This is a genomic window from Pseudomonas sp. HP_01, from assembly GCF_055284355.1.
In genome coordinates this window covers 172,010-229,396 of record NZ_JBTOPV010000045.1, presented here as the reverse complement: position 1 = coordinate 229,396, position 57,387 = coordinate 172,010, and the positions used below count along the sequence as shown (strand labels likewise).

Below are 57,387 nucleotides of genomic sequence, written 5' to 3'. Positions count from 1 at the left end.
AACAACAGTTCGCGCACGGCGTCGCTGAGCAAGTCCTCCACGCGGATCCATTGCAGCAGGCCGTGTTCGTCCTCGCGCACCGGGCCCAGATACGGCGCCTGTGCGTTGTCCAGGCCGTAGGCTTTGAATTCATGGGGTGAGCAGCGCAGCGTGTCGGTCGCCTGCTCAAGGATCAAACCCAGCTCCCGCGCGGGACGATCGCCGCCGAGGCGATAGTGCACCAGCACCAGCCGCGTGCTGGTGCGCAGTTGAGAAGGATGGCCGAAGGTCAGCGCGCTGAGGTCGATGACCGGCACGATCGCGCCGCGGTGGGCAAATACACCCGCGACCCAGTGCGGCGCATGCGCGATGGGTTTGAGCATCAGCCGTGGCAGGACTTCAGCGACTTCAGTCGCTTGCAGCGCATAGCGTTCCGCGCCGATGCGGAACAGCAGAAACAGCTTGTTCTTCGGCAACACCGCAGCGCTGCGCCTGGCTGAATGCTCGATCATGGGCCTGACTCAGACCTTGAAACGCGAAACGCCGCTACGCAGCCCCACCGCCACCTGGCTCAGCTCATCGATGGCGAAGCTGGCCTGACGCAGGGATTCAACGGTCTGGCTGCTGGCGTCACCCAACTGCACCAGCGCCTGGTTGATCTGTTCGGCGCCGGTGGCCTGGGCCTGCATGCCTTCGTTGACCATCAAGACACGCGGCGCGAGGGCCTGCACCTGATGGATGATCTGGGAGAGCTGCTCGCCGACCTGGGTCACTTCGTACATGCCGCGACGCACTTCTTCGGAGAATTTGTCCATGCCCATGACGCCTGCCGACACCGCCGACTGGATCTCCCGAACCATCTGCTCGATGTCGTAGGTGGCCACAGCGGTCTGGTCGGCCAGACGCCGGACCTCGGTCGCCACCACGGCGAAACCACGGCCGTATTCGCCGGCCTTTTCGGCTTCGATGGCGGCGTTGAGCGACAGCAGGTTGGTCTGGTCGGCGACTTTGACGATGGTCACCACGACCTGATTGATGTTGCCGGCCTTCTCGTTGAGGATCGCCAGCTTGGAATTGACCAGATCGGCCGCGCCCATGACCGAGTGCATGGTTTCTTCCATGCGCGCCAGGCCCTGCTGACCGGAGCCCGCCAGGACCGAAGCCTGATCCGCCGCCGAGGTCACTTCGGTCATGGTGCGCACCAGATCCCGGGACGTCGCGGCAATCTCGCGGGACGTGGCACCGATTTCCGTAGTCGTTGCGGCGGTTTCGGTGGCGGTTGCCTGTTGCTGCTTGGAGGTAGCGGCAATTTCGGTCACTGAGGTCGTCACCTGAATTGACGAGCGCTGGGCCTGAGACACCAGGGCGGCCAGTTCGGCGACCATGTCGTTGAACCCGGTCTGCACCGATCCGAACTCATCGTTGCGGTCCAGGTTCAGACGCGTGCTCAGGTCGCCGGTGCGCATGGTGTCGAGAATCTGCACGATGCGGTTCATCGGCGCCAGAATCGCGCGCATCAACAACAGACCGCACGCGGCCGCCGCCAGCAGGGCAATGATCAGCGAGATGCCAAGGGTGATTTTGGCACTGGAAACGGCTGTCTGAATGGCGTCGGATGCGTTGTCGGCGACCACCTTGTTCTTGGCGCCGAGTGCGTTGAGCTGTTTGCGACCCTCCATCCACGCGGGCGTGAGTTGTTCGGCAAACATCCGCTGGGCCAGCGCGTAGTTATCGCCCTGGTAAGCCGCAAGCACACCGTTGAGCAAGAGCTGGTAGCGTTCGCGCAATTGCAGAAACTGGGCAAAGTCATTGCGATCGGATTCGTCGAAAATGCTTTTCTGGTAATTGGCGATCTGCGCCTGCAGGCGGTCTTCGAATTCTTTGTACTGGTCTTCTTCAGCGCCGGTGAGGTCGCGACCCGCGCCTTCAACCAGCAAATGCTGGGTGGCTACGTAGCTTTCAACCCATGCACTGCGCACAGTACTGCTGTAAAAAACGCCGGGGAGCGCGTCCAGGCGAACCGCATCGCCGCTGTTCTCAATCACCAACAGGCGATTGAATGCCGCAACCACCATCAACAGCATGATGGCGATGATGACAGCGAAGCTCGCCAAAATCCGTTGACGCAACGTCCAGTTCTTCACAGTCAGCCCTCAAGGGTTCAACGCCGGCATGACCGGGTTCAAGAAGCGGACCGACAGACGGTCCAAAGCGAGCGGGAGTATAGCCCAGTGCCTTACCAATATTCGGAGTGTTTCTGACGGGAAAAACGCCATAACACACAGCCAGATCGGAATTGTCTTACACGCTATCGGCTTGATGTGGCGTTGCTTGATGGTACGGATGCGTTGAAGGCGGATGTCTGGAATGGGGCTTGTTGATCAGGGCAGAAGAATGCGGATCAGGCCCAACGAGTGTTGGGCCTGATCCGGCAGCGTCGCGGGTTTCAGGTTACTTGTTATGGATCGCGGGCAAGCCCCCTGGTTTACGGCTGCGCCTGACGCACCTGTTGCTCAAGCTCGGTCTTCAGCGCCGGGTCGAGCTTCAATTGCTTGGCCAGTTCGTCCAGGTAAGCCCGCTCCATGAAGTGTTCTTCGTCGACCATCATCACGCTGGCCAGGTACATCTCGGCAGCGATTTCAGGCGTATGCGCCGCGCGGGCGACATCAACAGGATCCAGCGGTTTGTTCAGCTCGGCGTGCAGCCATTGCTGCAGTTCGTTGTCGCCGGTGATCCGGGTGAATTCGCCTTCGATGAGTTCGCGTTCACGCTCGTCGACGTGGCCGTCGGCCTTCGCTGCTGCCACCAGCGCCCGCAGGATGGCCTCGCTGTGCTGTTCGATCTGGGCCGGGGGCACGCGGTCCACAGTCTGCGGCTCAACCGGTTGCGCCACACCCTGACTCGCCTGCCAGTTGCCGTACGCCTTGTACGCCAGCACGCCCAAGGCTGCGAGCCCGCCATAGGTCAGCGCCTTGCCGCCCATCTTGCGTGCGCCTTTGTTGCCCATCAGCAAGCCCATCGCACCCGCCGCCAACGCACCGCCGCCAGCACCGGAAAGCAGCCCGCCAAGGCTGCCGCCCAGTTGGCCTCCCAAGCCGCTGCCACCAACCTTGCCAAGCAGATCGCCAAGCCCGCCCTGCCCGTTTTGCCCGCTTTTGCCGCTCTTTTCGTGAGCGCCGGCCTTGTTTTGCAGCAGGTCCTGACCGGATTTCAACAATTGATCAAGCAAACCGCGCGTGTTCATGACTTCACCTTCAGAAATGGGGACAGACGATTCGACCCGCAGGTTAGGGCGAAGGCACCAGCAGCCGTTGAGCAGGTTTGCATCTGAATGTTGCGGCGATGGGTTGTCCTGAGGGCCGGATGACGACAGGTTTTCACTCCCCCGTCTCCGCCTCCACGAATGGGCTCGGTATTTGCTGCGTCAAGTTTGTCGAGGATCGAACTGGGCACTACGCTCTGCATCACCGATCTCTGCCCACACAACCACCATAAGGCAAACCCAACATGTCCGTGCACAAGACCGCGATTCTGAGCGCCGTGATCACCGCACTATTCACCAGCGGCGCGGTGCAGGCCGCTGAAGCACTCACGGCGGTGGGCGATGGCGAGGGGCAGCTGGATATCGTGGCGTGGCCGGGCTACATCGAGCGCGGCGAAAGCGACAAGGCTTACGACTGGGTAACCGGCTTCGAGCAGGAAACCGGCTGCAAGGTCAACGTCAAGACCGCCGCAACGTCCGACGAAATGGTCAGCCTGATGACCAAGGGCGGCTATGACCTGGTCACCGCATCGGGCGACGCGTCGCTGCGTCTGATCGCCGGCAAGCGCGTGCAGCCCATCGAGCCCACGTTGATCCCGAACTGGAAAACCCTCGACCCACGCTTGAAAGATGGCCCTTGGTACACGGTTGAAAACAAAACTTACGGTACGCCGTATCAGTGGGGCCCGAACGTGCTGATGTACAACACCAACGTGTTCAAGACGCCGCCGGTGAGCTGGAGTGTGGTGTTCGAGCCGCAGGATTTGCCCGACGGCAAACCGAACAAGGGTCGGGTTCAGGCCTATGACGGACCGATCTACATCGCCGACGCCGCGCTGTATTTGAAGACCGCCAAGCCAGAGCTGGACATCGTCGACCCTTACCAGCTCACCGAGACCCAGTACAAGGCCGTGCTCGACCTGCTCCGCGCCCAGCAGCCGCTGGTTCATCGCTACTGGCATGACGCGACGGTGCAGATGAGTGACGTGAAAAACGAAGGCGTGGCAGCGTCCAGTTCGTGGGGATACATGGTCAACGGGCTGGTCGCCGACAAACAACCCGTCGCCTCGACCATCCCTCAGGAAGGCGCCACCGGTTGGGCCGATACCACGATGTTGCACGCCGAGGCCAAACACCCGAACTGTGCCTACAAATGGATGAACTGGTCGCTGCAACCGAAGGTTCAGGGCGACGTCGCCGCCTGGTTCGGCTCTCTGCCGGTGGTACCTGAAGCGTGCAAGGGTAACGAACTGCTCGGCGCCGAAGGCTGCGAAACCAACGGGTTTGATCTGTTCGAGAAGATCGCCTTCTGGAAAACACCCCAGGCCGAGGGCGGGAAGTACGTGCCGTACAGCCGCTGGACCCAGGATTACATTGCGATCATGGGTGGGCGTTAGACGCCTGCATCGCCCGCTCCGTGTAGGAGTGAGCTTGCTCGCGATAGCGCTGTTACAGCCTGGTCGCAGGTGACTGCCAGGACGCAATCGCGAGCAAGCTCACTCCTACAAAGACCGTGTTCATTCAGATGCATCCAGCCCGGTTGCTGTGACGGCAGCAGCTGTCAGTCGACTTGATTTCGGGAATTAACCACCATGACCCACGCCGTCCAGTTCTCCCAGGTTTCGCGGCTGTTCGGCGAAGTGAAAGCCGTGGACCGGGTGTCCATCGACATCGAGGACGGCGAGTTCTTTTCCATGCTCGGCCCCTCGGGTTCCGGCAAGACCACCTGCCTGCGCCTGATCGCAGGCTTCGAGCAACCCAGCGCCGGCTCGATCCGCATTCATGGCCAGGAAGCCGCCGGCCTGCCGCCCTACCAGCGTGACGTCAACACCGTGTTTCAGGACTACGCGCTGTTCCCGCACATGAACGTGCGGGACAACGTCGCCTATGGCCTGAAAGTCAAAGGCGTCGGCAAGGCCGAACGGATCAAGCGGGCCGACGAGGCCCTGAGCATGGTCGCCCTCGAGGGCTACGGCGCGCGCAAACCCGTGCAACTGTCCGGCGGCCAGCGCCAGCGTGTGGCCCTGGCGCGGGCACTGGTCAATCGCCCGCGCGTGCTGCTGCTCGACGAACCCCTCGGCGCCCTCGACCTGAAGCTGCGCGAGCAGATGCAGAGCGAACTGAAGAAACTGCAGCGCCAGTTGGGCATCACCTTCATCTTCGTCACCCACGACCAGACCGAAGCGCTGTCAATGTCGGACCGGGTGGCGGTGTTCAACAAGGGCCGCATTGAGCAGGTCGATACGCCACGCAATCTGTACATGAAACCGGCGACGACCTTCGTGGCCGAATTCGTGGGCACCTCCAACGTGGTGCGCGGCGAACTGGCGCACGCGTTGAGCGGCAACCCGGACGCTTTCTCGATTCGACCCGAGCACATTCGTTTTGCCGAGGGCGTCGGGGCGAGCCACGAAGTTCATGTCAGCGGCGTGCTGCACGACATTCAATATCAAGGCAGCGCTACCCGTTACGAGGTCAAACTGGACAACGGTCAGACGCTCACGGTCAGCCAGGCCAACGATCAGTGGCTGGACACCGGCGCGCGCTATCAACCGGGGCAACGCCTGACGGCATGCTGGGCGCGGGAAGCGATGATTGTGTTGCAGGACGCGCCGGCTGAGGCGCATTGAGATGGGTCAGACGTTCAATGCCTCGGCGCCGACGCAACGGCAATCGCCACGTCGACGCTTTTCCAACCTGCTGTATCGACGCCCGAACCTGTACCTGTCACTGCTGCTGATCCCGCCGCTGCTGTGGTTCGGCGCGATTTACCTCGGCTCGCTGCTGGGCCTGTTGTGGCAGGGTTTCTATACCTTCGACGACTTCAGCATGACCGTGACGCCGGACCTGACCCTGGCGAACTTCGGCGCGCTGTTCAACCCGGCAAACTTCGACGTCATCCGCCGCACCCTGACCATGGCGGTTGCGGTGTCCATCGCCAGCGCCATCGTCGCCTTCCCCATCGCGTATTACATGGCGCGCTACACCACCGGCAAAACCAAGGCGTTCTTCTACATCGCGGTGATGATGCCAATGTGGGCCAGCTACATCGTCAAGGCCTACGCGTGGACGCTGCTGCTGGCCAAGGGCGGCGTCGCGCAATGGTTCGTGCAGCATCTTGGGCTGGCGCCGGTGTTGCAGTGGCTGTTGAGCGTGCCCGGCGTTGGCGGCAGCACGTTGTCGACCTCGCACTTGGGGCGTTTCATGGTGTTCGTCTACATCTGGCTGCCGTTCATGATTCTGCCGATTCAGGCCTCCCTCGAACGCTTGCCGCCCTCTTTGCTGCACGCCTCCGCCGACCTCGGCGCCACGCCCCGGCAGACGTTTATGCAAGTGATTCTGCCGCTGTCGGTGCCGGGCATTGCGGCGGGCTCGATCTTCACGTTTTCGCTGACGCTGGGGGATTTCATCGTGCCGCAACTGATCGGCCCGCCGGGCTACTTCATCGGCAGCATGGTCTACGCCCAGCAAGGCGCCATCGGCAACATGCCCATGGCGGCGGCATTCACGCTGGTGCCGATCGTGCTGATCGCGGTCTATCTGGCTATCGTCAAGCGTCTGGGGGCTTTCGATGCACTCTGAAAAAGCGTCGTGGGGCCTGAAGATCGCCGCCTGGGGCGGGGTGGTGTTTCTGCACTTTCCGATCCTGATCATCTTCGTCTACGCCTTCAACACCGAAGACGCCGCTTTCAGCTTCCCGCCGAAAGGCTTCACCCTGAAGTGGATCAGCGTGGCATTCGCGCGGCCTGACGTGCTGGAGTCGATCAAGCTGTCGCTGCAAATCGCCTGCGTTGCCACGCTGATTGCACTGGTGCTCGGCACGCTGGCCTCGGCGGCGCTGTACCGGCGAGACTTCTTCGGCAAGGACGGCATTTCGCTGATGCTGATTCTGCCCATCGCCCTGCCCGGCATCATCACCGGACTGGCCTTGTTGTCGGCGTTCAAGACCTTGGGGATCGAGCCGGGGATGTTCACCATCATCGTCGGCCACGCGACCTTTTGCGTGGTGATCGTCTACAACAACGTCATCGCCCGCCTGCGCCGCACCTCCCACAGTCTGATCGAAGCGTCGATGGACCTTGGCGCCGACGGCTGGCAGACCTTTCGCTACATCATCATGCCCAATCTGGGCTCGGCGTTGCTGGCCGGCGGCATGCTGGCGTTTGCCCTGTCGTTCGACGAAATCATCGTCACCACCTTCACCGCCGGGCACGAACGCACCCTGCCGATCTGGCTGCTCAATCAACTCAGCCGCCCACGGGACGTGCCGGTGACCAATGTCGTCGCGATGCTCGTGATGATGGTGACCCTGCTGCCGATACTCGGCGCGTACTACCTGACTCGGGGTGGGGAAAGCGTGGCGGGGAGTGGGGGGAAGTAAAGGGGTTGGAGCAGTGAGCCTTCCACGACTGGCGGCAGATAGAACGAGCTAGGGAGGATAAAGACGCAGGAGCCCTAACGCATCTCCTTTTCCTACCGCGAAACGCTAGGCTCAGGCTTGTCAGTAGCCTACTTTGCCCGCTGCACGCAGGAGTAACTCCATGAGAATAATGAACTACAAAGGCTACTCAGCCCCGATCAACTACAGCGATGAGGACGGCCTGTTCGTAGGTCATGTCGCCGGGGTCAAAGATGTGATCGGCTTCCATGGCCAGTCGATCCAGGAAGTTCGCAAGGCATTTGAAGAGGCTGTGGACGATTATCTTGATGTCTGCGAACGCATGAACAGTGAGCTATCTAATCCCATCTGACCGGGATCAAATGCTCCTGCATTTCCAGACTCTATCGTCAGGCCTGACGCGCTTGTCGATCGCTGTCAGCTCCGGTCGATCCCGATTCACTGACCGGACCTGACATCAACAAGCGCGGCTATATCAGCTATTCAGCGGCGTGATCAATCGCGCAGATCCGACTCATGAATCGGCTGGTCGCGGTGCGTTGCGCGCTGGTACTGCGCGGGCCATGTGGCCTGGCGTCCACCGAGGGTCTCGTCGGCTTGCAGCGGCCAGTACGGATCGCGCAGCAGTTCACGGGCGAGGAAAATCAGGTCCGCCTGGCCAGTACGCAGGATGGTGTCGGCCTGGGTGGGCTCGGTGATCATGCCTACGGTGCCAGCGGCAATGCCGGACTCGTTGCGTACGCGAGCGGCAAACTCGGTTTGATAACCCGGGCCCACCGGGATCTCGGCTTTCGCGGCAGTGCCGCCGGAAGACACGTCAACAAGGTCGACGTCCAGCTCTTTCAAGCGCTTGGCCAGTTCAACGGTTTCATCCACGTTCCAGCCACCTTCCACCCAGTCTGTGGCCGATACACGGACAAACAATGGAAGGTCTGCGGGCCAGACTTCGCGCACCGCTTTGGTGATTTCGAGGGTCAGACGAATGCGGTTTTCGAACGAGCCACCGTATTGATCCTGGCGCTGGTTGCTCAGCGGCGACAGGAATTGATGCAGCAGGTAACCGTGGGCGGCGTGGATTTCGACCACTTTGAAACCGGCGGTCAAGGCGCGTTTGGCGGCATCGACGAACGCCTTGATGATGTCCCGAATCTGGGCTTCGTCCAGCGCTGTAGGCACGGTGTAGGTCGGGTCGAAAGCGATCTTCGAGGGGCCCCAGGTCGCCCAGCCGCCCTGGTCGGCAGGGATGGCGCCGCTCTGGCTCACCCACGGACGCCATGTGCTGGCCTTGCGTCCAGCGTGGGACAGCTGAATGCCGGCGACCGCGCCTTGGGCGTTGATGAATCGAGTGATGCGTTGCAGCGGCTCGATTTGCTCGTCGTTCCAGAGGCCGAGGTCTTCCGGGGTGATACGCCCGTCCTGGGTAACTGCCGCCGCTTCGGTGAAAATCAGCCCGGCGCCGCCGACTGCGCGACTGCCCAGGTGGACCAGATGCCAGTCATTGGCCAGGCCGTCGGCACAGGAGTACTGACACATCGGTGAAACCACAATGCGGTTGCGCAGGGTCAGTTGGCGAAGGGTAAAGGGTTCAAGCAGCAGGCTCATGGGGGACCTCTCAGATCGTGTGGCAGGTTCCTTACGTGCGAACCTTGAGCCTAGTCGACAACCCGAGCGAAGTGAGGGTTCAGTCATTTCCCGGCTGAAGCCGGTCCAGCTGAAACACCGCATACACCTGTAGGACTCGCTTTGAATGATCGTCCCCACGCTCCGCGTGGGGATGCCAGCCCTGGACGCTCCGCGTCCATCGCTGCGACGCAGAGCGTCGTAGCATGCATTACCACGCGGAGCGTGGGAACGATCAGGTTGAGGGTGCCCACGCGGGCCTCTTCCCGGCTGAAGCCGGCCCCACTGAAAGAACGCGTCCCCCTGTGGGAGCGGCTTTAGCCGGGAAGGCGTCAGTAGGCACACCGCGAATTGATCGTGGCTCAACGCGGTGAAAGGTGAACCACCATCAGTTGCACGGTTTCGTTGCCGCGAAATTCGTTCAGGTCCAGCTTGTACGCCAGCTCGACCCAGCGCACGGTCGGGTTGGGCCACACGTCGCGGTCGACGCTGAAGGCGATGCCTTCAAGCCTGACGCTGCCGCATTCGGTCTTGAGTACCATCTTCAGATGGCGCTCGCCGACCACTCGCTGTTCAACCAGCTGGAACACGCCATGGAACAACGGCTCGGGAAAGTGTTGTCCCCACGGGCCGGCGTTGCGCAGCGCACGGGCCAGCTCCAGGTGAAACTCTTCTACCGCCAGGGTGCCGTCGGAAAGCAACCGGCCGGTCAGGTCCTCTTCCTTGAGCTGACGGCGGACCTCGGCGTCGAAGGCCTCGGCGAATGCCGGGAAATTACCTTCAGGCAGCGACAGCCCGGCCGCCATCGCGTGACCGCCGAATTTGCTGATCAGCTCGGGATGTTTCGCCGCCACGGCATCGAGTGCGTCGCGGATGTGAAAGCCCGGTACCGAACGCGCTGAGCCCTTCAACACGCCTTCACCTGCACTGGCGAACGCAATGGTCGGACGGTGATAACGCTCTTTCAGACGCGAGGCCAGAATGCCGATCACGCCCTGGTGCCATTCAGGTTCGAACAGGCACAGACCAAACGGCATCGACTCCAGCGGCAGGTCCTTGAGCTGAGCGAGCGCCTCGCGCTGCATGCCCTGCTCGATGGATTTGCGGTCCTGATTGAGTTCGTCCAGACGCACGGCCATTTCCCGCGCCTCGGTCTCGTCATCGCACAGCAGGCATTCGATACCCAGGCTCATGTCATCCAGACGCCCGGCCGCATTCAGACGCGGGCCGATGATGAACCCCAGATCGGTGGAGGTGATACGCGACGCCTCGCGCCGGGCGACCTCAAGAATGGCACGCAACCCTGGACGTGCACGTCCGGCGCGGATGCGCATCAGCCCCTGGTGCACCAGAATCCGGTTGTTGGCATCGAGCGGCACCACGTCGGCGACGCTGCCCAAGGCCACCAGATCCAGCAATTCGCCCAGGTTGGGTTGAGCGCGGCCCTCGAACCAGCCGATGTCCCGCAGTCGCGCGCGCAAAGCCATCAGCACATAAAAGATCACGCCGACACCGGCCAGCGACTTGCTCGGGAAGGTGCAGCCCGGCTGGTTCGGATTGACGATGGCATCAGCCGCCGGCAATTCGTGCCCGGGCAAGTGGTGATCGGTGACCAACACCTGCAAGCCTGCCGCCTTCGCCGCCGCAACGCCCTCGACGCTGGAAATGCCGTTGTCCACGGTCATGAGCAAATCAGGCTGGCGCTCAAGGGCGACCTGGACGATTTCCGGCGTCAGGCCGTAGCCGAATTCGAAACGGTTCGGCACCAAGTAGTCCACATGGGCAGCACCGAGCAAGCGCAGGCCCATGACGCCGACCGTACTGGCCGTCGCACCATCGGCATCGAAGTCTCCGACGATGAGGATGCGCTGGCGCTGCTGCAACGCCGTCACCAGCAAATCGACAGCGGCGTCGATGCCCTTGAGCTGTTGATACGGAATCAACCGGGCGAGGCCCTTGTCGAGTTCCGCCTCCGACGCGACGCCGCGGGCCGCGTACAGCCGGGTGAGCAAGGGAGGCAGATCGCCAAGAAAAGGCAGGGTGTCAGGTAACTCGCGTGGTTCGATGCGCATTCAGGTTCCGCTGGTGTTCTCGTTGGGACTGGCGGGAGGTGGCGCTGCCGTCGCGATTCCGTGCCAGTAGCGTCGCGGGGCAGTCGTGGTGCAGGACTGAATCAGCCCCGCTCGCCCGCCAGCCACTGCAGTTGCACTTCGTGCTGGCCGCGATCATCTGTGACGAAGATCGTGCCTTCGCTGATCATCACGTCCCACTTGATCACCCGGGGCATGTCCTTGGCCAGGACTTCCAGCACTTCCTGGGGGACCGAAGCGATATTGACGTTCTTCAGTGTCTTGATCGCCGGTATGACCTTGCCTTCCCACACCCGCAGACTGCCGTAGGCCAGCAAGCTCGTGCGTTCGGTACGGCGTGAGCACCAGGTCAGGCGATCGGCATCGGGCTGGCCCACTTCGATCCAGTGCAGAACGCGATCGTCCAGACTCTTTTCCCACAAAGCAGGTTCGTCGACGTCCGACAGACCCCGGCCAAACGACAGGTGCTCGTTGTACCAGAAGGCGTAGGCCAGCAGGCGCACGGTCATGCGCTCTTCGGTTTCCGAAGGATGACGGGCGATGGTCTGCTTGACGGTTTCATAGACCCCGCGGTCAAGGTCGGTGAGATTGAGTTCGAACTTGTAGGTCGTGGACGGCTGGGCCATGAACGGGCTTCTAGAGAGACGGGAAAGGCGGCAAGTCTACCCGATGCAGCACCGTTGAACGACCGAACTCGATGAGCGATGCGGCTGGCCCCTCAAATGGGAGATGGGGCACAACGTTCGCGAGGCGTTACTCATGCCCCCATGACATGTGTTAAATAAATGAAGCACATCACTGATTCCTTGCTGCGAGACGCTGTCGATGAAGGTCAACGCTTCCATGCATGTCACCGGTTCCCGAATGCGCGCCTTGCTGATCGCAGGTGTGTTCGTCTGCCTGCCCGGTAAGGCGTCCGCACGTGAAACGCTGATCTGGCTGCTGCGCGACTTCCCGCCCCTGACCATATTTTCCGGACCGTTGGCGGGCCAGGGGGCCATCGACAAGCTGATGCCCGAGCTGACTGCCCGGATGCCGGAATACGATCACCAGATCATGCACGTCAACCGCGCGCGCGGAACGCAGATGCTCAATGACCATGACGTGTTCGCCTGCGACCCGACCCTGCTGTGGACGCCCGAGCGCGACAAAACCATTCTGTTTTCCATCCCTTCCTATGCGACCCCCAGTAACGGCGTAACGATCGAGAGCAGGCGACACGCACTGTTCGCTCCGTTCATCGATGCTGACGGCCGCCTCGACCTTGCCGCCTTGCTTGCCAGCGACAGTATCGATGTCGGCATCGTCGGCGAACGCAGCTACGGCCCGGTCATCGATAACGTGCTGCGCGAGACCCCTCACCCCGAACGTCTGGTCCTGCACTACGGCAATTCAGCGGTGGGCAGCATGCTGGAGATGGAACGGCTGGATCGCTTTCAGGCGATCATCAGTTACTGGCCGGAAGCGCGCTTTCACGCGCAGCAACAGGGCATTCCTCTAACGGAGCTGGAGTTCCTGCCGGTCAAAGACGTGCCCAAATACCAGTTCGCTCACATTGCCTGTTCAAAGACCGATAAGGGCCGCGCGGCGATGGAGATCATCAACCGGGAAATGCGTGTGCTGCGAGTGACGCGGCTGGTGGGGTTTTACGCGGAGTGGATGGTCAAGAAGGAGGAATACCTGCGCGACGCTCAGACATTCTTCGATGAAGTGCCGAACTGACGCCGGGTCAAATCCAGGCCCGGCATTGAGGCGCTGAATTTCAGGCAAAAAGAAACCCCGAGCAGCGGGGAGACTACTCGGGGTCAACCGTGGCCCATCTTGGACCCGTACGGCAGGCAGCATGAACACCGGAGCACAATGCCTGCGCCTGCCGTAACTGATAGGAGCCTACTGAATCGAGAAGGTTCCCTGCGGCTCAGACGAAAGGTCGGGCGGCAGTGTAAGCAGCAGACTGGGAAACATTGCGCATGGCGGCGATCACACAAGGCTCGATGCGCCCTTCTGCCACCATCAAATCACGGTGAAGACCATCTACCACGTCAGTCAGCTGACGCTTGTCGCCCAATTGCGATGCAGAAAAAACACGTTCAATCACGATCGCACCCACTGGGTTTTTCAGCGTCACCAGACGCTCACCCAGAATACCGGCAGGGCCAATGCTCACCTGATAAGGGGACAGCGCTTCGCTCAGTAGCAAGCTGATATTTTCCATCCGGATCACCACTCAACAGTTTGAATGCAAAGGTGCTAACCAATGACCATTGGCAGCAGTGGAAAGTTCTGAGCACTGTGGCGCTTTGACACATGCGCACTCACCGCAACAGCTTGATTCCGGAGCATGCCTGCCGAATGTGACAGGCAAAATTTACACCCCCGATGCCTTCGCTTGCCCCAATTCGTCGAGCAGGCCCTTCAGCTGCCCTGCCGCCTGCTCCGCGGCTTGACGTGCTTCGCGCAACTCGCTCTCCAGGCGTTTGCGCTCGCTGATGTCCATCCAGCCGCCGAGCAGTCCCTGCATCTGTCCGTCGGCGCGATGGTAGGGCACCACCCATTGCCAGGCGTGGACCACTCGCCCGGCCAGCGTAAGGGCGCGCTCGGTAAACACGGGCTCCTGCGTCTCCAGCAGCTTCATGTAATCGGCGTGCATTTGCTCGGCCATTTCACGGTCAACGAGATCCACATCGATCAGGCGTCGGCCCTGCATCTGTTCATAACTGATCCCGAAGCTCTCCTCATAACTGCGGTTGCAGGCGACGAGCCGGCCTTGCAGGTCACGCACATAAACAGGGTTCGGGAAGGCATCAAGCAGGGTTCGCTTGAAGGCGAGCTGATCACCCAATTGTGCTTCGGCGCGCTGCCGTTGATGGATCTGATACCTCAGGCGGCTACTCCAGAGCAGCGACACCAGGCCCAGCAGCAGTGAGGCGCTCGTAACCCAGTAAACCCAGTAAGGAATGCGGTTCCAGACCGAAGGCGGAGCGGCTGCCGCACCGAGCCATTTGAGGCGAATGGCGCGCATTTCCGTCACGGAAAATTCTTCCAGGGCCTTGTTCAAGATGCCGAGCAATTCAGGATGGCCCTTGACCACGGAAAACCGGTCGGGAGACCACAACCCTTCCACGCTGCGCCCCACTTTCAGCTCGCCTGGCGGATACAACCAGGCGCCTGCCTCGTTCTGAATAGTGGCGTGCGCCTCACCCTCCTCCACGAGCTGCCGGGCCTCGGCGTAGGTGGGCACGAGCCGCAGACGGATTTGCGGATAGCGTGTCTGAATAAACTCCAGCAACGCATGTCGCGACGGAAGCGCAAGTACCTTGCCGGTCATGTCCGCCAGCTGAAGGGACGCGTCGCTGTCGGCGCGCTCCAGAAACACCCAGCTATTGCCTCCAAATGCATAGGTGAAATACAGCAGTTTCTTGCGCTCGGGGTTCTCCGCCAGGGTGGTGTTCATGTGCGCGCCGCCGTGGGCCAAGGTCTCAAGCAGCGAATGGGTTGAAGGCGCTTCCTGATACACAAACTGCAGCCCGGTCAGACGCGAAATCCGCGCCAACAGATCGACATTCAACCCTGCCCATTGACCACGAGCGTCTTTGTAAATGTAGGGAGGGTGCTGAGTTGACGCCACCACTACCCGCGGATGCTTGCGAATCCATAACTGTTCAGCAGGATTAAGGCTGACTTGCCGACGAGCAGGGTCAGCGCCAAGCCCGACGGTCCATCGCCCGAGAATTTCCCGATGCAAGGACTCGTCCATGTCTGCCAGCACGCGGTCGAACAGCAGGCTAAGTCTGGAGTCTTTCTCGCGAAGGGCGAACGAAAAACCAACGGCTGGCAACAGACTGTCGAACTTTCTGTGCAGCCGAAGGTAGGGCCGCAAGAGGCTGTAGGACTGCACCACGAGTTCGTTGGCGATCAGCGCGTCGGCGTCGTCGTGGGCCAACGCCTCCATGGCGCTGTAGAGCGTGGGGGCAAGTACGATATTGCTTTCGGGATAGATACGCTGCACAACCGCAGCATCGGCATAGCCGTCCAGCAGCAGCACGCGTTTACCTTCCAGCGTAGGCTTGAGGCTGGTGTCGTTGGCCCGCCCGAACACCACCGCCCGGTCCGGCACGTACTCGCGCGTCAACGCCAGCCCGGCTTTGTTTCGCTCGAATCCGCTGGCGCTGGTCAGCACGTCGATGTCACCCGCCAGTAATGCCTCCACGGCCTTCTCACGTTTGGCGAACCCTCGCAATTGAACGGGAATTGCCAACCGGGCGCTGACCACGCTGAGGTAATCCGCGCTGATGCCCTGATAGCGATTGCGGTCGGTGGTGATGTCGACGGGCTCGTGATCGGCGACGGAAATGCCGACACGGAGTGCCTTGCGTGCGTCCAGCCACTGGCGGTCCGCGTCATCGAGGGCGAGGGGCTGCTGCGGGAGGAAAGGTGCGCCCAAGGCGAACGGCAGGTTTTCACCGGCGTGACCAGCGCGACTGTAGAGGCACACGAGCAGCAGGAGTGCCCACAGCGCCGGTCCGATATCAAGCTGACGGCCATTCAATGCCGCTGAGTAAAAATGTTTAACAACCACAGGCTTATCCGAGAAATTGAAATTCTTCGGAAGTGTGGCACGCAGAAAAAACAAGGCCCGCTGCGAGGCGGGCCTTAGTTGTTACACGGCGATACGGTCAGAGGGGTTTGCCACGATTACCGTGTTGGCTGACAAAGGCCTGCACGGCCTTGAGGTCGTTCGGCAGGACGGTGCAGCGTTCGTCTCGCTCAAACAAATCAGACAAATGTGCAGGCAGCTCAAGCGCTTTTCCTACACCGGCCTTCAGCACTGCGTCCGGGAACTTGACCGGATGCGCCGTTCCCAGAATCACCATCGGCGTGTCCAGGCTGCGGCGGCAGTCCCGCGCTGCCTTCACGCCGATCGCGGTGTGCGGATCGAGCAGCTCGCCGGTGCTGGCGAAGACTTCGGCGATGGTTTTGCAGGTGTCTTCGTCACTGACCGCCAGGGAATCAAACAGCTTGCGGGTTTCGGTCCAGCGTTCTTCATCCACGCTGAAACCGCCGCCTTGCCTGAAGGTGTCCATCAGCTTGGCAATCGCGCCGCCGTTGCGACCGTGCATGTCGAACAGCAGACGCTCGAAGTTGGACGACACCATGATGTCCATCGACGGGGTCAACGTTGCGTGCAGGGTCTCTTTGACATACTGATTGCCGCTCATGAAGCGGTGCAGGATGTCGTTGCGGTTGGTCGCGACCACCAGCTGGCTGATCGGCAAGCCCATGTTGCGGGCCAGGTAGCCGGCGAAAATGTCGCCGAAGTTGCCGGTCGGCACGGAGAACGCCACCGAACGCGCCGGGCCACCCAACTGCAGCGCCGCGTGAAAGTAGTAAACGATCTGGGCCATGATCCGCGCCCAGTTGATCGAGTTCACTGCCACCAGACGCGTGCCCTTGAGGAAGCTCTGGTCGGCGAAGCTGTTCTTGACCATTTCCTGGCAGTCGTCGAAGTTGCCTTCGATCGCGATGTTGTGAATGTTCTCGCCGAAGATGGTGGTCATCTGGCGGCGCTGAACATCGGAAACGCGATTGTTCGGGTGCAGGATGAAGATGTCGACGTTGTCGCAGCGACGGCAGCCTTCGATGGCGGCCGAGCCGGTGTCACCCGACGTTGCGCCCATGATGACCACGCGTTCGCCGCGCTTCTCGAGCACGTAATCCAGCAGACGACCCAGCAGTTGCAGGGCGAAATCCTTGAACGCAAGGGTCGGGCCATGGAACAGCTCCAGCACCCACTCGTTGCCGTTCAGCTGACGCAGTGGGGCGACCGCCGCGTGGGAAAACACGCCGTAGGTTTCTTCGAGAATCTTCTTGAAATCCGCGTCGGGAATGCTGCCCGTCACGAACGGGCGCATGACGCGAAATGCCAGCTCGTGGTAAGGCAGACCGGCCCAGGACGCGATTTCTTCCTGAGTGAAACGCGGCAGGTTCTCTGGAACGTACAGACCACCGTCGCTCGCCAGACCGGTCAGCAACACGTCTTCGAAATTCAGGGCCGGTGCCTGGCCGCGGGTACTGATATAGCGCATTTTTCAAACCTTCGGTTTGGGCGGCAAGCTTCAAGTGGCGAGCTGCAGGTCAAGACGATTCGCCTTCCCCCTGCCGCCCGGAGCACGAAGCTCACCGCGATATGATTTTGCTCTCACTTGCAGCTTGCCGCTTTGGACTTATCGCTGCTTTCAGTTCAGATGCTCGACGCGGATGCGCACAACCGGCCCGGCAACATCTTCCAGCGCTTCCAGCGCTTCGATCGCATCGTTCATGCGTTTCTCGACCACGCGGTGGGTCAGCAGAATCATTGGCACCAGGCCGTCGTGCTCTTCGACTTCTTTTTGCATGATCGATTCGATGTTGATGCCGCGCTCGGACAGAATGCTCGCCACCTGCGCCAGCACGCCCGGATGATCCTTGGCCTGGATGCGCAGGTAGTACGCACTTTCGCACGCATCGATCGGCAGGATCGGGTGGGCCGACAGCGAATCGGGCTGGAAGGCCAGATGCGGGACGCGGTTTTCAGGGTCGGTGGTCAGGGCACGGACCACGTCGACCAGATCGGCCACCACGGATGAAGCGGTCGGCTCCATGCCGGCACCCGCGCCGTAGAAGAGGGTCGATCCGGCGGCGTCGCCGTTGACCATCACGGCGTTCATCACGCCATTGACGTTGGCGATCAGGCGATCCGCCGGGATCAGCGTAGGGTGAACGCGCAGTTCGATACCGCTCGGCGTGCTGCGGGCAACGCCAAGGTGCTTGATGCGGTAACCCAGTGCTTCGGCGTAATTGACGTCGGCGGTGGTCAGCTTGGTGATGCCTTCGGTGTAGGCCTTGTCGAATTGCAGCGGGATGCCAAAGGCGATGGACGCCAGAATGGTCAGCTTGTGCGCGGCGTCGATGCCCTCGACGTCGAAGGTCGGATCGGCTTCTGCATAGCCCAGCGCCTGCGCTTCGGCAAGAACGTCCTGGAAGGTACGGCCCTTTTCACGCATCTCGGTGAGGATGAAATTGCCGGTACCGTTGATGATGCCGGCGACCCAGTTGATGCGGTTGGCCGACAGGCCTTCACGAATGGCCTTGATCACCGGGATACCGCCCGCCACTGCCGCTTCGAAAGCAACGATGACGCCCTTCTCCCGGGCCTTGGCGAAAATCTCGTTACCGTGCACGGCGATCAGCGCCTTGTTGGCGGTGACCACGTGCTTGCCGTTTTCGATGGCCTTGAGCACCAGTTCGCGGGCGATGGTGTAACCACCGATCAGCTCGATGACGATGTCGATTTCAGGGTTGCTCGCCACGTCGAATACGTCGGTCGTGGTCGGGGTACCGGTAATCTGGCAATTGGGGTTTGGTGTACGCATGGCAATCTGCGCCACTTCGATTCCACGCCCGGCACGGCGGGCAATTTCCTCGGCGTTACGCTTTAGCACATTGAAGGTACCGCCACCGACAGTACCCAGCCCACAGATGCCTACTTTGACCGGTTTCACTATGAACTCCCCATAAAACGGCCGACGCGAGGCCGGCCGTGGAATCAGCCGCATTCAACACGGCTCGCTATTGATGAAGCGCTGCGCACAGGCCGCTTCAATGTCTACCGCAGGAGGCTGCGATAAACGAAATTACTTGGCACTCAGCGCCAGTTTGGCGACTTGTGGCGCCGGCTGGTAGCCCGGAATCAGCTGACCGTCGGCCAACACGATGGCCGGTGTACCGTTCACGCCGATGGACTGGCCGATTTCAAATTGCCTGGTGACCGGGTTGTCGCACTTGGGCGCCTGAATATTCTTGCCGTCGACCATGCGGTCCATGGCAGCGCGGCGGTCTTTCGAGCACCACACGGCCTGAAGTTGCTCGTCGCCCGGCGAACCCAGGCCCTGGCGCGGGAACGCCACGTAACGCACTTCGATGCCGCGCTTGTTCAGCTCCGGCACTTCGGCGTGAAGTTTGTGGCAGTACGGGCAGGTAGTGTCTGTGAACACCGTGATGTGTGACTTGGTTTCGCCAACGGCTGGATAGACAACCATTTCAGCAGCAGGAATGCCATTGATGGTCTTGGAAATCGCCTGACGCTCAACCTTCTCGGTCAGGTTGACCGGCTTGCCGCCCTGCATCTGATACAGGTTGCCCTGCATGACGAACTGGCCGTCGGCGCTGGCGTAGAGCACGCGGCCGCCTTTCAGATTGACCTCATAGAGGCCGTTCAATGGACTGCTGGAAATGCTCTCGATGGGAATTTCCAGATTGAGCGATTCCAGGGTCTTGCGAATGGCTTTGTCGGACGCCTCATCGGCGTGGGCAAACAGGCTGAAAGAGCTGGCCAGCGCTACAACGGCAGCACCGAGAAAACGAGTGACGCGCATGAAAACTCCTCGAGCGGTGAGCAGACGGGCCGGGCTGAAAACGGGTGGCGAAAAAGCACCGGGATGTTTTCAGGGCCTTGATCTGCGAAACCGGCAAAGCCTATCACATAAGGCTCCCAAGGCCGACGCCCGCCGATGTAAGACAGATCGTAAATTACCGAGGTCATCTATCCCCTCGGGTGATGCTTCGCATGCATTTCCTGCAACCGCGCGCGGGCGACATGGGTGTAGATCTGCGTGGTCGACAGGTCGCTGTGGCCGAGAAGCATCTGCACGACGCGCAGGTCGGCGCCGTGGTTGAGCAGGTGGGTGGCAAAGGCGTGACGCAGGGTGTGAGGCGACAGGGATTTGCCGATGCCGGCGACTTTGGCCTGATGCTTGATGCGATGCCAGAAGGTCTGGCGGGTCATCTGTTCGCCGCGCTGGCTGGGAAACAGCACGTCGCTGGGCCGGCCATTGAGCAATTCGTGGCGAGCGTCGCGCATGTAGCGCTCGACCCAGACGATGGCTTCCTCCCCCATCGGCACCAGCCGCTCCTTGCTGCCTTTGCCCATGATGCGCAACACGCCCTGGCGCAAGTTGACCTGCTCCAGTGTCAGGCTGATCAGCTCGGTCACGCGCAGTCCGCAGGCGTAGAGCACTTCGAGCATGGCCCGGTCGCGCTGGCCGATGGCGTCGCTCAGATCGGGCGCGGCGAGCAACGCTTCGACGTCAGCTTCGGACAAGGATTTGGGAAGCGGCTTACCCAGCTGCGGCATGTCGACCTGCAACGTCGGGTCGACCGCGATCAGCTTCTCCCGGAGCAGATAGCGATAGAAACCGCGTACGCCAGAAAGCAGCCGCGCCGTCGAGCGAGGTTTGTAGCCATTGTCGACCCGCCACCCCAGGTGGTCGAGAATCGCTTCCCGACTGACACTCATCAGGTCCACGCCCTTTTCCTGCAACCAGCCGTTGAATAGCGCCAGGTCGCTGCGATAGGCGTCGCGCGTGTTGTCCGACAGCCCTTTCTCCAGCCACAGGGCGTCGAGGAAGCGGTCGATCATGGGATGGTCAATGGCGGGCATGGGTTCTGACTTGAGTGGTGGAAAGCGGAGGCAGTTTTTCATACCTGCGAAGGCGGGACAAAACCCGAATGCCAGAAAGCAAAAAAGCAGCCCGTAGGCTGCTTTTTCATTCGCATGGGAAGACTGGGATTAAACCAGTTTTTCCTTGATGCGAGCTGCTTTACCGGACAGGTCACGCAGGTAGTACAGCTTGGCCTTGCGAACGTCGCCGCGACGTTTCACAGCCATGCTGTCGATTTGCGGGCTGTAGGTCTGGAAAGTACGTTCAACGCCGACACCGTTGGAGATTTTACGAACAGTGAAAGCACTGTTCACACCACGGTTACGCTTGGCGATAACAACGCCTTCGAACGCCTGCAGACGAGCGCGGTCGCCTTCCTTCACTTTCACCTGAACGACAATGGTGTCGCCCGGGGCAAAGGGAGGGATCTCTTTGGTCATCTGCTCTGCTTCGAGTGCAAGGATGATTTTGTTAGTCATGCTGTGCTCCTAAGGTAAACCGGTTGGATTTACCATCGATACGTTAACTATCGTCCCGCTCGCGGAGGTATTCCGCCAGCAGCTTCTTCTCTTCTCCAGAAAGCGAGCGGCTTTCCAGAAGATCGGCGCGTCGTTCATAGGTCCGCCCAAGGGACTGCTGTAAACGCCAACGCCGGATGTGTGCGTGATTGCCACTAAGCAATACGTCGGGAACACGCTGATCCGCATACACCTCCGGTCGGGTGTAGTGCGGGCAATCCAGCAGACCATCCGTGAAGGAATCTTCCTCCGCGGAATCTACATGCCCTAAAGCTCCAGGCAGCAGTCGCGTAACCGCATCTATCAGGACCATGGCCGGCAGCTCACCGCCAGATAACACATAGTCGCCAATTGACCACTCTTCATCGACATGAGCTTCAATAAAACGCTCGTCGACGCCTTCATAACGACCGGCAATCAGGATAAGTGCTTCTTCCTGCGCCAGTTCGCGTACCGCAGACTGATCCAGCTTGCGGCCTTGTGGCGACAGGTAAATCACCTTCGCCGCATCCCCCGCCGCCTGCCTGGCCTGAGCCAAAGCATCTTCGAGGGGCTTGATCTTCATCACCATGCCAGGGCCACCGCCAAACGGGCGATCGTCCACAGTGTGATGTCGATCAGTGGTGTAATCCCGCGGATTCCAACAGGTGAGCTGCAACAGCTCCTGTTTCACCGCACGGCTGGTAATGCCGTATTCGCTGATGGCGGAAAACATCTCGGGAAACAGCGTGATGACTTCTATGCGCAGGCTGGCCATTGCTTAGAAATCCGCGTCCCATTCCACCTTCATCTCGCCTGCAACCAGATCAACTGCCAACACGCATTGCTCCGTATAGGGCAAAAGGCGTTCGCGATCATCCAGACTGCCTGCGCAGGGTTTGACCACCATTACATCGTTGGCGCCGGTTTCCAGAAGATGATCGACCTTCCCGAGCAATTGCCCAAGACCGTCAATGACCTTCAGACCTTCAAGCTGGTACCAGTAGTACTCGCCGTCGGTCAATTCAGGGAACAGGTTGCGTGGCACGCAGATCTCATAACCGGCCAGAAGACGAGCTTCTTCACGATCATCAAGACCCTTGAGCTTGGCGACCAGGAACTTGTCGTTCCCGCGTCCACTGACCAGCTCGACCTGTTTCACATTGCCTCCGCGCTTGAGCGTCCAGGTTTTGTACTGCAACAGGTTTTCGGTTGGATCAGTAAAGGAATACACCTTCACTTCGCCGCGAACGCCGTGTACCGAGTAAATCTTGCCGATGACGATCAGATCGTCGGCGGAAGCTGGCGTCGCGTTCATATTGCTCAGGCCGCAGCCTTAGCAGATTCCTTCAACAGCGAAGCAACACGCTCAGAAGGTTGTGCACCAACGCTCAGCCAGTAGGCCAGACGCTCTTGGTTCACGGACAGACGGATTTCCTGACCACGGGCAACCGGGTTGAAGAAACCGATTTGTTCCTTGTGGGAACCGTCACGTGGGTTGCGGCTGTCGGTGACAGTCAGGTGGTAGAACGGGCGCTTTTTAGAGCCGCCAAGGGCAAGACGGATTGTTAGCATTGAACAATTTTCCTGTAGTCGGTGCTGCAAATCTAAGATGCACAGCGGGCATGGGTGCCCGAAAGGCCGCATATTCTAAGGAATATCCGGATTTTTGCAAATGACTTTTTCCGGCGTACGCCGTCGGGCCACCTAGATCTGCCATGGAGCCGTCAGGGATGACGGCGGTGAGTGCCTGCCTGAGCAGGCCACCGGGACGGTTGCCCCAATGAAGAACGCGCGGGAATAACGCCCGCGCGATGCAATTTACATTTTGGGCATACCGCCGCCGGGCAACATTCCGCCCATGCCGCGCATCATTTTGGCCATGCCGCCCTTGGTCGAAAACTTTTTCATCATCTTTTGCATCTGTTTGTGCTGCTTGATCAGACGACCGATGTCCTGCACCTGGGTGCCGGAACCCATGGCGATACGGCGCTTGCGTGAACCGCTGATCAGCTCAGGGTCGCGACGCTCGGCCGGGGTCATCGAATTGATGATGGCTTCCATCTGCTTGAACTGCTTTTCGGCCGCGCCTTGTGCGTTGCCCATCTGCGACAGGTTAACGCCACCGATGCTTGGCAGCTTGTCCATGAGCCCGCCCAGGCCGCCCATGTTCTTCATTTGTTGCAGCTGATCGCGGAAGTCTTCGAGGTCGAAGCCCTTGCCTTTCTTCAGCTTCTTGGCGAGTTTGTCGGCCTTGTCCTTGTCGAGGGTCTGTTCGGCCTGCTCGATCAGGCTGAGCACGTCGCCCATGCCGAGGATGCGCGATGCGATACGGTCCGGGTGGAACGGCTCCAGTGCCTCGCTCTTCTCGCCCATACCGATGAACTTGATCGGCTTGCCAGTAATGGCGCGCACCGACAGCGCAGCACCGCCACGGGCGTCGCCATCGACCTTGGTCAGGATCACACCGGTCAGCGGCAGCGCATCACCAAACGCCTTGGCGGTGTTCGCAGCATCCTGGCCGGTCATGGCGTCGACCACGAACAGCGTCTCGGCCGGCTTGACCGCCGCGTGCAGCGCCTGGATCTCGCCCATCATCTCGGCGTCGATATGCAGACGACCGGCGGTGTCGAGGATCACGACATCGATGAACTTGAGCTTGGCTTCTTTGATAGCCGCTTCGGCGATGTCCACCGGCTTCTGGCTGATGTCGGACGGGAAGAACGTCACGCCGATGTCGTTTGCCAGGGTTTCCAGCTGCTTGATCGCGGCCGGACGATAGACGTCCGCCGAGACCAGCATCACGGTTTTCTTTTTGCGTTCTTTCAGGAATCGGGCGAGCTTGCCGGCTGTGGTGGTCTTGCCCGCACCTTGCAGACCCGCCATCAGGATGACCGCCGGCGGCGTGACGTTGAGGGTCAGCTCTTCGTTGGCCGCCCCCATCATCTCTTCCAGCTCGGCCTGGACGATCTTCACGAACGCCTGGCCCGGCGTCAGGCTGCGCGACACCTCGGTGCCGACGGCGCGCTCCTTGATGCGATTGACGAAGTCTTTGACAACCGGCAAGGCGACGTCGGCTTCAAGCAGTGCCATACGCACTTCACGCAGTGTGTCCTTGATGTTGTCCTCGGTCAGCTTGGCTTTGCCAGTGACCTGGCGCAGCGTCTGCGAGAGACGATCTGTCAGATTTTCAAACATGCGTGATCCTTTGGGTTCGTACTGAACCCCGATTGATGCGGCCCGGCCCGTAGCGGCCTTTTCAGTCGGCTGGCGAATCGCGACGCCTGCTCTTCACAGGATCGCTATTAATAATAGGGACGCTATAAAGGCGGCTGAAACAGCGATCGACTAGCCTGTGGCTTGAGCAGGTCGCGGATTATAGCGAAGACTCCCGCGCACGGACACCACGGCGTCTGCTTCTGTGGTCTTTCGTGAAATGCGCCTTTTATGCCAAACTCACCGGCTTCCGAGCACGCCCAACAGGATCTATGTCCCCCTTGTCACCGAGTTTGCTCTTCAGCCTCGCCGCCGCCGTCTTCTACGCCGCTGCGACCGTCTACCAGGGTATGCGCCTGCGTCAGGGCCAAAAGGCCGACAAATGGCTGTTGTGCCTGATCGGCACCCTTGCCGTCGCCTGCCAGGCCAGTGCGCTGTTCGGCCAACTGGTGCGCCCTATCGGCCTGGGTCTGGACTTTTTCAGTGCCGCCAGCCTGATCGCTGTTTCGGTGATCATCGTGACCATGCTCGCGTGTATTCGCCTCCCCGTCGAAATCCTGCTGATTCTCCTGTTCCCGCTAGGGCTGCTCACAAGCCTGATGGCGCAGTTCGCGCCTTCCGGTACCCAGCAATCGATCATTGAAGAACACGGCATCATCAGCCATATCCTGCTGTCGATCCTCGCCTACGGAATGTTCACCATCGCGGTGTTCCAGTCCTTGCTCCTGCTGCTGCAGGATCACCAGTTGAAGAACAAGCACCGACTTGGCCTGATCAGAAGCTTTCCGCCGCTGCAGACCATGGAAAGCCTGCTCTTTGGCTTTCTCTGGGCCGGCTGGGTCTTGCTGTCGATGTCGCTGATCTCCGGCTGGCTGTTCGTCGAAAACCTGTTCGCCCAGCATCTGGTGCACAAAACCCTGCTGTCGATCCTCGCGTGGATTGTCTTCAGTGTGCTGCTGTGGGGACGCCACCATTTGGGCTGGCGCGGCCACAAGGCAATCCGCTGGACGCTGGGCGGATTCGTGCTCCTGATGCTGGCCTACTTCGGCAGCAAGCTCGTTCGTGAATACATCCTGCACATCTGACGGGCGTTGATCATGGATAATCTGCCGGCCGGCACAATGCTTGCGTTGCTTGCCCTGCTCACGTTGTGGTCCGCGCTGTTCAGCGCGGTCGAGGCGGCGCATCACAATCTCCGGGCGACACCGGTCAATCCCCGCTCCAACGAGCCACCGAAGCCGGTTCTGGCGTTCAACCTCAACAGCCTCATTCTCGGCAACACGCTGCTCAAGGCACTGATTACCGTCCTCGCCACCCTGCTCGCCATCGGACACTGGTATTTCCACGGTCCTCTGATTGCCTGGTTGGGTGTCACCAGCGTGCTGGTGGTGGTAACCGAGTTCATACCGCGAAAGCTGGCGGCCCGTCGTCCCGAATCAGTCCTGCTGCTGGGCAACAACGTGCTGCGCATCCCGGTTCGACTGTTGCAGCCACTGACCTGGGTCTACAAGAACATCGCCAAGACGCTGTTGCGCCCTTTTCTGTCGAAGCGTCGGCCAGACACCATCGATGACGAAGACGACACCCGTCCGACGGTCTATCAGGACAACGAAAGCCAGTATGGCCGCGCCCATGTGATTTCCGGGATTTACGCGCTGGACCGCATGACCGTGAATGACATCCTGGTGCCGCGCAGCGAAGTCGACGGCATCAACCTCGACGACACCATCGAGGAGATCATCGACAAGCTGATCATTTCCCGCCACACCCGGCTGCCGGTCTACCACAACGACATCAATCAGGTGGAAGGCGTGCTCAACACGCGGATGATCAGCCACCTGCTGCCGCGCAACGAGCTGACCAAAGAGGCGCTGCGAGCCGCCTGCTACGAACCGTATTTCGTGCCTGAAAGCACCCCGCTGCAGATGCAGCTGCTCAACTTCCACAAACAGCAGCGGCGCATGGGCGTGGTGGTCGATGAATACGGCGAAGTGCTGGGCATCGTCAGCCTCGAAGACATTCTGGAAGAGATCGTCGGCGAGTTCGAAAGCGAGCAGGCCCTCGATAACCCGCACATTCAGCCGCAGCCTGACGGGCGACTGGTGATCGAAGGCGCGGCGTCGATTCGCGATCTGAATAAAAGCCTTGGCTGGCATCTGCCCTCCGACGGACCCAAAACCCTCAACGGCCTGATCACCGAAGCGCTGGAGACCATCCCCAACAGCGCGGTCTGCCTGAAGATCGGCCCCTACCGTCTGGAAATTCTCGAAACTGAAGACAACCGCGTCAGTCGGGTGCTGATGTGGCTGAACACCCGCACCAAAGACGTGATCTGAAAAGGCAGGCGGCGCCCTGAAACACTTGTTTCCGCGCCGACCACCTTTCTATAATCGATTCGCTTACCCAGCCCCGCCGATCCGCGTGCTACCCGCACGATGCGCGATCTGGCCAGTCACACAGCCTGACCGCTCACGCGACACCCTGGCCTTCGCTCCCATCCCGAGCACGCCACGCATCTTTGCCCGCATCCGGGCTAGTCTGTTCAGCGCTGGACCAAAAAAACAATTAACGATTGCCGCAGCGCGCGTACGAATTTTCGTCACCCGCTGACAGGCGATACGACTGCCAGGGATTCCGCATGACCACGACTTCCGCCTCTCCAACCCGCGACGAGAGCGAGGCCCGCCCCGCCAATTCTGCGGCACGCGTCGCCACCGCCAGTTTCATCGGCACCGCCATCGAGTTCTACGATTTCTACGTGTACGCCACCGCCGCCGCGTTGGTGATCGGCCCGGTGTTCTTCCCGCAAACCTCCAGCACCGCACAGATGCTGTCGGCGTTTCTGACGTTCGGGATCGCTTTTCTCGCACGTCCCTTGGGCTCTGCGTTGTTCGGCCACTTCGGTGATCGCGTCGGGCGCAAATCGACACTGGTCGCCTCACTCCTGCTCATGGGCGTCTGCACCACGCTGATCGGCGTGTTGCCGGGTTACGACGCCATCGGATCATGGGCGCCAATCCTGCTCTGCGTGCTGCGCTTCGGCCAGGGCCTTGGACTGGGCGGCGAATGGGGCGGCGCGGCGCTGCTGGCGACCGAGAACGCCCCCAAGGGCAAGCGAGCATGGTTCGGCATGTTCCCGCAACTGGGTCCTTCGATCGGTTTCCTTGCAGCAAACGGGCTGTTTCTGACGCTGGCCATGACACTGGACGACGAGCAATTCCGCTCCTGGGGCTGGCGTGTGCCGTTTCTGCTCAGTGCCGTGCTGGTCATCATCGGGCTGTATGTGCGCCTGAAGCTTGAGGAAACGCCTGTTTTCGCCAAGGCCATCGCCCGCCATGAGCGTGTGAAACTGCCGATTGCCGAGCTCTTCGGGCAGTACTGGAAGCCGATGCTGCTGGGGGCAGCGTCGATGGTGGTGTGCTACGCGCTGTTCTATATCTCCACAGTCTTCTCGCTGAGCTACGGAGTGAAAACGCTGGGTTACAGTCGCGAGTCGTTTCTGGCGATGCTGTGTTTTGCGGTGCTGTTCATGGCCCTCGCCACGCCGCTGTCCGCGCTGGCGAGTGACCGATTTGGCCGCAGGCCGGTGCTGATCGTCGGCGGAGTGCTGGCGATCCTGTCCGGCTTTCTGATGGAGCCTTTGCTGACCCACGGCACGACTTGGGCGGTGACGCTGTTCCTCTCGATCGAGCTGTTTCTGATGGGGGTTACGTTCGCGCCGATGGGGGCGATGTTGCCGGAGCTGTTTCCTACGCGGGTGCGTTATACCGGCGCGTCGGCGGCCTACAACATCGGCGGTATTGTCGGTGCCTCGGTCGCGCCTTTCTTCGCACAGAAGCTGGTGGAGATGGGCGGCCTGAGCTGGGTCGGCGGGTATGTCTCGGCGGCAGCGTTGATCAGCGTGATCGCCGTGCTGTGCCTGAAAGAAACCCGGCACGCGGATCTGGATACGATTGCCTGATCACGCCGGAACCTGTAGGAGCGCGCTTGCCCGCGAATGCGGTGTGTCAGTCACTGCATCCGAACCTGACACACAGCAATCGCGGGCAAGCGCGCTCCTACAGAGGGCTATTGCCTGACAGCCAAACAAAAAAGGCGCCCCTGAGGGCGCCGTTTTTCGTTCTGCGTGACGCTTACAACTGAACCTTAACCGCGATCGACGCGCGAGTGGCCTTGCGGCGGGCCGCTTCGATCGACTCGTCACGGGCCAGGGCAACGCCCATGCGGCGCTGACCGTTGACCTCGGGCTTGCCGAACAGACGCAGCGCAGTATCCGGTTCGCTCAGGGCTTGCTCCAGATTGGCGAACGCCGTCTGGGTTGATTGACCTTCTACCAGAATCACTGCCGACGCCGATGGGCCGAACTGGCGAATCAGCGGGATCGGCAGACCGAGAATGGCCCGGGCGTGCAGCGCGAACTGCGACAGGTCCTGGGAGATCAGCGTAACCAGACCGGTGTCGTGGGGGCGCGGCGAGACTTCGCTGAACCAGACCTGATCGCCCTTGATGAACAACTCGACGCCGAACAGACCACGGCCACCCAGCGCTTCAGTTACCGCTCTGGCGACGCGCTCGGACTCGGCCAATGCCACCGGGCTCATGGCCTGGGGCTGCCAGGATTCCTGATAGTCGCCCTTCTCCTGACGATGGCCGACCGGCGCGCAGAAGGTGGTGCCGCCGACGTGACGCACGGTCAGCAGAGTGATTTCGTAATCGAAATCGATGAAGCCTTCGATGATCACCCGGCCTTTGCCGGCACGACCGCCTTCTTGGGCATAGTCCCAGGCCTTCTGGATGTCCGCGTCGGTTTTCAGCAGGCTCTGGCCCTTGCCCGACGAGCTCATCACCGGCTTGACCACGCACGGGAAGCCGAGGTCTTCGACGGCTTTCTTGTAGTCTTCGAAGGTGTCGGCAAAGTGATACGGCGAGGTCGGCAGGTCCAGCTCTTCAGCGGCCAGACGACGAATGCCTTCGCGGTTCATGGTCAGCTGCGCAGCGCGGGCCGTCGGAATGACGGTGAAGCCTTCGGACTCCAGCTCCACCAGGGTCGCGGTGGCGATCGCTTCGATTTCAGGGACGATGTAATGGGGCTTCTCGGACTCGATCACCGCACGCAACGCTGCGCCGTCGAGCATATTGATGACGTGGCTGCGGTGCGCGACCTGCATCGCCGGAGCATTGGCGTAACGGTCGACGGCGATCACTTCAACGCCCAGCCGTTGCAGCTCGATCACGACTTCCTTGCCAAGCTCGCCGCAACCGCAGAGCAAAACGCGGGTCGCGGTCGGCGACAGTGGAGTTCCGATTTGAGTCATCTCAGGTCCTCGTGGAGCAGGTCGAGGGTTGCTCGCGATGTGCAAGCAACCGCAGGGGAGAAAGGCGCGCAATTTACCATGAAGGCCAAGGAATGGGATGCAGCGGCGCAGGGTTGATTCAACGTCGAGGGCTGCTGTCGCTCACCTGAAACATCATCCCGCTCGCCCTCGCCCGCTCATCGCAGGCAACCAACACGGCACGGCGCGCCTGATTGTCCATGCGGCTCCAGCCGGTGATCTCGGCCACGGTGCGCTGGCAACCGGTGCAGATGTCGGCGTCGTCCAGGGCACAAATGCTCACGCAGGGCGAGCGGACGGGCTTTTCATGGATTGGCTTGTCATGAACGGTTGCTTCATGGATCGGGGGAATGGCGCTGGACATCAGTCTTCCTGTGGGGCCAGGTCACGCGCGTAGCGCTGGGCATTGTGGACGTAATGGGCGGCGCTGGCGTCGAGCATCTGCTTCTGCGCATCGGTGAGTTCACGGACGATTTTGCCCGGCGAGCCCATGACCAGGGAACCATCAGGGATGACTTTGCCTTCGCCGATCAGTGAATTCGCGCCGATGATGCAGTATTTGCCGATCTTCGCACCGTTGAGGATGACCGCGTTGATGCCGATGAGCGTGCTGTCACCCACGCTGCAACCGTGCAGCATCGCGTTGTGGCCGATGGTCACGTTGCGGCCGATGGTCAGCGGCGAGCCCATGTCGGTGTGCATGACGGTGCCGTCCTGCACGTTACTGTTCTCGCCGATGTCGATCAGCTCGTTGTCGCCGCGCAGCACGGCGCCAAACCAGACGCTGGCGTTGGCCTGCAAGCGCACATTGCCGATGACAGTGGCTGTCGGCGCGATCCAGCTGCTGGCGTGCGCGTCGACGCGGGCATCACCCAGGCGGTATTTCATGGTCTGCTCCTCATGGTTCGGCCCTTATGGCTCGGTCCCCTTGCTGCGACGCGGCGGCGGGTCAGGATTTCAGCGTGTGGATGATCGATCGCTTTGGCGGCTCGTTGAGGTCGATGGCGCTGTCGAACAACAGGTTCATCAGCTCAACGATCATGATCGCCGTCAGGCCCCAGATCTTGTACTCGCCGAAGCGGTAACTCGGCACGTACCAGCTGCGCCCTTGATAGTCGATGCGGTGGGTGTGTTCGCGGGCATCCTGACGGAAGAAGTCCAGCGGCACGCTGAAGACCGCCGCGATCTCGCCATCATTGGGTGTGTACTCAACAAAATCGGGAATGATGCCGACATAAGGCGTCACTCTTATACCGTGCTTCGAGATCAACGGACTCAGCGGGCCAATCACTTCCACCAGGCCAGGCGGCAAACCGATTTCCTCCTGGGCTTCGCGCAGCGCGGTGAAGATCAGGTCCGGGTCTTCCGGGTCACGCCGGCCGCCCGGGAAGGCCACTTCGCCGCCGTGGGTCGACAGGCCGCTGGCGCGCAGGGTCAGCACCAGTTCGGGCTCGGCATTGCGGGTAATGGGGAGAAGCACGGCGGCCTCGGGGAAGCGCGCGTCCGTTTCCAGCATCACCGGCGTGTGGCTGCTCATACGGTGAAGTAGCTCATCCAGCATGGGAATTCTCGATCGGTTGCCTGCCCGGCATCATGCACCAAAGCGGCGACGCGCCCAAGTCTTGTAGGACAAGCCACCCGTGCAAGACGCCTCTTGCCGTCCACCCGCGCTACGGCTCAAGATAGCCGCTGCCAACAGGAACCCGATTCGATCATGAAATTCTGCAGCAACTGCGGCGAACAGGTCATCCAGCGTATCCCCGAGGGCGACAGCCGCCCGCGGTACGTGTGTGAACATTGCGACACCATCCACTACCAGAACCCCAACATCGTCGCCGGCGTCGTGCCGGTGTGGGGCGAAAAGGTGTTGCTATGCCGTCGAGCCATCGAGCCGCGACTGGGCTACTGGACGCTGCCTGCCGGGTTCATGGAAAACGGCGAAAGCGTCGAGCAGGCCGCCCGCAGGGAAACGTTCGAAGAGGCCTGCGCTGAAGTCGAGGACCTGCAGTTGTATTCGATGATCGACGTGCCGCACATCAATCAGGTGCATATCTTCTACCGCTCGAACCTGGTCAAACCGGAGTTCGCGGCCGGCATCGAAAGTCTGGAAGTGAAGTTGTTCGACGAAGCCGATATCCCGTGGTCGGAGCTGGCTTTCCAGACCGTCAGACGTACCCTAGAATGCTTTTTCCGCGACCGGCGGCATCAGGATTTCCAGGTGCGCACCGATTGCCTGTCCGTCACACCCCCTCTCAAAACCACTTGATCAAGACGATGGCGCGCGATTACCGCGCAGGCTTCAGGGATACCCTTTTCATGCGTTGGTTGCTTGCCGTTTTTTGCCTGTCGGTTGTGCCGTTGTCCCAGGCTGCGTTCACGCAGACCATCGTGCCCAAAGGCAGCGAACAGACGTTCGTTGGCGGAAAGGTCGTCGACACCCAGAACATCGCGGACCGGACCATCGATAAGGTGCTGGTGCTCAAATCCGCGCATCAGTTGCAGCTGATCAGTCGTGGCGAGGCGCTGAAGACGTACCGGATCTCACTGGGCAAGGCGCCCAACGGACCCAAGCTGCAAGAGGGAGACCAGCGCACACCGGAGGGTTTCTATTGGCTGGACTGGCGCAAGACCAGCGATGCCTACAACCTGTCGATGCACATTTCCTACCCCAACATTTCCGATGCCGCACGCGCCCGACGCGAAGGCGTGAAGCCCGGCAGCATGATCATGATTCACGGCACGCCGATCAACGACGATTACCCGGAATGGTATTTCCACACCTTGGACTGGACGAACGGCTGCATCGCCATGCGCAACAGCGATATTCGGGAGGTATGGGATCTGGTGAAGGACGGCACGATGATCGAGATTCGGCCGTAAGGTTCTGCGGGTGATGCAGAACGCTTTAATCTCGAGTAATGCTGCTGGGAGGCTAGATATCTTCCAGCTTCCACACGTCATAAGCCGGCACTTCGTAGGGATGACTGTCCTTCAGCGCAGCAACCGCCTGCCTGATCAGCTCGTCTGACACCACAAGCTCGACCTTCCATTCCTGAACCTGCTCGACCTTGCCGGCTTGACCGATGAACGGCTGACTGCCGTCCAGCGGACGAAACTGGCCGTGGCCAAGGACCTGCCATGAGCAGCAGTCATACGCGCCGATTCGCCCCGCACCGGCGGCGAACAACGCATTTTTGACCTGCTCCACATGGCTCGGTGGCACAAAGAAGGCCAGCTTGTACATCAACGGTCAGTTAACCCAGACGCGCGCGTTACGGAACATGCGCATCCACGCGCCATCTTCAGCCCACTCATCCGGACGCCACGAGTTGGTCACGGCGCGGAACACGCGCTCGGGGTGCGGCATCATGATGGTGACGCGACCGTCGAGCGTGGTGAGACCGGCGATGCCTCGTGGCGAACCGTTCGGGTTGGCCGGATAGTTTTCCGTGACCTTGCCGTGATTGTCGACGAAACGCACAGCAACGGTGCCGGACAGATCGGTTTCAATCAGCGACTCAGGGGTCTTGAACTCGGCGTGACCTTCCCCGTGGGCGATGGCGATCGGCATGTGCGAACCGGCCATGCCTTGCAGGAAGATCGACGCCGACTTCTGGATTTCGACCATCGCCACGCGCGCTTCGAACTGCTCCGAGCGGTTGCGGACGAAGTGCGGCCAGAATTCGCTGCCCGGAATCAGCTCGCTGAGGTTGGACATCATCTGGCAACCGTTGCAAACGCCCAGGGCGAAGCTGTCGCTGCGGGCAAAGAAGCCCTGGAACGCATCCCGTGCGCGGCTGTTGAACAGCGCAGACTTGGCCCAGCCTTCGCCGGCACCCAACACGTCGCCGTAGGAGAAACCACCGCACGCCACCAGACCTTTGAAGTCGTTGAGGTCGACGCGACCGGCGAGGATGTCGCTCATGTGCACGTCAACCGAGGCGAAACCGGCGCGATCGAACGCAGCCGCCATTTCGACCTGACCGTTGACGCCCTGCTCGCGCAGCACCGCCACTTGTGGGCGAACGCCCTTCTTGATGTAAGGCGCAGCGATGTCGTCGTTGACGTCATAGCCCAGCTTCACGTTCAGGCCTGGATTGTCTTCTTCCAGCAGCGCATCGAATTCCTGATCGGCGCAATCGGCGTTATCGCGCAGGCGCTGGATCTGATAGCTGGTTTCGCTCCACTGACGCTGCAGCAGGCGGCGATCACCTTTGAACACGGTGTCGCCGCTCAGGCTGATGATCACATCGCTGTTGTTGATCGGCTTACCTATCACGGCGACGCAGTCCTCGCCCAGGCCGGCGGCGCTGAACTGCGCGAGCACGAGCGGCGTGGCGTCCTGGCGAACCTGGATCACTGCACCCAGCTCTTCGTTGAACAGAATGGCCGCGACTTTTTCGCGGGTGCCGGTCAGCGTGTCGAGTTCGAGGTTCAGGCCACAGTGCCCAGCGAACGCCATTTCCAGCACGGTCGCCATCAAGCCACCGTCGGAACGGTCGTGATAGGCCAGCAGGTGGTCGTCGGCGTTCAGGCCCTGGATCACGGCGAAGAAAGCTTTCAGGTCTTCAGCGTCATCGACGTCCGGCGCAACGCTGCCGAGCTTGCCGTGGGTCTGGGCGAGAATCGACGCGCCCATGCGGTTCTGGCCACGGCCCAGATCGATCAGGATCAGATCGGTCAGGCCCTTGTCCATGCGCAGTTGCGGGGTCAGGGTCTTGCGAATATCGGTGACAGGTGCGAAACCGGTGACGATCAGCGACAGCGGCGAGGTCACGGTTTTCTCGGTGCCCTCGTCGCTCCAGCGGGTCTTCATGGACATCGAGTCCTTGCCCACCGGAATGGTAATGCCCAGCTCAGGGCACAGCTCCATGCCGACGGCTTTCACGGTGTCGTACAGGCGCGCGTCTTCGCCCGGGTGACCGGCTGCGGACATCCAGTTGGCGGACAGCTTGATGTCGGAAAGCTTGCCGATGCTCGACGCTGCGATGTTGGTCAGGGTCTCGCCAATGGCCATGCGGCCGGACGCAGGGGCATCCAGCAATGCCAGCGGCGTGCGCTCGCCCATCGCCATGGCTTCGCCGGTGTACACGTCGAAACTGGTTGCTGTAACGGCGACGTCTGCCACGGGCACTTGCCACGGACCGACCATCTGGTCGCGATTGACCATACCGGTGATGCTGCGGTCGCCAATGGTAATAAGGAAGCTCTTGCTCGCCACTGCCGGGTGATGCAGCACGCGCTGCACGCTTTCTTCGATGTCGAGCGCGCTCGGGTCGAAGTCGTCGCCCAGCTCGTTTTCACGCTCGGCAGAACGGTGCATGCGCGGCGCCTTGCCCAGCAGCACTTCCAGCGGCATGTCGACAGGGTTATTGCCGAAATGGCTGTCGGTAACGGTCAGTTGCGGCTCTTCAGTCGCCTCACCGACCACCGCGAACGGGCAACGCTCACGTTCGCAGATGGCTTTGAAGCGTTCGAAATCCGGAGCGCTGACCGCCAGAACGTAACGTTCCTGGGACTCGTTGCTCCAGATCTCCAGCGGGGCCATGCCTGGCTCGTCGTTCGGCACGTTGCGCAGCTCGAAGCGGCCGCCGCGACCGCCGTCGTTGACCAGTTCAGGGAAAGCGTTGGACAGACCACCCGCGCCGACGTCATGGATGAACGCAATCGGGTTGGCTTCACCCAGCTGCCAGCAGCGGTCGATGACCTCTTGGCAGCGGCGTTCCATTTCCGGGTTTTCACGTTGTACCGAAGCGAAGTCCAGGTCAGCCGAGCTGGTGCCGGTGGCCATGGAGGAAGCCGCGCCGCCACCCAGACCGATCAGCATCGCCGGGCCGCCGAGCACGATGAGCTTGGCGCCGACGGTGATTTCGGCTTTCTGTACGTGCCCTTCGCGGATGTTGCCCATGCCGCCTGCGAGCATGATCGGCTTGTGGTAGCCGCGAACTTCATCGCCGTGGGGCGTGCTGATCGACTGCTCGAAGGTACGGAAATAGCCGGTCAGCGCCGGGCGACCGAACTCGTTGTTGAACGCCGCGCCACCCAGCGGGCCTTCAATCATGATGTCCAGCGGCGTGACGATGCGCTCGGGTTTGCCGTACGGCTTCTCCCACGGCTGCTCGAAACCCGGAATGTTCAGGTTGGACACCGTGAAACCGGTCAGGCCGGCTTTCGGCTTGGCACCACGTCCGGTCGCGCCCTCGTCCCGGATTTCGCCGCCGGAACCGGTGGCGGCGCCAGGGAACGGCGCAATCGCCGTCGGGTGGTTGTGGGTTTCGACCTTCATCAGAATGTGCACCGGTTCCTGAACCGCACCGTACTCGCGGCTTTCAGGATTCGGGAAGAAGCGGCCGGCCACGCTGCCGACGATCACCGAAGCGTTGTCCTTGTAAGCGGACAGCACGCCTTCGTTGTGCATCTGGTAGGTGTTCTTGATCATGCCGAACAGGCTTTTTTCCTGGCTCTGGCCATCGATGTCCCAACTGGCGTTGAAGATCTTGTGACGGCAGTGCTCGGAGTTTGCCTGCGCAAACATCATCAGTTCGATGTCATGGGGGTTGCGCTTGAGGCCGGTGAACGCGTTCACCAGGTAATCGATTTCGTCTTCGGCCAGGGCCAGACCCAGTTCGACGTTGGCCTTTTCCAGCGCAGCGCGGCCGCCACCCAGTACGTCGATGGCGATCAGCGGCTTGGGCTCGGCGTGGCTGAACAGGCTGGCGGCCTCTTCCAGCGCGCCCAGGACGATCTGGGTCATGCGGTCGTGCAGCGCGTCGGCGATCAGCTGTGCGTCGGCGTTGCTGAACTGGCCTTCTACATAAAAGGCGATGCCGCGCTCAAGGCGCTGAATTTTGGTCAGGCTGCAATTGCGCGCGATGTCGGTGGCCTTGCTCGACCACGGCGAGATGGTGCCGAAACGCGGGAGGACCAGGAACAGGCGGCCCGCTGGCTCCTGAACCGGTACGCTCGGACCGTATTTCAGCAGGCGGGCAAGGACTTGCTGCTCGTCTTCGGTCAGAACGCCATTGACCTCAGCGAAGTGGGCGAATTCAGCGTACAGGCCACTGACAGCCGGAACTTTATCGTTCAGCTGCGCAAGTAATTTCTTGTGGCGGAAGGCGGAAAGGGCGGGAGCACCACGCAGGATCAACATCGTCGGGACAGCCTCGGGAAGGGGGTGTGCTTTGAGGCCGTGCATTCTAGCCTAATCAGTCTGCGTCGGCACCCGAAACCACGGCGCGGAATGCACCCGAATGTCGGCTCCGGGCGCTTGCCTGCGCCGGAAGGTAAAAAATCCTCTGCTCTATCAGACGCGACCCGCGCTGTCGAGATATGGCGGTATGGCTCCTTTGCGTATACTGCACCGATGTTTTCCCAATCAGATTTCCGCCCACGCTGTGCCAAGTGGCTCATCGCAACCGGAATCTTCCTGCTGCTCGGCGCGTGTGTGGAGAAACCCAACACGCTTGAACGAGTCAAGGAGGATGGCGTTCTGCGCGTCGTCACCCGCAACAGCCCGGCGACCTATTTTCAGGACCGCAACGGTGAAACCGGTTTCGAGTACGAACTGGTGAAGCGTTTCGCCGACGATCTGGGCGTTGAACTGAAAATAGAAACCGCCGACAACCTGGACGACCTCTTCGATCAGATGGGCAAGCCCGGCGGCCCGGTGCTGGCGGCGGCGGGCCTGGTGAGCAGCGAAAACCGCGCGAAGCAGGTACGCTTTTCCCACTCCTATCTGGAAGTCACCCCGCAGGTCATTTACCGCAACGGCCAGTCGCGGCCGACCGATCCGGGTGATCTGGTGGGCAAGCGCATCCTCGTGCTTAAAGGCAGCAGCCATGCCGAACAACTGGCGGCGCTGAAGGTCAAGTACCCCGCCATTAACTACGAAGAATCCGATCAGGTCGAAGTCGTCGACCTGCTGCGCATGGTGGATGAGGGGCAGATCGACCTGACCCTGGTGGATTCCAACGAACTGGCTATGAATCAGGTGTATTTCCCCAACGTTCGCGTCGGCTTCGACCTTGGCGATGGCCGCGACCAGCGTTGGGCCGTGGCGTTAGGCGATGACAACAGCCTGCTCAACGAGATCAACGCCTACCTCGACAAGATGCAGAAGAACGGAATGCTGCAGCGGCTCAAAGACCGCTATTACGGGCATGTTGACGTTCTCGGTTATGTCGGCGCCTACACCTTCGCCCAGCATTTGCAGGAACGCCTGCCCAAGTACGAAAAGCACTTCCAGGCCGCTGCCAAGTCTGAGCAGGTCGACTGGCGGCTGCTGGCCGCAATCGGTTATCAGGAGTCATTGTGGCAGCCGGGGGTGACGTCGAAGACCGGCGTGCGCGGCTTGATGATGCTGACGCAGAGCACGGCCCAGGCCATGGGTGTGTCCAATCGGCTCGACGCAAAACAGAGCATTCAGGGCGGCGCCAAGTATTTTGCCTACGTCAAAGAACAGCTCGACGACTCGATTCAGGAGCCGGATCGCACCTGGCTGGCGCTGGCGTCCTACAACATCGGCAGCGGCCATCTGGATGACGCGCGCAAGCTGGCGGAAAGCGAAGGCCTGAACCCGAACAAGTGGCTGGACGTGAAGAAGATGCTGCCGCGTCTGGCGCAGAAGAAGTGGTACAGCAAGACCCGCTACGGCTATGCCCGGGGTGGCGAACCGGTCAGCTTCGTTGCCAACATCCGCCGGTATTACGACATCCTGACGTGGGTGACGCAGCCGCAGATGGAAGGCGGTCAGGTCGCGGAGGGCTCGTTGCATGTGCCTGGCGTGGACAAGACCAAGCCGTCTGAAGAGAAAGCGCCGCTTTAGTCAGCGTCAGAATCCGCTCGCCGTCGCACTGAACTACCCCTTCGCCCGCCTCATCCTGAAAAACTCGCTCAGCATCGTCCCGCACTCCTCCCCCAGCACCCCGCCTTCGAACAGGACGCGATGATTGAGAAACGGTTGCGTGAAGAACTGCCCCTGACTCTGCACTACTCCTGCTTTCGGTTCAGTCGCGCCATACACGACGCGGCTGATACGCGAGTGGACGATCAACCCCGCGCACATGCTGCAGGGTTCCAGCGTCACGTACAGCGTGCTGCCGGGCAGGCGGTAATTGCTGAGTGATTGCGCCGCCGCGCGAATGGCGACCATCTCGGCGTGGGCACTGGGATCGCTGCCACTGATGGGGCAGTTGAAACCGCGCCCGATGATTTCGCCGTCCTGCACCACTACCGCGCCGACCGGCACCTCCCCCAGCAACGCACCCTCCGCCGCCAGCGCCAGGGCTTCGCGCATGAAGTGCTGATCGCGACTGCGATCGATGATGGGCGGCTGACGCATCAGGAGACCTCGATAGCGGCCATGAGGCCGGTTTCCATGTGGTCGATCACATGGCAGTGAAACATCCACACGCCGGGATTATCCGCGACCAAGGCAACGCGCGCGCGCTCGTTGCGCCCCAGAAGATAGGTGTCCGTAAAATACGGAACCACCTTCTTTCGATTGGAAGCGATGACTTTGAAACTCATGCCGTGCAAGTGAATGGGGTGCTGATACTGCGTCATGTTCTTTAGCTCGAAGATGTAACTCTTGCCGCGTTCAAGTTTGGCGATCGGCCGGTCCGCGCAGGTCTTGTCGGTGATGTCCCACGCCTGGCCGTTGATCTGCCACAAGCTGGGCGGCTTGCCGTTGTCGACATTCACCGACACCGAACCGACCCACTCGAAATTGAAATTGAGCTTCTCGGCGTTGGCCAGGTCAGGCTCGGCGACCGGATTGGCCGGCAGTTCGGGCGGCCACTCGCCTGGCGTATCGTTGTTGGCGACCGAGCGGAATGTGCCCAATCTCACGGGGCCGTTACGCAGGGAAATCTCTTCACCGGCCGCAGGCGCCTTGATCGCCAGACAGATGCGCATGCCCGGCCCCAGCCAGTAATCCTTGCCCAGCGGGCGCGGTTTGACCGGGTTGCCGTCCAGGGCGTAGATCATCGCCTCTGCGCCCGGCAGGTTCAGGCGATAAGTCACCGTATTGTCGAGATTGAGAATGCGCACCCGGGTGATTTGCCCGGCAGGCAGCTCGACGACGCCTTGTGGCACGCCATTGATCGTCGACAGGCGCCCCGCCGTGCCCTCGCGTGCAGCCTCGCGAATAACGCTGAAATCAGTGAAAGCGCCCTGCTCGTCCACGTGCCAGCTCTTCAGGCTGACAACGCGTTCGTGGGCAAACCCGGTCGGCTCGCGCTCCTCGACAATCAGCGGCCCGACCAGCCCGCGGCCCAGTTCTTCACTGCTGCTGACATGGGGGTGATACCAATAGCTGCCGGCGTCCGGCACACGGAATTTATAGTCGAAGTACTCGCCCGGCTTGACCGGCAACTGCGAGACATACGGCACGCCGTCCATCTCCAGCGGCAGCCGGATGCCGTGCCAGTGAATCGTGGTTTCAACGGGCAGATGATTGATGAAGCGCACCCGTAGCCACTCGCCCTGTCTGACGCGCAGCTCAGTGCCAGGCGCGGAGCCGCCGAACGCCCAGGCGGGCGTCTGGTGCCCGGCCACCAGCTCAACGTCGAGCGGCGCGGCGATCAATTCGTAATCGTGCCCCTCGCCCGGCCCGCGTTTGCCGAGCCAATACCTTGAGGCGCCGCCAGCGCCAAGCCCGACCACGGCAAGACCGGCCAGACCTCCGAGTATCTGTCGACGGGTAAAAGACATGTACAAAAAACCTCAACAACGACTGACCGCATCCGGGAACGATGCAGGGGGCGGACACGATACACCGGCACTTACAGAAATTTAAGGAGACCGCGTACGCAATACATATTTAGTGCCAAATGAATCGGGGATCACGCCAAGCTTGTCCTCCCATTCATCAAGGAAGACGAATATGACCGTTGCACCCGCCCGCCCACCCGTTGCATCCCTGAGCCAGGACCGAACTGCCCTCGTTAAAATGAGTGAGCGCCTGGTCGAGGCCTGCCCGGACATGCGCGAAATGGCCCGCAGCATCGCCCAGGAAATCCTCCTGCGTCACACCGGTCACGACATCGAGCCCGACACAGTTTATTGGCACTGCTTCCACACCGCAGAGAGCAGCCCGCGATCGTTCAATGGCTGGCAACACCAGGACGCGCCTTACCAATCGATGACCCTTGCGCAGTTGGTCATGCACCGTTTCAACCCTCACGATCAGGACAACGCCGACACCCTGCAGATGCTCAGCGGGTTCTACACCGCGGGCCCTGATGCAGAAGCGTTCGATGAGCGAAACGAGGTCATGATGTTGCCAGCGCAGGTCATGAGCGACTTCTGGGCAGTGGATTTCAAATCCCGCTTTCAAGAGAAGTTGAAGACGTTCTGGCGCGACTTCGCCGACGATTTCCGCACCATGGCCAAAGCCAACTTCATCGCCAGCGCCTTTGAAGACCAACACGCCGGCTGGCTCAGTGAAGAAGATCTGCTAACCGTCTTGCGTGCCGCCAACGTTGAACCGTCCGCTGTACCAAGTCTGCAAACCCTCCAGGCCAGCGCTCCTGCCAGTGTTGACGCGAACGTCTGGACCTTCGATGTGATCGGCTACGAGGCCACCGACATCTTGCGAATCGTGACCTCGACCGGCCGGCAGATCCTCTACACGCCCGGCGAAGTACAGGCGTTTCATACCTTCGATACGCCGGAAGAGCTGCACTGGTGGCTGCTGTCGCAGAACAACCGCCCGGAGCGACGTGCACGCTTCATGGGGCACTTCCCGCTGTCGGCCCATGGCGAGGCCGATGAAAACATCGGGCTGTATCACGGCCTGGATGTGCTCTACAGCACATGGGGATCTGCTCATCCCGGTCTGATCAATCAACAGAGTCGGCCTGTGTCAGGGGACCCGTTCGCTCATCTGCGCGACGTAATCCGGGCGCGGATGTTTGCCGACGCAGATCTGGCGCTGCATTCAAATGCCGACCTGCGCAAACAGATGTGGATCGGCTATCTGCGGTCGTTCTCTCAACTGTCCGGCGCGCTGGCGGCGATTGACTGGCCGATTGCGCTGGCAGCCGTGGGCGCCGGCATCGCCGACATGGGGCTCAACATCGATCAGGCCGTGAACGGCGCGAGCACCGCTCAGCGCAAGGCCGGGGTCATCGGCGCCGTCACTGCGGGCATCGACACGCTGTTTAATAGTGCATTTCTTGTGGGCGGAGAGACGTTGGCGGAAGGCGAGCTACCGCAACCTGAAGCCGGGTTGGAGCCAGTCCCCGAAGTCGATGAACCTGTGGGTGGGTTCGTAGTGACGCCGGGCTTCGATCCCGAATCCGTTTACCCCTTTGAGCGCAACGATGGGCTGAATTCTTTCGAGACCAACATGCTGCTGGATGCCTTCGAGCCCATACGTGAAGAGGGCGAGATGAACGGCATCTACCTGACCGATCAAGGCGAAACCTTTATCGAGATCGATAGCTTCGCCTACGCCGTTCGCTACATCAACGAACTGAAATCCTGGGCCATCATCGACCCTGAGAACCCCTTCTCGTTTTATCGCAACAGACCCGTACGGCTTAACAGCGCCGGGAAGTGGGAGTCGATCAACCCCTTGACCCTGCGGGGCGGCGGGAAGGCGCTGAGCAAGCAGGCCGTCGGTCGTGGCGCCGTCACTCCAGCTCCCTTTCACAGCCCGTACGAAGTTCCGGAGGCGCTCAAAGCTGATCTCATGGACGGCGCACAACATGGTGGACGTCGTGTCGATGACCGCTACCACAGCGGTGACTTCAGCACACGCGACCCTTACGACGATTTCAAACGCCTGCGTCACGGTCTGCGCAATGACGCCGACGCATTCTTCACGACACTTCAACTGCCTCCGCGTCCGGAAATTCCTGAGCTGCCTACCGACGCGCCGTTGAAAAGCACGCTGAAGACGCTGTTCCAACGCTCACCGGGTCTGGTCATCGGCGAGAGTCACGCCGGCATCGGTAGCAAACAGTTTCTGATCGAACAGATGCCGCGTCTCGCCAAGCTCAAGGTGCGAACGCTGTATATGGAGCACCTGATGACCGATTTTCACCAGGCAGATCTGGATGCTTTTTCAAGGACCGGTGATATGTCGCCTCAGCTTGAAGCCTATGTCGACACCCTCGACAAAGGGCACCGGACTGATCCCACCGGTAAATACACCTTCATGGCCGTGCTCAAAGCCGCCCGAGCCAATCGGGTGCGAATCAGCGCCATCGACTGCATGGCGAGTTACCGCCTCGACGGCGTAGAGGGTGGTGAACGAACCCTTAGGCAAAAAATGATGAACTACTTCGCCAAAGGCGTCATCGACGCGGATCAGGCATCAAACAGTGGCAACTGGGTCGCGCTGGTCGGCAACTCCCACGCCAACACCTATCAGGGCATCCCGGGCGTGGCCGAACTGGAAGGCGCCGTCGGTTTGCGTATCGAAGATGTCCGCGTCATGGAGTCCGGAGGGATAACCCCTGACCCCGGTGCCGAAATGTTTGATTCTATGGGCCGTCGCGCAGGAACAGTAAAGAGCGACTTACGCCTGCAATACCTGAGTGAGGCGCCCCGGCAGGAAACCGATCTGGAAAACACGCTGCTCCACCCCGGCATGTTCATGCTCGAACGAACCGGCGAAGGGGTCACGCTCATACACCGCAATAAAGCAGGCGCTGCAGTTCATACGGAGGTTAAACACGAGGGTAATCGCGTGTACATCGACCGCCCGGCATGGCCCCGTATCAGCGGGCGCAGGTTTGATACCTTGGCGGATCTGACCACGGCGCTGGAGCTGATGGGGATGAGGCTGGTGGGCTGAGGCGGAAAACGTAAAAAGCCGAGTGAGACGTTGAGGCTCACTCGGCTTTCGCTTACGACGGTGTGGCAGTAGTCAGCTGAGGTAGCCGATCACTCCCACTCGAACATCAACAATAATTAAAACCCCATAAAGATCATAAGCTTACTTTAATTCTATAAGCTGATACCACGAAAAATACCATTAATGGAAAACTGTTTTCGCACGCTCGGTATTACTAACGCGGTGTGGTTAGCAGACGGAAACTCGATCAAGTGCCGCGAGTAGTCCACATTGGATCTCAGACTGATAAGATCATCATTGGTAATGTGCAGTGTGATAGACGCCTTGGTGCCCACAGCCACCTATCGCAAATTTCCCATGATTGCTTGTACCCCTCTGTTGTAGTTGTCGGAACTGGTTCAGGCCGCCCTGACACAGGTATTTGATGTGCATGTAGTCCTCAAGGCCGTAGCGTGAACCCTCGCGGCCATACCCCGATTCTTTGACACCCCCAAACGGGGCGGTCTCTGCAGCAAGAGCCCCTTCGTTGATGCCCACGATCCCCGAATGGAGTGTCGTTGGCCATTTCGATCACTTGCGCTTCAGTCGTGAAGCGGAAAATGGGGGCCACGGGGCCGAATGTCTCTTCGTTGCAAAGCTCCATTTGCGAGTTCGCATTGATCAGCACTGTCGGCGCGTAGTAGTTCGGACCGTCTGCGACAGCGTCGCGGATGCGTAGACCTCCGGTGGCGATTTCTGCGCCTTTTGAAACAGCGTCATCCACGTGGCGGGCGATCTTGTCGATGGCGCGGGCGTTGATCATCGGACCAATCTGAGAATCGCTGTGGGAGGCTGGCCCAACCTTGAGCGCGCTGACTCTTGCCACCAGCTTTTCAACGAATTTATCGTGAACAGCGCTCTGCACATAGATCCGATTGGGGCACACGCAGGTCTGACCGCCGTTACGAAATTTGGAGACCATGAGGCCGTCCACTGCAGCGTCGCCAGCCAACTGGGGTACGGCTCATTAGCCGCCTTTAGCTGAGCCTTTAAACGTTCTCCGGGCTTGTCCCCAGGTGCTGTCCGAGCAACAACAACGTAGCGGATCAGAAAGAGCCAGAATATTTTGATTGCCCTGACCCCGCTATGCGGCAACCACTCCGTAGCTCTATTGGCCCGCTTCATCGGCAAACGATTCGGCATGTCTCAAATATAGAAGCATCAAGCATTGGGCCGTACAGGCCGGCTCGAGTCCATGGCCGCTTGCTTGCTGCCTACAATGGGTCATTCGGTCTGCCGAGATAACGCCATAGAGGCAGCTACCAGTCCCGCTCCTACCCATATGTACCACTGCATGCCAAAGCTGAGGTATAGGGCTAGAAAAGCAGTTGATAGCACGGGGATCGAATAACTCAGGATCGCTACATGCTCGTGATTTGCTTTTTTCATGGCGTAGTCCCAGAGGTAGAAAGCACCTCCCATGGGACCCAGGCCCATGTACAGAATCGCACCGGCCTCCCCGGCGGTCAGGCTGGGCCAAGGATTCGATGCCCTGAAGAGAACGAGGCACGCAACCCCGGATACGATGCAAAATAGGCCAACGGAAGCGCTGCGAACGTCTGGATAGCGTTTGGCAAGTAGTGAGTAACAAGCCCACAGAAAAGCCGACAGTAGTGCCAGCCCGTATCCCCAAAGGTCGCTGCTGCTGGGTACCTGATGCGGATTGCAGCTGATAATGGCTCCAATGAAACCGATTGCAGCAGCGATCAATGTACGCTTCGACAGCTTGCGGCCCCGTACTACGAGCGGGGCCATGATGACGATCAGAACCGGCCAAAGATAGTGAATGAGGCTCACGCCGATAGGCTCTGCTAACTGCAGAGCGTAGAAATAAATCACGTGATACGTAAGCATGCAGAACGTACCTACCACGAAAAGTGTTTTGGGCATCGCCCATGATCTGATCCAAGGCAGACCGATAATGCCACCGATCAGCAATGCTGCACCTGTGATGAACATGGGGGATACGTTGGCGCAGAAGGTGACGCTAACGGCCAGCGTGCTCCAGATGATCACCGCTCCAATCGCACAAAGCATATTAGTCGGTATACGGAAGGTCGATGCAGCTGCGTTTGACATCATAGTCAGCCATGGCAGGAATTAAAAAAACTCAAGCCCTTCAGAGGCTTGAGCCGTTATGTATCAAGTTGAGCAGCAGATTGCTTACGCTTTGAATGCTTTTTTATGAGCTTCGAGCCTGTGCTGCACAACACGGCCGACGCCATTAATGACGTAGAACCCTCGTAATTTTGAGAAAATTGATATAAAAATCAAACAGTTACAAATAAGACCTACTCCCATTCGAACATCAACAATAGTTAAAACCACTTAAATATCATATGCTTACTTTAATTCTATAAGCTGACACCACGAAAAATAACATTAATGGAAAACTGTTTTCGCACGCTCGGTATTACTAACGCGGCGTGGTCATTGGTTAGGAGACGGAAACTCGATCGAGTGCCGCGAGTAGTCCACATTGAATCTCAGACTGATAAGACCATCATTGGTAATGTGCAGTGTGATAGATGCCTTGGTGCCCACAGCCACCTATCGCAAATTTCCCATGATTGCTTGTACCCCTCTGTTGTAGTTGTCGGAACTAGTTCAGGCCGCCCTGACACAGGTATTTGATGTGCATGTAGTCCTCAAGGCCGTAGCGTGAACCCTCGCGGCCATACCCCGATTCTTTGACACCCCCAAACGGGGCGGCCTCTGCAGCAAGAGCCCCTTCGTTGATGCCCACGATCCCCGACTCGAGTGCCTCAGCTACGCGCCAGACGCGTTTGACGTCCTGGGTGTAAAAGTAGGCCGCCAACCCGAACGGAGTGTCGTTGGCCATCTCGATCACTTGAGCTTCAGTTGTGAAGCGGAAAATAGGAGCTACGGGGCCAAATGTCTCTTCGTTGCAGAGCTCCATGTGCGAGGTCGCATTGATCAACACGGTCGGCGCGTAGTAGTTCGGACCGTCTGCGACAGCGTCGCGGATACGTCGACCGCCGATGGCGATTTCTGCGCCTTTTGAAACAGCGTCATCCACGTGGCGGGCGATCTTGTCGATGGCGCGGGCGTTGATCATCGGACCAATCTGAGAATCGCTGTGGGAGGCTGGCCCAACCTTGAGCGCGCTGACTCTTGCCACCAGCTTTTCAACGAATTTATCGTGAACAGCGCTCTGCACGTAGATCCGATTGGGGCACACGCAGGTCTGACCGCCATTGCGAAATTTGGAGGCCATGAGGCCGTCCACTGCAGCGTCTAGGTCCGCATCGTCAAAAACAATAAAGGGCGCATTGCCGCCCAGTTCAAGCGAGCATTTTTTCAAGGTGTCGGCTGACATTCGGGCCAGGTGTTTACCCACTGGCGTCGACCCTGTAAAGGTGATTTTGCGCACCCGTGAGTCAGCCAGCCAAGCATTTACCACTTCAGGTGTACGCTCTCGGGAGGCGGTCACAATATTCAGTATGCCTGCCGGGAAGCCTGCTTCCTCAGCCAGACCCACAAGCGCGAGGGACGTCAATGGCGTGTCTTCGGCGGGCTTGCAGACAACCGTGCAACCAGCTGCCAGTGCTGGCGCGATTTTGCGGGCAATCATCGCCGCCGGAAAATTCCAAGGCGTGATCGCCGCAACCACACCCACGGGTTCCTTGATTGCCGTCATGCGGCGACCCGAGACCGGCGCCGGGATCACATCGCCATACGAGCGCGTCGCTTCCTCGGCAAACCACTCGACGTAGCTGGCGGCGTAGACCACTTCGCCTCGTCCCTCAGCCAGCGGTTTTCCCTGCTCCAGCGAGATGAGTCTGCCCAGATCCTCCTGATGTTCAATAATCAGATCGTTCCAGCGTTTGATCAGTTGCGCGCGCTGTTTGGCAGGAGTGGCGCGCCAGGCTGCAAAGGCCGAATGCGCGGCATCGACAGCCTCACGCGCGTCAATGGCGTTGCTGTCGGGCACTTGGGCGATATAGCTGTCGTCGGCCGGGTTGGTGACAGACAGAAGCGCCTCCGGATCTCGGGTGGTCCAGCGGCCGCCAATGAAATTCTGCGTTCTGATCAGGTCGGTGCGGGTCAGTTTCAAGCTCATGTCGAGGTTCCTTAAATGTGTGTGGACGGGCTGGATCAGCTGACGATACCCAAGTGCCAGGGCACGAATGCGTGATCCCCAAGCCCCAACAATTCGCTCTTGGTCTAGGCCACTGAAGCAGCCTCCAGAATGTGTCGAAAGATTAGCTCACCCACTTGCTCAACCGACCACTCATCGTCAAGAATGAGACCGCAATTAATGTCGCTGTTTTCAGCTTCAGACCGCAGCAGCGATGGCCTTGCCCAGCGATTCAGTGTTGCCGGTGCCACCGATGTCTGCGGTAAGGGGCGCATTCTCCGGGCCCATCGCAAGCACGGTTTCGATCGCGCTAAGCACCGCGGCGCCTGCTTCGGGATGGCCAAGGTGCTCAAGCATCATTGCCCCGCACCAGATCTGTCCGATCGGGTTGGCGATGCCTTTTCCGGCGATGTCGGGCGCCGAACCATGCACCGGTTCGAACAGACTAGGGAAATTGCGCTCAGGGTTGATGTTGGCCGAGGGCGCGATGCCGATCGTGCCGGTGCACGCAGGGCCCAGATCGGAAAGGATGTCGCCGAACAAGTTGCTTGCCACCACCACGTCGAACCAGTCCGGGTGCAGGACGAAGTTCGCAGTAAGAATATCGATGTGGTACTTGTCGACGTTGACGTCCGGATATTTCTTGCCCATTTCCACGACGCGCTCATCCCAGTAGGGCATGGTGATCGCGATGCCATTGGATTTGGTGGCCGAGGTGAGGTGCTTCTTCGGGCGGCTTTGCGCCAGGTCGTAGGCGAACTTGAGGATGCGGTCGACGCCGATGCGGGTCATTACGGTTTCCTGCAGCACGATCTCGCGATCAGTTCCGGGGAACATCTTGCCGCCGACACTGGAGTACTCGCCTTCGGTGTTCTCGCGCACCACCCAGAAATCGATGTCGCCGGGTTTGCGGTTCGCCAGTGGGGCCTTCACGCCGGGCATGAGACGACAGGGACGCAGGTTGACGTACTGGTCGAATTCACGCCGGAACTGCAGCAGCGAATCCCACAACGAAATGTGGTCTGGCACTACGTCCGGCCAGCCCACGGCGCCGAAGTAAATCGCGTCGTAACCCTTGAGGGTGTTGAACCAGTCATCTGGCATCATCTTGCCGTGAGCCAGGTAGTAATCGGCGCTGGCAAAGTCGAACCAGTCCCATTGCAGTTCCAGATTGAATTGGGCAGCCACAGCGTCGAGCACACGTACGCCTTCGGGCATCACTTCCTTACCAATACCGTCGCCGGGGATCACTGCAATTTTGTACCGGGCTTTGCTCATGGATTCGACTCCTGGGTTGATTGGGTTATGGATTTCGATGTTTGCAGTGCCTATGGATTGATGATTACTCTTACTTGAAAGCCATTCCTGGTTTTTAGGAAATCCATGAGCAAGCTCGATGACCTGAATTTCTCTCTGGTTCTGCACTGGCGTACTCGGCGACCTGGAAGGGCTACCAAAAGATCACAAGCTTTGTGCGACATCAGATTGAGAGATTATTTGTCGCTTATCGCCGAACAAACTATTCAACTGAGTTGGTATCAGGACCATTTCTGGAGTGGTCTTGCCGACCGGAAGGAAGCGATGCTCTATGCTCCCAGAGTTTCAGAATTGCATCCATGCAAGCGCTGCTGGCGCGCGCGACCTGGCATGGATCCTCAGCCTCCTCTAGCTCGCGCATCAACCTGGCGATGTAACTGGCCAGCCACCTGGCGAGTGGATCGTCGTTTCGCTCCATCAACTCGGCGGTGAGATCAGCGCCTAGCTTTAAGCAATGGGTTTCATTTTCCAACAGCATGACCATGTCTTGACCTCCTTGTACTCAGGCAATCGAGTTGCCTGCGTCAGATGGTTTTTACAAGAAGGCCCGGCTCAACGTCCGTTGGCATCCAGGAACTGATACCAGCCCCCAACGAGCCAAACCACGGGCACCCGTAATGAATGAAAAAGGAATTCGGCTAGCTCAGTCCGCCCATATCAACCCCAGCTCCGGTATGTTCCTGCGAAGACTTCGGCCACGTGTTTGCCGATGCACGAAGACATCACCCCCTGTGCCGTTGTAGCCCGTCGCTTACACGACCCGATCATCCGGACGCCCCACCTAGGGCACGCTGTCGGCCGTCAAAGCCACAACCCCTGAACATTGATGACTGATCGCAGTTATCAGGTCAGGTAGGGCCCGCAGGCTTAAACACCACATAGACCTTTCTCAGCGTTTCTTGAATATCCCAGACACCTGAGGTATTTCGAGGAAAAAACAGCGTATCTCCACCTTTTATAGCTAGAGGTTCTCCATCACTGGGTGTGAACGTACAAACTCCCGTCAGGATATGCATGAACTCAGCTTCGGTTAATTGACGCTCAAATCGTCCCGGGGTGCATTCCCATATTCCAGTTTTGTTCTCTGCCGCACCGTCAAGGTGAACCTCCATGCCACTCATGTTTTGGGCGGGTGTGCCCAGCGGTCTTGAGGGCGCGCCAAGAGACTCCAAGCCATTTGCGACAGACGATTGAGCAATAATTTTTATATTCATGGCCAACCGACCGATTTGGATAGTGAGTGAATGGCTGAGCCGTTTCTAAAACGGTTTTGCCCCAGGTAGGGAAACGGTGCCCGGTGCTTCCAGAATTTCAGAATGGCGTCCATACAAGCGTTGCTGGCTTGCGCGACCTGGCCGGCATCCTGCGCTGGCTCCAACTCGCGCATCAACCTAGTGATGTGACTGGCCAGCCACCTGGCGAGTGGATCATCGTTCCGTTCAAGTAACTCGGCCGCCAGATCGGCGCCGAGCTTCAGACAATGGATTTCACTTTCCAACAGCATGGCCATGTCTTTACCTTCCTTTTTTGACGCAGACGAACTCATCGCCTGTATCCGAGGGTTTGTGCCAGGCCGGATCAACGGCCAATGGCATCCAGAAACTGATACCAGCCCGCAACCAGCCGAACCACAGGCACCCTCAAGGGGTAAAAAGGAATGCGGCGAACGCTGTCTGCCCGCATCAATCCCAGTTCCGGTCGGGTACCTTCGACGACTTCAGCAACGTGTTTGCCGATGTACGAAGACATCGCCACACCCGTGCCGTTGTAGCCCATCGCATACACGACCCGATCATCCAGACGGCCCACCTGCGGCACGCTGTCGACCGTCAAAGCCACCAGCCCCGACCATCGATGGCTGATCGCAGTCTCGGCCAACGTCGGGAACTGCTTAATCATCGCCCTATGAAGCGCCTCGTATGCAGTACTCGAATCATCGGTACCAAAAGCTCCGCGACCGCCGTACAGCAGACGGTCGCCAGCCATGCGAAACCAGCGCATCATTCGGCGGGTTTCGGTGTAGCTGCGAGCATGCCTCAGCAGCTGCAGCTCTTGCCCTGTCAGAGGTTCCGTTGCCAACATTGCTGAGCGAAAAGGCACCACACACTGGCGAACTGCATCTGTTGCAGAGGTCAACGTGGAATAGCCATTGGTAGCCAGCACCACCTGCTTCGCGGTGACCGTCCCATGCGAGGTGTGCACTACGACACCGTTCGCAACCCGGCGTATACCTGTGACCGGTGATGACTCACTCAGCGTTATGCCTTCTGCCTTTAGGCCACGGGCGAAGCCTCTTGCAAAATTCAGCGGGTGAAGCAGACCTCCGCCAGTGTCCAGCACCCCGCCGACAAAGTCCGGGGAGCCGGTCTCTTCCTGCATCTGCCTGGCAGACATAACGTGCAAAGAGCGCTCGCCCAGCTCGGCAGCCAACCAATGCGCCTCCTGTGCGCAGTACGCCAGGGAAGTCGCGTTGTGCGCGCAATGCAGGCTGCCATTCTTACGATACTGCGCAGCCTCCAGCGAGTAAGCCGTCACCAGCTCTTCGATATGTTCCACTGACTCAAGGGACAGCCGCCGCATGATCTGCGCCATCTCAAGGCCATGGCGCGCGGCGACTCGGCTCAGAGGCAGGCGGTATTTAGCCGACACTACACCACCGTTACGACCACTCGCTCCCCATCCGATCCGGCTGGCCTCCAACACAATCGGCGACAGTCCTTTCGCGGCCAGATACCTCGCTGTAGACAGTCCGGTATAGCCACCACCGACGATCACCACATCGTATTGATGATCTCCCTCCAAAGGCTTGAAGACCGGTGGATCGATGGCCGTTTCCTGCCACAGTGACGCTACATCCGGGAACAGGGGGCGCGCAGTCATGACGGGGCGTCCTTAAGAAACGCGGGCGGCGGGGTTAGCCAGTTCTGCTTCGACAGCATCTGCAAACTGCTGCATCGAATGGAAATGGAAGTCTGGCTTGGTGACTTTCGGAGGGACCGGCGTTGCGCCATAGCCTTCGATGTCATGGCGACGCTCAATCCAGCAGGTGGTGTAACCCGCTTCGCTCGCCACGCCGATATCGTGATACTGGCTCTGAGCGACATGCAGGATGTCGCGCTTCTGAAAGCCTGCTGCCGATTGACGCCCTTCGTTGAACGCGAAGTACAAAGGATCGGGTTTGTGAACGCCGGTCTCTTCCGAGGTCAGGCTGTCGTGAAACGGGTGACCCAGTGTGTACTGGTACGCCGAGAACGACGTGCGGTCGACGTTGGTCATGGCCACCAGACGAAAATGCTTGCGCAGGCGTGCCAACGCATCCACCGAGTCGGCGAAGGCAGGCCAAGACACCACTGACGCCTGGAAACGATCACCTGCCTCCTTGTCGCTGATCAAGCCCAGTTCGGCAGCAAAAGTCTGATAGATGTCGCTCATGGTGTACATAAACCGATTGGGCGCACGCATCTCCCCCCGATATACATCATCGGCACGCTTGTAAGCATCGAAGATCGCGTCATCCGAAATATCATGGGCCTTGGCCCCGCCAATATTGCGCACTGCGGCAAGGATGCCAGCTTCGAAGTTAATCAGTGTGCCAACGACGTCGAACGTCAGTACTTTAAAATCAGTCATTTTCATGATGTATCTCCTGACCAGAATGGTGGGGTTTGCCTTTGAAACAGTGAATTGCGGGCACAAGGGGGCGTCACAACGGCGCGACCGTGTGCCAGGTATCGATTCAAAAGGGTTGAAGCATCAGGCTGGGCGTAGTGCCCCGGTCAATTGAACATCGCAGCGAAGCGCGCTTTGTTTTTCAGGTAGTAAGCGTCCACGACCTTATCGGCGGAACTGTCCTTGGCCTCCATCTGCATCGCTTCCAGATCGCTCAGCGGTAGCGTGTAGTGCCTCAGAAATGTGGCGACCTTCGGTTCGTCCTTGGTGAAGCCCAAACGAGAAACCACGTGAATGTGCTCGGTGCCACCAAAAATCTGTTTCGGGTCGGTGAGGTAGCGAAGCTTCCATTTGGCGAACATCCAATGGGGGTTCCACGCGTTGATGATCGACCATTTTTCGCGACTCTGATCTCGCGCAAGCTCAGACAGCATGCCCGCCTCTGACGACGCCAAGAGTTTGTAGCCTTTCAGGCCGTATTCAGTGATGGCCTTTTCGGACAACTTGTACTGACCATTGCCGGCTTCGGCCGAGAGGATGCGATTACCGAATTTCTCGGCAATGCCGGGTTTATTCAGGTCCTCAATGCTCGACACTTCACTGGCTGGAATGCTATCTGGTATGGCCCAGCCGATCTTTCCGTCGTATATCACGCCGAGGTCTTCCACCTGACTGCTGTATTTCTCCCAGTAGGATTTATGAGCGCCGGGCAACCACACCATGGGAACGACATCGACGTTCTTGGTGGCCAGCGCCTGAAACTGAATACCCAGATCAGCCATAACCAGCTTGACCGGACGCCCGGTCTGATCCTCGATCGCTTTCGCCGCCAGCTTGGCGGTGATCTCCGCGTCCGCCCAGTTGATCCAGCCGATTCGGATAGGCGGCTGGTCGGCGCTGGCTGGCATCACATGCAACACTGAACACGCCATGACCGCTACTAAAACCTTGAATGCTTTCTTAACGCGCATTAGCTTATCTCCAGAAATTCGATGCAGCTTGGTAATGGCACGGCCGCAGAATCGAATGTTGGGGCAACGTAAGGGTAGTCGGTCGTGCCTGCCGTCCTGATGGCTATATGGCCATGATCGAGACGGCGTAACAAACAATTTATTGATCGACTTTGGATAACTTCTGGTAATGGAAAAGCTTCGGCGTCGCCTTCCTCCACTCAATGGCCTCGTGATTTTCGAAGCCGCCGCGCGTCTTTTGAGCTTTACCGCAGCGGCCAATGAGATCTGCATCACGCAAGCCGCGGTCAGCCGCCAGATACGACAAGTCGAAGATTTTCTCGGCCACGATCTGTTCGTCCGGGAGCATCGTCGCGTCAGTCTCACGGCCTCCGGTCGAAGGCTGTATGCCGCCGTTGATCAGAGCCTGGAGCGTATCGCCCAGACCGCGAACGACATCCGCAGCGGTACTCAGGAAGCGCTGACCATCACCGCCACCATCGGTTTTTCGACGTACTGGCTGATGCCGCGCCTGGAGGCGTTTCAGGAAGCGCACCCCGAAGTGCCGATCCGCATCCTGGCACTGGACCGCGAGGTGGATTTGCGCGAAGAACAAATCGATGTGGCGTTCACTTGCGGTGACGAAGGCCAGTCTCAACACATCCGCATGACTCGGCTATTTGACGAAAACATGGTGCCTCTGTGCAGCCCCGCTTACCTGCAAGGCAAACGTATCGAGAGCTTGGAGCACCTTGTGGGTGAAAGGCTTTTGCATCTGGATCACGAGCACTGGCGCGGTTTCAACTGGCCAGTGGTGGACTGGTCGACCTGGCTGAGTCAGATGGGCTATGAGGGGCCGCTACCCCCGTCGCGCTTTGCGTACAACAATTACGCACAACAGATCCATGCCACTTTGGCGGGACGGGGTATCGGGCTCGCTTGCGTCGGGATGCTTAAAAGCTATATCGACAGCGGGCAGCTGGTTCAGCCATTGGATCTGGAGCATCGCACCGCGCGGGGTTATTACATGGCGATCAATGAGGCGAGCAGCAATCTGGCAGCCCTGAAAATCTTTGAGGCCTGGTGGGATCTATCAGTGACCGGGCAAGTGCCTTGATCGCGAATGATCGGAGCCCCAGTTTGACGGCGGGGCTCGAAGGTCCAGCTGTGTGACTTGGCGCGGGAGTCTCCTCTGCCTTGACGCAATAGGGTTTACACCATCTGAGCGCCAGAGGTGCAGCTCACCGCCATAACATTGGTCAGAGTGAAATGGCAAAAATGTGTTCACGTAGCTAATTGTGTTGATGCGCCACCGATTAGTGAAGCTTAGGATACGCAAGGGACACCAATACCCTTGCCCAAGTGGAGCATGCGATGCCAAATGTCTTGCGTATCTGCGTAGTCATTGCGCTCGCCATGTTACAGGGGTGCGCGGTGTATCGAATGTTGCCTACCAACTGGACGCGGCCCGAAGGCCGTTATTAGTGCAACGAGCGCTACCTCGACATGGTCAAGGAATATCAAGAGCCCCTGGCCAAGAGCTTGGTCGACCGCTTGCAATTGGCCAAGGCCGGGTACATCTATGCAGTGGCTTCCGCACTCTCATTGCAAGGTGAAGAGCCTAAGGAGGTCTTTGACTTCGATAGGCCAGTAGAGCTGACACAACTTGGCCTGGAGAGAGATCTGAGTAGCGGCTTCCAGGCCGTGACCTATTTATATACCCCGAAAGATCCCGCACGAGCACCGGAAGTGGTCATCGCTTTTCGCGGTTCTGACCAAATAAGGGATTACCTGCTGCACAATTTCTGGATCTGGCCAATACAGCTAACGGACGCCATCAAATACGTAAAGGACACCGCAGCAGATCCTCGTGTCAAAGGCAAGCGCATCGTAGTCACCGGCTATTCGCTCGGTGGTGGCCTAGCGGCCTACGTCACCAAGGATACGCAGACCAGCGCATTGATCAGCCAGGCTTGGGCGTTCAATCCCAGTCCTAGAGAACTAGAGGCAGGCACCGACCCAAGAATTTATCTAGTGTCTACCAAATATGAAGTGCTGAACGAACTCGACCGCAGCCGTATCGGTGCACTGCCTGAACACACCGATATGAGTTTCCAGTTGCTGAAATCCAGCTCCATTTATTCCCATTACCGCTGGGTGCTCGCTCGGCAAATGCTGATATATGCCGACTTCGCCGACTACGTAGCGTCGGGACGAAAGGACACCACCACCGAACCGCTGAGTATCCTCAGCAGCCAAAGCAATGAATTCTGTGCGCCGGATACCCACGCCGAAATCGTCAGTTCTCGGAAGCGTTATGAAGCCGATCGCATGCTTATTAAGTTTGAGGACAATACGACCACCGACGCTGCGCTCCAGAATTGAAGCGCAGTGCCGAATGATACTTCTAGAGGACGCCTGTGCCAGAGCAACCTCAAATGCCCGACGAATCGTCGGTTGATCTACGGTCAAATAGGGCTTGCTGTGGTCAAGAAACAAATGTCCCAAGATCGTCTGTACGATCTCCACATCACCTGTTGCAGCCAGCACCTTTGCCGCCATTGACCGCCTCCCGCTATGGGACGATCCCTGCTTAATACGGGCCTGGCGGTAAAGCCTGCTGAACGTCTATTGCAAAGCATCACAGGGCCGGTAGGGCACTGACTCACTACTCAACTGGCGGTGCTTGAATGCCAACTCAAAAGCCTGTCCCTTATCCGTCGTGACCAGCTTTGGGCCTAGGCGAAACCCTCGGTACTCATCGACGCAGAAATCCCCCAACGGCGGCGGTGCCGTATCATAAGCCAATCATTGAACGCGGCAAGACATCGGGCATGTGTCTGCTACACATTGCGCGGTCGGTAGCCCTTCAGGGGGCAGATAGCTTGCACAGCGTGAGCTGTGAGCCAGCACCGCAATTGTCGCCGAATCAGAACTGCCGAAAGCAATAACATCCTCAGAGCGGCTAAGCACCGTTGATACCATGTCGGCATCACCCAACCGAACATGGTATCGATATAGCTGACTGAGGATGCCTACGCTGCACACCACGGCCAACGCCATTAATGACGTGGAAACTCTCGTAACGTTGATAATATTAATATAAAAATCAAACACTTAAAAATTAGACCTACTCCCACTCTATTATAAAAAAGCTCAAAAACCCCCATGAATTACGGAGAAAAAGCCACCTTAACTATAGAAATACCATGAAAAATACCACGCTTCATTAGCCTAGCGCATAATAATCATTTCGACCCAAACGCCGCTGAGATTTGGCGCAATACGATGGTCTGCTCCTCCGGGCTGCCTGCGAGAAAGACCTCTGTAAGTAATGCCAACGCATACGATGGATCAGCACGAAACTGTTCAACCATCGCTTCATCATGAGATCGGTCTAGCATTATCTTTTCCTTATGTAGAGAGCATTTGCTCACCATCTCGACATCCATAAGCACTGATACTCGACATGAAGGCACGACTGTGGGCGGTAGCTGGGCGGCGTTCTCATCACTGGTTACCGGTAGCTGAGCTGACTTTTGAAGGGGCAAAAAACCACAAAAATCTAGACTCCACAGCCAGTTACGCATAGCATCACCGCAAACCACCGCCTCAGTTACCTGTCCCT

Annotated in this window: 48 protein-coding genes and 3 pseudogenes (1 of these 51 running past the window's edge); 15 read left to right on the top strand and 36 right to left on the bottom strand. The window is 59.5% G+C overall.

What is annotated here, in order from left to right; all coding sequences use genetic code 11:
* The 3 genes from ACYAR8_RS20960 to ACYAR8_RS20950 all read right to left on the bottom strand — a co-directional run.
* Positions 1 to 491: the 5' portion of a chemotaxis protein CheW gene (locus tag ACYAR8_RS20960; RefSeq protein WP_463580934.1), read on the bottom strand. The gene continues 46 nt to the left of window position 1, outside the view; the window shows 491 of its 537 coding nt (coding positions 1-491); the start codon lies at positions 489 to 491; the stop codon falls past the left edge of the window.
* Positions 492 to 500: 9 nt separating this feature from the next.
* Positions 501 to 2,063 carry a methyl-accepting chemotaxis protein gene (locus tag ACYAR8_RS20955; protein WP_463580953.1) on the bottom strand — a complete coding sequence of 521 codons (1,563 nt, stop codon included), beginning with the start codon at positions 2,061 to 2,063 and terminating at the stop codon, positions 501 to 503.
* Between the two features lie 401 nt (positions 2,064 to 2,464).
* A complete protein-coding gene (locus ACYAR8_RS20950; RefSeq protein WP_463580933.1) occupies positions 2,465 to 3,223 on the bottom strand; it encodes a tellurite resistance TerB family protein in 759 nt (252 codons plus the stop codon).
* 263 nt (positions 3,224 to 3,486) lie between these two features.
* Between ACYAR8_RS20950 and ydcS the strand changes: the two genes are divergently transcribed.
* From ydcS to ACYAR8_RS20925, 5 genes and pseudogenes are all read left to right on the top strand, one after another.
* On the top strand, positions 3,487 to 4,638 hold the full coding sequence (gene ydcS / locus ACYAR8_RS20945; RefSeq protein WP_074892267.1) for a putative ABC transporter substrate-binding protein YdcS: 1,152 nt from the start codon (positions 3,487 to 3,489) through the stop codon (positions 4,636 to 4,638).
* 195 nt (positions 4,639 to 4,833) lie between these two features.
* Positions 4,834 to 5,871, top strand: coding sequence for an ABC transporter ATP-binding protein (locus ACYAR8_RS20940; protein WP_463580932.1), 1,038 nt, complete (start codon positions 4,834 to 4,836; stop codon positions 5,869 to 5,871).
* A gap of 1 nt (position 5,872) precedes the next feature.
* Positions 5,873 to 6,823 (top strand): ABC transporter permease, encoded by a 951-nt coding sequence (locus tag ACYAR8_RS20935; protein WP_463580931.1) that lies wholly within the window; start codon positions 5,873 to 5,875, stop codon positions 6,821 to 6,823.
* Entirely contained in the window at positions 6,813 to 7,622 is an 810-nt protein-coding gene (locus ACYAR8_RS20930; protein ID WP_463580930.1) for an ABC transporter permease, read from the top strand. The genes ACYAR8_RS20935 and ACYAR8_RS20930 overlap by 11 nt, the downstream gene beginning before the upstream one ends.
* A 160-nt stretch (positions 7,623 to 7,782) precedes the next feature.
* Positions 7,783 to 7,974: pseudogene (locus ACYAR8_RS20925) on the top strand (type II toxin-antitoxin system HicB family antitoxin); the annotation flags it as partial.
* A 161-nt stretch (positions 7,975 to 8,135) separates the two neighbouring features.
* On the opposite strand, the gene ACYAR8_RS20920 reads toward ACYAR8_RS20925, so the two are convergent.
* From ACYAR8_RS20920 to ACYAR8_RS20910, 3 genes are all read right to left on the bottom strand, one after another.
* Positions 8,136 to 9,242 (bottom strand): NADH:flavin oxidoreductase/NADH oxidase, encoded by a 1,107-nt coding sequence (locus ACYAR8_RS20920; protein ID WP_463580929.1) that lies wholly within the window; start codon positions 9,240 to 9,242, stop codon positions 8,136 to 8,138.
* A 380-nt stretch (positions 9,243 to 9,622) separates the two neighbouring features.
* Positions 9,623 to 11,332, bottom strand: coding sequence for a single-stranded-DNA-specific exonuclease RecJ (recJ, locus tag ACYAR8_RS20915; protein WP_108120895.1), 1,710 nt, complete (start codon positions 11,330 to 11,332; stop codon positions 9,623 to 9,625).
* A gap of 101 nt (positions 11,333 to 11,433) precedes the next feature.
* Complete coding sequence (locus ACYAR8_RS20910) at positions 11,434 to 11,976, bottom strand: YaeQ family protein (protein WP_074892273.1); 543 nt, start codon at positions 11,974 to 11,976, stop codon at positions 11,434 to 11,436.
* A 199-nt stretch (positions 11,977 to 12,175) separates the two neighbouring features.
* On the opposite strand from ACYAR8_RS20910, the gene ACYAR8_RS20905 reads away from it, so the two are divergent.
* Positions 12,176 to 13,072, top strand: coding sequence for a TIGR02285 family protein (locus tag ACYAR8_RS20905; RefSeq protein WP_463580928.1), 897 nt, complete (start codon positions 12,176 to 12,178; stop codon positions 13,070 to 13,072).
* 196 nt (positions 13,073 to 13,268) lie between these two features.
* Here the strand turns inward: ACYAR8_RS20905 and ACYAR8_RS20900 are convergent, their stop codons facing one another.
* The 11 genes and pseudogenes from ACYAR8_RS20900 to ffh all read right to left on the bottom strand — a co-directional run bounded on the left by ACYAR8_RS20900 (position 13,269) and on the right by ffh (position 24,524).
* Positions 13,269 to 13,565, bottom strand: coding sequence for a DUF3509 domain-containing protein (locus tag ACYAR8_RS20900; protein ID WP_427684199.1), 297 nt, complete (start codon positions 13,563 to 13,565; stop codon positions 13,269 to 13,271).
* Positions 13,566 to 13,778: 213 nt separating this feature from the next.
* A pseudogene (locus tag ACYAR8_RS20895) lies at positions 13,779 to 15,854 on the bottom strand (transporter substrate-binding domain-containing protein); the annotation flags it as partial.
* Positions 15,855 to 16,026: 172 nt separating this feature from the next.
* Complete coding sequence (gene thrC / locus ACYAR8_RS20890; RefSeq protein ID WP_074892276.1) at positions 16,027 to 17,436, bottom strand: threonine synthase; 1,410 nt, start codon at positions 17,434 to 17,436, stop codon at positions 16,027 to 16,029.
* A 150-nt stretch (positions 17,437 to 17,586) separates the two neighbouring features.
* Positions 17,587 to 18,891, bottom strand: a complete 1,305-nt coding sequence (locus ACYAR8_RS20885; RefSeq protein ID WP_074892277.1) for a homoserine dehydrogenase — start codon at positions 18,889 to 18,891, stop codon at positions 17,587 to 17,589.
* Positions 18,892 to 19,023: 132 nt separating this feature from the next.
* Positions 19,024 to 19,764 carry a bifunctional protein-disulfide isomerase/oxidoreductase DsbC gene (gene dsbC, locus ACYAR8_RS20880; RefSeq protein WP_074892278.1) on the bottom strand — a complete coding sequence of 247 codons (741 nt, stop codon included), beginning with the start codon at positions 19,762 to 19,764 and terminating at the stop codon, positions 19,024 to 19,026.
* 167 nt (positions 19,765 to 19,931) lie between these two features.
* A complete protein-coding gene (gene xerD / locus ACYAR8_RS20875; protein ID WP_074892279.1) occupies positions 19,932 to 20,828 on the bottom strand; it encodes a site-specific tyrosine recombinase XerD in 897 nt (298 codons plus the stop codon).
* A 129-nt stretch (positions 20,829 to 20,957) separates the two neighbouring features.
* Positions 20,958 to 21,308, bottom strand: a complete 351-nt coding sequence (gene rplS / locus ACYAR8_RS20870; protein ID WP_037012438.1) for a 50S ribosomal protein L19 — start codon at positions 21,306 to 21,308, stop codon at positions 20,958 to 20,960.
* Between the two features lie 43 nt (positions 21,309 to 21,351).
* Entirely contained in the window at positions 21,352 to 22,104 is a 753-nt protein-coding gene (gene trmD / locus ACYAR8_RS20865; RefSeq protein ID WP_065989956.1) for a tRNA (guanosine(37)-N1)-methyltransferase TrmD, read from the bottom strand.
* A 3-nt stretch (positions 22,105 to 22,107) separates the two neighbouring features.
* Positions 22,108 to 22,644 (bottom strand): ribosome maturation factor RimM, encoded by a 537-nt coding sequence (gene rimM, locus ACYAR8_RS20860; protein WP_463580927.1) that lies wholly within the window; start codon positions 22,642 to 22,644, stop codon positions 22,108 to 22,110.
* A gap of 5 nt (positions 22,645 to 22,649) precedes the next feature.
* Complete coding sequence (rpsP, locus tag ACYAR8_RS20855; protein WP_037012442.1) at positions 22,650 to 22,901, bottom strand: 30S ribosomal protein S16; 252 nt, start codon at positions 22,899 to 22,901, stop codon at positions 22,650 to 22,652.
* 246 nt (positions 22,902 to 23,147) lie between these two features.
* Positions 23,148 to 24,524, bottom strand: a complete 1,377-nt coding sequence (gene ffh / locus ACYAR8_RS20850; protein ID WP_065989960.1) for a signal recognition particle protein — start codon at positions 24,522 to 24,524, stop codon at positions 23,148 to 23,150.
* A 290-nt stretch (positions 24,525 to 24,814) separates the two neighbouring features.
* Between ffh and ACYAR8_RS20845 the strand changes: the two genes are divergently transcribed.
* The 3 genes from ACYAR8_RS20845 to ACYAR8_RS20835 all read left to right on the top strand — a co-directional run bounded on the left by ACYAR8_RS20845 (position 24,815) and on the right by ACYAR8_RS20835 (position 28,503).
* A complete protein-coding gene (locus tag ACYAR8_RS20845; protein ID WP_108120892.1) occupies positions 24,815 to 25,627 on the top strand; it encodes a cytochrome c biogenesis protein CcsA in 813 nt (270 codons plus the stop codon).
* A gap of 12 nt (positions 25,628 to 25,639) precedes the next feature.
* A complete protein-coding gene (locus tag ACYAR8_RS20840) occupies positions 25,640 to 26,878 on the top strand; it encodes a CNNM domain-containing protein (RefSeq protein WP_463580926.1) in 1,239 nt (412 codons plus the stop codon).
* A 302-nt stretch (positions 26,879 to 27,180) separates the two neighbouring features.
* Positions 27,181 to 28,503: an MFS transporter gene (locus ACYAR8_RS20835; protein ID WP_108120890.1), complete on the top strand. Its 1,323-nt coding sequence runs from the start codon at positions 27,181 to 27,183 to the stop codon at positions 28,501 to 28,503.
* Positions 28,504 to 28,675: 172 nt separating this feature from the next.
* Here ACYAR8_RS20835 and purT read toward each other — a convergent pair whose 3' ends face one another.
* From purT to ACYAR8_RS20815, 4 genes are all read right to left on the bottom strand, one after another.
* Positions 28,676 to 29,857 (bottom strand): formate-dependent phosphoribosylglycinamide formyltransferase, encoded by a 1,182-nt coding sequence (purT, locus tag ACYAR8_RS20830; RefSeq protein ID WP_074892283.1) that lies wholly within the window; start codon positions 29,855 to 29,857, stop codon positions 28,676 to 28,678.
* A 118-nt stretch (positions 29,858 to 29,975) separates the two neighbouring features.
* A complete protein-coding gene (locus tag ACYAR8_RS20825; RefSeq protein WP_463580925.1) occupies positions 29,976 to 30,239 on the bottom strand; it encodes a DUF1289 domain-containing protein in 264 nt (87 codons plus the stop codon).
* Entirely contained in the window at positions 30,239 to 30,763 is a 525-nt protein-coding gene (locus tag ACYAR8_RS20820) for a gamma carbonic anhydrase family protein (RefSeq protein ID WP_463580924.1), read from the bottom strand. Before ACYAR8_RS20820 ends, ACYAR8_RS20825 begins: the two co-directional genes overlap by 1 nt.
* A 61-nt stretch (positions 30,764 to 30,824) precedes the next feature.
* The gene (locus ACYAR8_RS20815; protein WP_074892286.1) at positions 30,825 to 31,436 is read right to left on the bottom strand and encodes a CoA pyrophosphatase; all 612 of its coding nucleotides are present in this window, start codon (positions 31,434 to 31,436) and stop codon (positions 30,825 to 30,827) included.
* Positions 31,437 to 31,589: 153 nt separating this feature from the next.
* Between ACYAR8_RS20815 and ACYAR8_RS20810 the strand changes: the two genes are divergently transcribed.
* Positions 31,590 to 32,141 (top strand): NUDIX hydrolase, encoded by a 552-nt coding sequence (locus ACYAR8_RS20810; protein ID WP_074892287.1) that lies wholly within the window; start codon positions 31,590 to 31,592, stop codon positions 32,139 to 32,141.
* 50 nt (positions 32,142 to 32,191) lie between these two features.
* The gene (locus ACYAR8_RS20805; protein ID WP_463580923.1) at positions 32,192 to 32,755 is read left to right on the top strand and encodes a L,D-transpeptidase family protein; all 564 of its coding nucleotides are present in this window, start codon (positions 32,192 to 32,194) and stop codon (positions 32,753 to 32,755) included.
* 52 nt (positions 32,756 to 32,807) lie between these two features.
* On the opposite strand, the gene ACYAR8_RS20800 is transcribed toward ACYAR8_RS20805, so the two are convergent.
* Entirely contained in the window at positions 32,808 to 33,119 is a 312-nt protein-coding gene (locus tag ACYAR8_RS20800; protein WP_463580922.1) for an NGG1p interacting factor NIF3, read from the bottom strand.
* A gap of 6 nt (positions 33,120 to 33,125) precedes the next feature.
* Positions 33,126 to 37,025, bottom strand: a complete 3,900-nt coding sequence (gene purL / locus ACYAR8_RS20795) for a phosphoribosylformylglycinamidine synthase (RefSeq protein WP_463580921.1) — start codon at positions 37,023 to 37,025, stop codon at positions 33,126 to 33,128.
* Between the two features lie 213 nt (positions 37,026 to 37,238).
* Here purL and mltF point away from each other — a divergent pair, with 213 nt between their 5' ends.
* Positions 37,239 to 38,699 carry a membrane-bound lytic murein transglycosylase MltF gene (mltF, locus tag ACYAR8_RS20790; RefSeq protein WP_463580920.1) on the top strand — a complete coding sequence of 487 codons (1,461 nt, stop codon included), beginning with the start codon at positions 37,239 to 37,241 and terminating at the stop codon, positions 38,697 to 38,699.
* Positions 38,700 to 38,732: 33 nt separating this feature from the next.
* Here the strand turns inward: mltF and tadA are convergent, their stop codons facing one another.
* Both tadA and ACYAR8_RS20780 read right to left on the bottom strand, forming a co-directional pair.
* The gene (gene tadA, locus ACYAR8_RS20785) at positions 38,733 to 39,215 is read right to left on the bottom strand and encodes a tRNA adenosine(34) deaminase TadA (RefSeq protein ID WP_074892292.1); all 483 of its coding nucleotides are present in this window, start codon (positions 39,213 to 39,215) and stop codon (positions 38,733 to 38,735) included.
* Positions 39,215 to 40,588 carry a multicopper oxidase family protein gene (locus tag ACYAR8_RS20780; RefSeq protein WP_463580919.1) on the bottom strand — a complete coding sequence of 458 codons (1,374 nt, stop codon included), beginning with the start codon at positions 40,586 to 40,588 and terminating at the stop codon, positions 39,215 to 39,217. Before ACYAR8_RS20780 ends, tadA begins: the two co-directional genes overlap by 1 nt.
* Positions 40,589 to 40,760: 172 nt before the next feature.
* Between ACYAR8_RS20780 and ACYAR8_RS20775 the strand changes: the two genes are divergently transcribed.
* Positions 40,761 to 43,682, top strand: coding sequence for a dermonecrotic toxin domain-containing protein (locus ACYAR8_RS20775; protein WP_463580918.1), 2,922 nt, complete (start codon positions 40,761 to 40,763; stop codon positions 43,680 to 43,682).
* 396 nt (positions 43,683 to 44,078) lie between these two features.
* On the opposite strand, the pseudogene ACYAR8_RS20770 reads toward ACYAR8_RS20775, so the two are convergent.
* The 10 genes and pseudogenes from ACYAR8_RS20770 to ACYAR8_RS20725 form a co-directional block, all read right to left on the bottom strand.
* Positions 44,079 to 44,664, bottom strand: a pseudogene (locus ACYAR8_RS20770) (aldehyde dehydrogenase family protein); the annotation flags it as partial.
* A gap of 281 nt (positions 44,665 to 44,945) precedes the next feature.
* Entirely contained in the window at positions 44,946 to 45,758 is an 813-nt protein-coding gene (locus ACYAR8_RS20765) for a DMT family transporter (protein ID WP_463580952.1), read from the bottom strand.
* Positions 45,759 to 46,323: 565 nt separating this feature from the next.
* Positions 46,324 to 47,805, bottom strand: a complete 1,482-nt coding sequence (locus ACYAR8_RS20760) for an NAD-dependent succinate-semialdehyde dehydrogenase (protein ID WP_463580917.1) — start codon at positions 47,803 to 47,805, stop codon at positions 46,324 to 46,326.
* Between the two features lie 216 nt (positions 47,806 to 48,021).
* Positions 48,022 to 49,101, bottom strand: a complete 1,080-nt coding sequence (locus ACYAR8_RS20755) for a tartrate dehydrogenase (RefSeq protein WP_108120883.1) — start codon at positions 49,099 to 49,101, stop codon at positions 48,022 to 48,024.
* A 241-nt stretch (positions 49,102 to 49,342) separates the two neighbouring features.
* Positions 49,343 to 49,624: a hypothetical protein gene (locus ACYAR8_RS20750; protein ID WP_074886275.1), complete on the bottom strand. Its 282-nt coding sequence runs from the start codon at positions 49,622 to 49,624 to the stop codon at positions 49,343 to 49,345.
* A gap of 364 nt (positions 49,625 to 49,988) precedes the next feature.
* Positions 49,989 to 50,354 carry a cupin domain-containing protein gene (locus tag ACYAR8_RS20745; RefSeq protein ID WP_074886278.1) on the bottom strand — a complete coding sequence of 122 codons (366 nt, stop codon included), beginning with the start codon at positions 50,352 to 50,354 and terminating at the stop codon, positions 49,989 to 49,991.
* Positions 50,351 to 50,650, bottom strand: a complete 300-nt coding sequence (locus ACYAR8_RS20740; RefSeq protein ID WP_463580916.1) for a hypothetical protein — start codon at positions 50,648 to 50,650, stop codon at positions 50,351 to 50,353. The genes ACYAR8_RS20745 and ACYAR8_RS20740 overlap by 4 nt, the downstream gene beginning before the upstream one ends.
* Positions 50,651 to 50,718: 68 nt before the next feature.
* On the bottom strand, positions 50,719 to 52,020 hold the full coding sequence (locus ACYAR8_RS20735) for an NAD(P)/FAD-dependent oxidoreductase (RefSeq protein ID WP_463580915.1): 1,302 nt from the start codon (positions 52,018 to 52,020) through the stop codon (positions 50,719 to 50,721).
* 12 nt (positions 52,021 to 52,032) lie between these two features.
* Positions 52,033 to 52,776, bottom strand: coding sequence for an HAD-IA family hydrolase (locus ACYAR8_RS20730; protein ID WP_463580914.1), 744 nt, complete (start codon positions 52,774 to 52,776; stop codon positions 52,033 to 52,035).
* Positions 52,777 to 52,916: 140 nt separating this feature from the next.
* Complete coding sequence (locus tag ACYAR8_RS20725) at positions 52,917 to 54,053, bottom strand: glycine betaine ABC transporter substrate-binding protein (protein WP_463580913.1); 1,137 nt, start codon at positions 54,051 to 54,053, stop codon at positions 52,917 to 52,919.
* Here ACYAR8_RS20725 and ACYAR8_RS20720 point away from each other — a divergent pair.
* Both ACYAR8_RS20720 and ACYAR8_RS20715 read left to right on the top strand, forming a co-directional pair.
* Positions 54,019 to 54,876, top strand: a complete 858-nt coding sequence (locus ACYAR8_RS20720) for a LysR substrate-binding domain-containing protein (protein ID WP_463580912.1) — start codon at positions 54,019 to 54,021, stop codon at positions 54,874 to 54,876. The genes ACYAR8_RS20725 and ACYAR8_RS20720 overlap by 35 nt on opposite strands.
* Positions 54,877 to 55,265: 389 nt before the next feature.
* Complete coding sequence (locus ACYAR8_RS20715; RefSeq protein WP_463580911.1) at positions 55,266 to 56,144, top strand: alpha/beta hydrolase family protein; 879 nt, start codon at positions 55,266 to 55,268, stop codon at positions 56,142 to 56,144.
* Between the two features lie 863 nt (positions 56,145 to 57,007).
* Here ACYAR8_RS20715 and ACYAR8_RS20710 read toward each other — a convergent pair.
* Positions 57,008 to 57,349: a hypothetical protein gene (locus tag ACYAR8_RS20710; protein ID WP_463580910.1), complete on the bottom strand. Its 342-nt coding sequence runs from the start codon at positions 57,347 to 57,349 to the stop codon at positions 57,008 to 57,010.
* Positions 57,350 to 57,387 lie beyond the last annotated feature (38 nt).

What these genes read in the sequence shown, in the direction of transcription:
- ACYAR8_RS20955 (WP_463580953.1), bottom strand. Translation starts at nt 2,063, where the DNA reads ATGCTGTTGATGGTGGTTGCGGCATTCAATCGCCTGTTGGTGATTGAG.
- ACYAR8_RS20950 (WP_463580933.1), bottom strand. Translation starts at nt 3,223, where the DNA reads ATGAACACGCGCGGTTTGCTTGATCAATTGTTGAAATCCGGTCAGGAC.
- ydcS (WP_074892267.1), top strand. Translation starts at nt 3,487, where the DNA reads ATGTCCGTGCACAAGACCGCGATTCTGAGCGCCGTGATCACCGCACTA.
- ACYAR8_RS20940 (WP_463580932.1), top strand. Translation starts at nt 4,834, where the DNA reads ATGACCCACGCCGTCCAGTTCTCCCAGGTTTCGCGGCTGTTCGGCGAA.
- ACYAR8_RS20935 (WP_463580931.1), top strand. Translation starts at nt 5,873, where the DNA reads ATGGGTCAGACGTTCAATGCCTCGGCGCCGACGCAACGGCAATCGCCA.
- ACYAR8_RS20930 (WP_463580930.1), top strand. Translation starts at nt 6,813, where the DNA reads ATGCACTCTGAAAAAGCGTCGTGGGGCCTGAAGATCGCCGCCTGGGGC.
- ACYAR8_RS20920 (WP_463580929.1), bottom strand. Translation starts at nt 9,242, where the DNA reads ATGAGCCTGCTGCTTGAACCCTTTACCCTTCGCCAACTGACCCTGCGC.
- recJ (WP_108120895.1), bottom strand. Translation starts at nt 11,332, where the DNA reads ATGCGCATCGAACCACGCGAGTTACCTGACACCCTGCCTTTTCTTGGC.
- ACYAR8_RS20910 (WP_074892273.1), bottom strand. Translation starts at nt 11,976, where the DNA reads ATGGCCCAGCCGTCCACGACCTACAAGTTCGAACTCAATCTCACCGAC.
- ACYAR8_RS20905 (WP_463580928.1), top strand. Translation starts at nt 12,176, where the DNA reads ATGAAGGTCAACGCTTCCATGCATGTCACCGGTTCCCGAATGCGCGCC.
- ACYAR8_RS20900 (WP_427684199.1), bottom strand. Translation starts at nt 13,565, where the DNA reads ATGGAAAATATCAGCTTGCTACTGAGCGAAGCGCTGTCCCCTTATCAG.
- thrC (WP_074892276.1), bottom strand. Translation starts at nt 17,436, where the DNA reads ATGCGCTATATCAGTACCCGCGGCCAGGCACCGGCCCTGAATTTCGAA.
- dsbC (WP_074892278.1), bottom strand. Translation starts at nt 19,764, where the DNA reads ATGCGCGTCACTCGTTTTCTCGGTGCTGCCGTTGTAGCGCTGGCCAGC.
- xerD (WP_074892279.1), bottom strand. Translation starts at nt 20,828, where the DNA reads ATGCCCGCCATTGACCATCCCATGATCGACCGCTTCCTCGACGCCCTG.
- rplS (WP_037012438.1), bottom strand. Translation starts at nt 21,308, where the DNA reads ATGACTAACAAAATCATCCTTGCACTCGAAGCAGAGCAGATGACCAAA.
- trmD (WP_065989956.1), bottom strand. Translation starts at nt 22,104, where the DNA reads ATGGCCAGCCTGCGCATAGAAGTCATCACGCTGTTTCCCGAGATGTTT.
- rimM (WP_463580927.1), bottom strand. Translation starts at nt 22,644, where the DNA reads ATGAACGCGACGCCAGCTTCCGCCGACGATCTGATCGTCATCGGCAAG.
- rpsP (WP_037012442.1), bottom strand. Translation starts at nt 22,901, where the DNA reads ATGCTAACAATCCGTCTTGCCCTTGGCGGCTCTAAAAAGCGCCCGTTC.
- ffh (WP_065989960.1), bottom strand. Translation starts at nt 24,524, where the DNA reads ATGTTTGAAAATCTGACAGATCGTCTCTCGCAGACGCTGCGCCAGGTC.
- ACYAR8_RS20845 (WP_108120892.1), top strand. Translation starts at nt 24,815, where the DNA reads ATGTCCCCCTTGTCACCGAGTTTGCTCTTCAGCCTCGCCGCCGCCGTC.
- ACYAR8_RS20840 (WP_463580926.1), top strand. Translation starts at nt 25,640, where the DNA reads ATGGATAATCTGCCGGCCGGCACAATGCTTGCGTTGCTTGCCCTGCTC.
- ACYAR8_RS20835 (WP_108120890.1), top strand. Translation starts at nt 27,181, where the DNA reads ATGACCACGACTTCCGCCTCTCCAACCCGCGACGAGAGCGAGGCCCGC.
- purT (WP_074892283.1), bottom strand. Translation starts at nt 29,857, where the DNA reads ATGACTCAAATCGGAACTCCACTGTCGCCGACCGCGACCCGCGTTTTG.
- ACYAR8_RS20825 (WP_463580925.1), bottom strand. Translation starts at nt 30,239, where the DNA reads ATGTCCAGCGCCATTCCCCCGATCCATGAAGCAACCGTTCATGACAAG.
- ACYAR8_RS20820 (WP_463580924.1), bottom strand. Translation starts at nt 30,763, where the DNA reads ATGAAATACCGCCTGGGTGATGCCCGCGTCGACGCGCACGCCAGCAGC.
- ACYAR8_RS20815 (WP_074892286.1), bottom strand. Translation starts at nt 31,436, where the DNA reads ATGCTGGATGAGCTACTTCACCGTATGAGCAGCCACACGCCGGTGATG.
- ACYAR8_RS20810 (WP_074892287.1), top strand. Translation starts at nt 31,590, where the DNA reads ATGAAATTCTGCAGCAACTGCGGCGAACAGGTCATCCAGCGTATCCCC.
- ACYAR8_RS20805 (WP_463580923.1), top strand. Translation starts at nt 32,192, where the DNA reads ATGCGTTGGTTGCTTGCCGTTTTTTGCCTGTCGGTTGTGCCGTTGTCC.
- ACYAR8_RS20800 (WP_463580922.1), bottom strand. Translation starts at nt 33,119, where the DNA reads ATGTACAAGCTGGCCTTCTTTGTGCCACCGAGCCATGTGGAGCAGGTC.
- purL (WP_463580921.1), bottom strand. Translation starts at nt 37,025, where the DNA reads ATGTTGATCCTGCGTGGTGCTCCCGCCCTTTCCGCCTTCCGCCACAAG.
- mltF (WP_463580920.1), top strand. Translation starts at nt 37,239, where the DNA reads ATGTTTTCCCAATCAGATTTCCGCCCACGCTGTGCCAAGTGGCTCATC.
- tadA (WP_074892292.1), bottom strand. Translation starts at nt 39,215, where the DNA reads ATGCGTCAGCCGCCCATCATCGATCGCAGTCGCGATCAGCACTTCATG.
- ACYAR8_RS20780 (WP_463580919.1), bottom strand. Translation starts at nt 40,588, where the DNA reads ATGTCTTTTACCCGTCGACAGATACTCGGAGGTCTGGCCGGTCTTGCC.
- ACYAR8_RS20775 (WP_463580918.1), top strand. Translation starts at nt 40,761, where the DNA reads ATGACCGTTGCACCCGCCCGCCCACCCGTTGCATCCCTGAGCCAGGAC.
- ACYAR8_RS20765 (WP_463580952.1), bottom strand. Translation starts at nt 45,758, where the DNA reads ATGCTTTGTGCGATTGGAGCGGTGATCATCTGGAGCACGCTGGCCGTT.
- ACYAR8_RS20760 (WP_463580917.1), bottom strand. Translation starts at nt 47,805, where the DNA reads ATGAGCTTGAAACTGACCCGCACCGACCTGATCAGAACGCAGAATTTC.
- ACYAR8_RS20755 (WP_108120883.1), bottom strand. Translation starts at nt 49,101, where the DNA reads ATGAGCAAAGCCCGGTACAAAATTGCAGTGATCCCCGGCGACGGTATT.
- ACYAR8_RS20750 (WP_074886275.1), bottom strand. Translation starts at nt 49,624, where the DNA reads ATGGTCATGCTGTTGGAAAATGAAACCCATTGCTTAAAGCTAGGCGCT.
- ACYAR8_RS20745 (WP_074886278.1), bottom strand. Translation starts at nt 50,354, where the DNA reads ATGAATATAAAAATTATTGCTCAATCGTCTGTCGCAAATGGCTTGGAG.
- ACYAR8_RS20740 (WP_463580916.1), bottom strand. Translation starts at nt 50,650, where the DNA reads ATGGCCATGCTGTTGGAAAGTGAAATCCATTGTCTGAAGCTCGGCGCC.
- ACYAR8_RS20735 (WP_463580915.1), bottom strand. Translation starts at nt 52,020, where the DNA reads ATGACTGCGCGCCCCCTGTTCCCGGATGTAGCGTCACTGTGGCAGGAA.
- ACYAR8_RS20730 (WP_463580914.1), bottom strand. Translation starts at nt 52,776, where the DNA reads ATGAAAATGACTGATTTTAAAGTACTGACGTTCGACGTCGTTGGCACA.
- ACYAR8_RS20725 (WP_463580913.1), bottom strand. Translation starts at nt 54,053, where the DNA reads ATGCAGATCTCATTGGCCGCTGCGGTAAAGCTCAAAAGACGCGCGGCG.
- ACYAR8_RS20715 (WP_463580911.1), top strand. Translation starts at nt 55,266, where the DNA reads ATGGTCAAGGAATATCAAGAGCCCCTGGCCAAGAGCTTGGTCGACCGC.
- ACYAR8_RS20710 (WP_463580910.1), bottom strand. Translation starts at nt 57,349, where the DNA reads ATGCGTAACTGGCTGTGGAGTCTAGATTTTTGTGGTTTTTTGCCCCTT.